General features: G+C 72.9%; 53 protein-coding genes (2 of these 53 cut by a window edge). 38 read left to right on the top strand and 15 right to left on the bottom strand.

Annotated elements, in window-relative coordinates; translation table 11 throughout:
• Nucleotides 1-233: the 5' portion of a DUF4032 domain-containing protein gene (locus tag ACJ5H2_RS17510; RefSeq protein WP_408896717.1), read on the bottom strand. The gene continues 970 nt to the left of window position 1, outside the view; the window shows 233 of its 1,203 coding nt (coding positions 1-233); it begins with the start codon at nt 231-233; its stop codon lies beyond the left edge, outside the window.
• Between the two features lie 129 nt (nt 234-362).
• Here ACJ5H2_RS17510 and ACJ5H2_RS17505 point away from each other — a divergent pair, with 129 nt between their 5' ends.
• The 4 genes from ACJ5H2_RS17505 to ACJ5H2_RS17490 are packed head-to-tail and all read left to right on the top strand — an operon-like array spanning nt 363 to nt 4,680.
• The gene (locus tag ACJ5H2_RS17505; RefSeq protein ID WP_408896716.1) at nt 363-1,700 is read left to right on the top strand and encodes an extracellular solute-binding protein; all 1,338 of its coding nucleotides are present in this window, start codon (nt 363-365) and stop codon (nt 1,698-1,700) included.
• Nucleotides 1,697-2,632 carry a carbohydrate ABC transporter permease gene (locus ACJ5H2_RS17500; RefSeq protein ID WP_408896715.1) on the top strand — a complete coding sequence of 312 codons (936 nt, stop codon included), beginning with the start codon at nt 1,697-1,699 and terminating at the stop codon, nt 2,630-2,632. Before ACJ5H2_RS17505 ends, ACJ5H2_RS17500 begins: the two co-directional genes overlap by 4 nt.
• 1 nt (nt 2,633) lies before the next feature.
• Complete coding sequence (locus tag ACJ5H2_RS17495) at nt 2,634-3,467, top strand: carbohydrate ABC transporter permease (RefSeq protein ID WP_408896714.1); 834 nt, start codon at nt 2,634-2,636, stop codon at nt 3,465-3,467.
• Between the two features lie 13 nt (nt 3,468-3,480).
• Nucleotides 3,481-4,680, top strand: a complete 1,200-nt coding sequence (locus ACJ5H2_RS17490) for an ABC transporter ATP-binding protein (protein WP_408896713.1) — start codon at nt 3,481-3,483, stop codon at nt 4,678-4,680.
• On the opposite strand, the gene ACJ5H2_RS17485 is transcribed toward ACJ5H2_RS17490, so the two are convergent.
• Complete coding sequence (locus ACJ5H2_RS17485) at nt 4,681-5,619, bottom strand: alpha/beta fold hydrolase (RefSeq protein ID WP_408896712.1); 939 nt, start codon at nt 5,617-5,619, stop codon at nt 4,681-4,683.
• Between the two features lie 58 nt (nt 5,620-5,677).
• Between ACJ5H2_RS17485 and ACJ5H2_RS17480 the strand changes: the two genes are divergently transcribed.
• Nucleotides 5,678-6,511, top strand: a complete 834-nt coding sequence (locus ACJ5H2_RS17480; RefSeq protein WP_408896711.1) for an esterase/lipase family protein — start codon at nt 5,678-5,680, stop codon at nt 6,509-6,511.
• Nucleotides 6,512-6,530: 19 nt separating this feature from the next.
• On the opposite strand, the gene glpX is transcribed toward ACJ5H2_RS17480, so the two are convergent.
• From glpX to ACJ5H2_RS17455, 5 genes are read right to left on the bottom strand one after another with little or no spacing between them, the layout of a single operon-like run.
• Nucleotides 6,531-7,544, bottom strand: a complete 1,014-nt coding sequence (gene glpX, locus ACJ5H2_RS17475; RefSeq protein WP_408896710.1) for a class II fructose-bisphosphatase — start codon at nt 7,542-7,544, stop codon at nt 6,531-6,533.
• Between the two features lie 41 nt (nt 7,545-7,585).
• Nucleotides 7,586-8,626 carry a sulfate/molybdate ABC transporter ATP-binding protein gene (locus tag ACJ5H2_RS17470; protein ID WP_408896709.1) on the bottom strand — a complete coding sequence of 347 codons (1,041 nt, stop codon included), beginning with the start codon at nt 8,624-8,626 and terminating at the stop codon, nt 7,586-7,588.
• Nucleotides 8,623-9,408 carry an ABC transporter permease gene (locus ACJ5H2_RS17465; protein ID WP_408896708.1) on the bottom strand — a complete coding sequence of 262 codons (786 nt, stop codon included), beginning with the start codon at nt 9,406-9,408 and terminating at the stop codon, nt 8,623-8,625. The genes ACJ5H2_RS17470 and ACJ5H2_RS17465 overlap by 4 nt, the downstream gene beginning before the upstream one ends.
• On the bottom strand, nt 9,405-10,178 hold the full coding sequence (gene modA, locus ACJ5H2_RS17460) for a molybdate ABC transporter substrate-binding protein (protein ID WP_408896707.1): 774 nt from the start codon (nt 10,176-10,178) through the stop codon (nt 9,405-9,407). Before modA ends, ACJ5H2_RS17465 begins: the two co-directional genes overlap by 4 nt.
• Nucleotides 10,175-10,585, bottom strand: a complete 411-nt coding sequence (locus ACJ5H2_RS17455; RefSeq protein WP_408896706.1) for a molybdopterin-binding protein — start codon at nt 10,583-10,585, stop codon at nt 10,175-10,177. The genes modA and ACJ5H2_RS17455 overlap by 4 nt, the downstream gene beginning before the upstream one ends.
• A 110-nt stretch (nt 10,586-10,695) precedes the next feature.
• On the opposite strand from ACJ5H2_RS17455, the gene ACJ5H2_RS17450 reads away from it, so the two are divergent.
• The gene (locus tag ACJ5H2_RS17450) at nt 10,696-11,277 is read left to right on the top strand and encodes a DUF4245 family protein (protein WP_408896705.1); all 582 of its coding nucleotides are present in this window, start codon (nt 10,696-10,698) and stop codon (nt 11,275-11,277) included.
• A 107-nt stretch (nt 11,278-11,384) separates the two neighbouring features.
• Here the strand turns inward: ACJ5H2_RS17450 and ACJ5H2_RS17445 are convergent, their stop codons facing one another.
• A complete protein-coding gene (locus tag ACJ5H2_RS17445) occupies nt 11,385-11,627 on the bottom strand; it encodes an exodeoxyribonuclease VII small subunit (protein ID WP_408896704.1) in 243 nt (80 codons plus the stop codon).
• Nucleotides 11,620-12,858 (bottom strand): exodeoxyribonuclease VII large subunit, encoded by a 1,239-nt coding sequence (xseA, locus tag ACJ5H2_RS17440; RefSeq protein ID WP_408896703.1) that lies wholly within the window; start codon nt 12,856-12,858, stop codon nt 11,620-11,622. The genes ACJ5H2_RS17445 and xseA overlap by 8 nt, the downstream gene beginning before the upstream one ends.
• Before the next feature lie 84 nt (nt 12,859-12,942).
• On the opposite strand from xseA, the gene truA reads away from it, so the two are divergent.
• The 9 genes from truA (at nt 12,943) to ACJ5H2_RS17395 (ending at nt 22,232) form a co-directional block, all read left to right on the top strand.
• On the top strand, nt 12,943-13,797 hold the full coding sequence (gene truA / locus ACJ5H2_RS17435) for a tRNA pseudouridine(38-40) synthase TruA (protein ID WP_408896702.1): 855 nt from the start codon (nt 12,943-12,945) through the stop codon (nt 13,795-13,797).
• Nucleotides 13,794-14,408, top strand: coding sequence for a class I SAM-dependent methyltransferase (locus ACJ5H2_RS17430; RefSeq protein WP_408896701.1), 615 nt, complete (start codon nt 13,794-13,796; stop codon nt 14,406-14,408). The genes truA and ACJ5H2_RS17430 overlap by 4 nt, the downstream gene beginning before the upstream one ends.
• A gap of 9 nt (nt 14,409-14,417) precedes the next feature.
• Nucleotides 14,418-15,089, top strand: coding sequence for an SIMPL domain-containing protein (locus ACJ5H2_RS17425; protein ID WP_408896700.1), 672 nt, complete (start codon nt 14,418-14,420; stop codon nt 15,087-15,089).
• Between the two features lie 68 nt (nt 15,090-15,157).
• Entirely contained in the window at nt 15,158-15,706 is a 549-nt protein-coding gene (locus tag ACJ5H2_RS17420; protein WP_408896699.1) for a PadR family transcriptional regulator, read from the top strand.
• Nucleotides 15,703-16,428: an ABC transporter ATP-binding protein gene (locus tag ACJ5H2_RS17415; protein ID WP_408896698.1), complete on the top strand. Its 726-nt coding sequence runs from the start codon at nt 15,703-15,705 to the stop codon at nt 16,426-16,428. The genes ACJ5H2_RS17420 and ACJ5H2_RS17415 overlap by 4 nt, the downstream gene beginning before the upstream one ends.
• Nucleotides 16,425-19,187 (top strand): FtsX-like permease family protein, encoded by a 2,763-nt coding sequence (locus tag ACJ5H2_RS17410; RefSeq protein WP_408896697.1) that lies wholly within the window; start codon nt 16,425-16,427, stop codon nt 19,185-19,187. The genes ACJ5H2_RS17415 and ACJ5H2_RS17410 overlap by 4 nt, the downstream gene beginning before the upstream one ends.
• A gap of 42 nt (nt 19,188-19,229) precedes the next feature.
• Nucleotides 19,230-20,939: an ABC-F family ATP-binding cassette domain-containing protein gene (locus ACJ5H2_RS17405; RefSeq protein WP_408896696.1), complete on the top strand. Its 1,710-nt coding sequence runs from the start codon at nt 19,230-19,232 to the stop codon at nt 20,937-20,939.
• The gene (locus ACJ5H2_RS17400) at nt 20,936-21,982 is read left to right on the top strand and encodes a GNAT family N-acetyltransferase (protein ID WP_408896695.1); all 1,047 of its coding nucleotides are present in this window, start codon (nt 20,936-20,938) and stop codon (nt 21,980-21,982) included. Before ACJ5H2_RS17405 ends, ACJ5H2_RS17400 begins: the two co-directional genes overlap by 4 nt.
• Before the next feature lie 67 nt (nt 21,983-22,049).
• Nucleotides 22,050-22,232 carry a DUF5302 domain-containing protein gene (locus ACJ5H2_RS17395; RefSeq protein WP_408896694.1) on the top strand — a complete coding sequence of 61 codons (183 nt, stop codon included), beginning with the start codon at nt 22,050-22,052 and terminating at the stop codon, nt 22,230-22,232.
• A gap of 117 nt (nt 22,233-22,349) precedes the next feature.
• Here the strand turns inward: ACJ5H2_RS17395 and ACJ5H2_RS17390 are convergent, their stop codons facing one another.
• A complete protein-coding gene (locus ACJ5H2_RS17390) occupies nt 22,350-23,570 on the bottom strand; it encodes a S1C family serine protease (protein ID WP_408896693.1) in 1,221 nt (406 codons plus the stop codon).
• 267 nt (nt 23,571-23,837) lie between these two features.
• Nucleotides 23,838-25,478 (bottom strand): long-chain-fatty-acid--CoA ligase, encoded by a 1,641-nt coding sequence (locus tag ACJ5H2_RS17385; RefSeq protein WP_408896692.1) that lies wholly within the window; start codon nt 25,476-25,478, stop codon nt 23,838-23,840.
• A 92-nt stretch (nt 25,479-25,570) separates the two neighbouring features.
• Here ACJ5H2_RS17385 and ACJ5H2_RS17380 point away from each other — a divergent pair, with 92 nt between their 5' ends.
• Together ACJ5H2_RS17380 and ACJ5H2_RS17375 are read left to right on the top strand one after the other, a co-directional pair.
• Nucleotides 25,571-29,428: a Pls/PosA family non-ribosomal peptide synthetase gene (locus ACJ5H2_RS17380; protein WP_408896691.1), complete on the top strand. Its 3,858-nt coding sequence runs from the start codon at nt 25,571-25,573 to the stop codon at nt 29,426-29,428.
• 11 nt (nt 29,429-29,439) lie between these two features.
• A complete protein-coding gene (locus ACJ5H2_RS17375) occupies nt 29,440-30,741 on the top strand; it encodes a M1 family metallopeptidase (RefSeq protein ID WP_408896690.1) in 1,302 nt (433 codons plus the stop codon).
• Between the two features lie 180 nt (nt 30,742-30,921).
• Here ACJ5H2_RS17375 and ACJ5H2_RS17370 read toward each other — a convergent pair whose 3' ends face one another.
• Nucleotides 30,922-32,211 carry a citrate synthase gene (locus tag ACJ5H2_RS17370; protein WP_408896689.1) on the bottom strand — a complete coding sequence of 430 codons (1,290 nt, stop codon included), beginning with the start codon at nt 32,209-32,211 and terminating at the stop codon, nt 30,922-30,924.
• 52 nt (nt 32,212-32,263) lie between these two features.
• A complete protein-coding gene (locus tag ACJ5H2_RS17365) occupies nt 32,264-33,145 on the bottom strand; it encodes a bile acid:sodium symporter family protein (protein WP_408896688.1) in 882 nt (293 codons plus the stop codon).
• A 494-nt stretch (nt 33,146-33,639) separates the two neighbouring features.
• On the opposite strand from ACJ5H2_RS17365, the gene rplM reads away from it, so the two are divergent.
• The 6 genes from rplM to ACJ5H2_RS17335 all read left to right on the top strand — a co-directional run bounded on the left by rplM (nt 33,640) and on the right by ACJ5H2_RS17335 (nt 39,520).
• Nucleotides 33,640-34,083, top strand: a complete 444-nt coding sequence (rplM, locus tag ACJ5H2_RS17360) for a 50S ribosomal protein L13 (RefSeq protein WP_408896687.1) — start codon at nt 33,640-33,642, stop codon at nt 34,081-34,083.
• Nucleotides 34,084-34,122: 39 nt separating this feature from the next.
• Complete coding sequence (rpsI, locus tag ACJ5H2_RS17355) at nt 34,123-34,632, top strand: 30S ribosomal protein S9 (protein ID WP_408896686.1); 510 nt, start codon at nt 34,123-34,125, stop codon at nt 34,630-34,632.
• Nucleotides 34,633-34,736: 104 nt separating this feature from the next.
• The gene (gene glmM / locus ACJ5H2_RS17350) at nt 34,737-36,092 is read left to right on the top strand and encodes a phosphoglucosamine mutase (RefSeq protein WP_408896685.1); all 1,356 of its coding nucleotides are present in this window, start codon (nt 34,737-34,739) and stop codon (nt 36,090-36,092) included.
• 42 nt (nt 36,093-36,134) lie between these two features.
• The gene (locus tag ACJ5H2_RS17345; protein ID WP_408896684.1) at nt 36,135-37,049 is read left to right on the top strand and encodes an ABC transporter ATP-binding protein; all 915 of its coding nucleotides are present in this window, start codon (nt 36,135-36,137) and stop codon (nt 37,047-37,049) included.
• On the top strand, nt 37,046-37,837 hold the full coding sequence (locus ACJ5H2_RS17340) for an ABC transporter permease (RefSeq protein ID WP_408896683.1): 792 nt from the start codon (nt 37,046-37,048) through the stop codon (nt 37,835-37,837). Before ACJ5H2_RS17345 ends, ACJ5H2_RS17340 begins: the two co-directional genes overlap by 4 nt.
• Before the next feature lie 387 nt (nt 37,838-38,224).
• The gene (locus tag ACJ5H2_RS17335; RefSeq protein ID WP_408896682.1) at nt 38,225-39,520 is read left to right on the top strand and encodes a hypothetical protein; all 1,296 of its coding nucleotides are present in this window, start codon (nt 38,225-38,227) and stop codon (nt 39,518-39,520) included.
• Nucleotides 39,521-39,589: 69 nt separating this feature from the next.
• Here ACJ5H2_RS17335 and coaA read toward each other — a convergent pair whose 3' ends face one another.
• On the bottom strand, nt 39,590-40,585 hold the full coding sequence (gene coaA, locus ACJ5H2_RS17330; RefSeq protein WP_408896681.1) for a type I pantothenate kinase: 996 nt from the start codon (nt 40,583-40,585) through the stop codon (nt 39,590-39,592).
• A 95-nt stretch (nt 40,586-40,680) separates the two neighbouring features.
• On the opposite strand from coaA, the gene glmS reads away from it, so the two are divergent.
• Genes glmS through tsaE form a run of 6 tightly spaced genes read left to right on the top strand, consistent with a single transcriptional unit; the run spans nt 40,681 to nt 47,584 of the window.
• Entirely contained in the window at nt 40,681-42,525 is a 1,845-nt protein-coding gene (gene glmS / locus ACJ5H2_RS17325) for a glutamine--fructose-6-phosphate transaminase (isomerizing) (RefSeq protein ID WP_408896680.1), read from the top strand.
• 3 nt (nt 42,526-42,528) lie between these two features.
• Nucleotides 42,529-42,882, top strand: coding sequence for a holo-ACP synthase (locus tag ACJ5H2_RS17320; protein WP_408896679.1), 354 nt, complete (start codon nt 42,529-42,531; stop codon nt 42,880-42,882).
• Nucleotides 42,882-44,342: an NAD(P)H-hydrate dehydratase gene (locus ACJ5H2_RS17315; RefSeq protein ID WP_408896678.1), complete on the top strand. Its 1,461-nt coding sequence runs from the start codon at nt 42,882-42,884 to the stop codon at nt 44,340-44,342. Before ACJ5H2_RS17320 ends, ACJ5H2_RS17315 begins: the two co-directional genes overlap by 1 nt.
• 16 nt (nt 44,343-44,358) lie before the next feature.
• Nucleotides 44,359-45,519: an alanine racemase gene (gene alr / locus ACJ5H2_RS17310; RefSeq protein WP_408896677.1), complete on the top strand. Its 1,161-nt coding sequence runs from the start codon at nt 44,359-44,361 to the stop codon at nt 45,517-45,519.
• Complete coding sequence (locus ACJ5H2_RS17305) at nt 45,516-46,616, top strand: alpha/beta fold hydrolase (RefSeq protein ID WP_408896676.1); 1,101 nt, start codon at nt 45,516-45,518, stop codon at nt 46,614-46,616. Before alr ends, ACJ5H2_RS17305 begins: the two co-directional genes overlap by 4 nt.
• Nucleotides 46,613-47,584, top strand: a complete 972-nt coding sequence (tsaE, locus tag ACJ5H2_RS17300; protein WP_408896675.1) for a tRNA (adenosine(37)-N6)-threonylcarbamoyltransferase complex ATPase subunit type 1 TsaE — start codon at nt 46,613-46,615, stop codon at nt 47,582-47,584. The genes ACJ5H2_RS17305 and tsaE overlap by 4 nt, the downstream gene beginning before the upstream one ends.
• Here the strand turns inward: tsaE and ACJ5H2_RS17295 are convergent.
• A complete protein-coding gene (locus ACJ5H2_RS17295) occupies nt 47,550-48,170 on the bottom strand; it encodes a TetR/AcrR family transcriptional regulator (RefSeq protein ID WP_408896674.1) in 621 nt (206 codons plus the stop codon). The two genes, tsaE and ACJ5H2_RS17295, sit on opposite strands and share 35 nt — an antisense overlap.
• Before the next feature lie 42 nt (nt 48,171-48,212).
• Between ACJ5H2_RS17295 and ACJ5H2_RS17290 the strand changes: the two genes are divergently transcribed.
• From ACJ5H2_RS17290 to hrpA, 9 genes are all read left to right on the top strand, one after another.
• Complete coding sequence (locus tag ACJ5H2_RS17290; protein WP_408896673.1) at nt 48,213-49,760, top strand: flavin-containing monooxygenase; 1,548 nt, start codon at nt 48,213-48,215, stop codon at nt 49,758-49,760.
• The gene (locus ACJ5H2_RS17285; RefSeq protein ID WP_408896672.1) at nt 49,757-50,593 is read left to right on the top strand and encodes an SDR family NAD(P)-dependent oxidoreductase; all 837 of its coding nucleotides are present in this window, start codon (nt 49,757-49,759) and stop codon (nt 50,591-50,593) included. Before ACJ5H2_RS17290 ends, ACJ5H2_RS17285 begins: the two co-directional genes overlap by 4 nt.
• A gap of 37 nt (nt 50,594-50,630) precedes the next feature.
• Nucleotides 50,631-51,725, top strand: a complete 1,095-nt coding sequence (locus tag ACJ5H2_RS17280) for an FUSC family protein (RefSeq protein ID WP_408896671.1) — start codon at nt 50,631-50,633, stop codon at nt 51,723-51,725.
• Between the two features lie 53 nt (nt 51,726-51,778).
• Complete coding sequence (locus ACJ5H2_RS17275; RefSeq protein WP_408896670.1) at nt 51,779-52,222, top strand: SRPBCC family protein; 444 nt, start codon at nt 51,779-51,781, stop codon at nt 52,220-52,222.
• Nucleotides 52,223-52,300: 78 nt separating this feature from the next.
• Nucleotides 52,301-52,813, top strand: coding sequence for a SigE family RNA polymerase sigma factor (locus tag ACJ5H2_RS17270; RefSeq protein ID WP_408896669.1), 513 nt, complete (start codon nt 52,301-52,303; stop codon nt 52,811-52,813).
• The gene (locus ACJ5H2_RS17265) at nt 52,810-53,607 is read left to right on the top strand and encodes a hypothetical protein (RefSeq protein WP_408896668.1); all 798 of its coding nucleotides are present in this window, start codon (nt 52,810-52,812) and stop codon (nt 53,605-53,607) included. Before ACJ5H2_RS17270 ends, ACJ5H2_RS17265 begins: the two co-directional genes overlap by 4 nt.
• Before the next feature lie 83 nt (nt 53,608-53,690).
• On the top strand, nt 53,691-54,218 hold the full coding sequence (locus ACJ5H2_RS17260) for a SigE family RNA polymerase sigma factor (protein ID WP_408896667.1): 528 nt from the start codon (nt 53,691-53,693) through the stop codon (nt 54,216-54,218).
• The gene (locus tag ACJ5H2_RS17255) at nt 54,215-54,814 is read left to right on the top strand and encodes a hypothetical protein (RefSeq protein WP_408896666.1); all 600 of its coding nucleotides are present in this window, start codon (nt 54,215-54,217) and stop codon (nt 54,812-54,814) included. Before ACJ5H2_RS17260 ends, ACJ5H2_RS17255 begins: the two co-directional genes overlap by 4 nt.
• 71 nt (nt 54,815-54,885) lie before the next feature.
• Nucleotides 54,886-56,788, top strand: the beginning of a protein-coding gene (gene hrpA, locus ACJ5H2_RS17250; protein ID WP_408896665.1) for an ATP-dependent RNA helicase HrpA. Its footprint extends 1,919 nt past the window's final position; 1,903 of the gene's 3,822 nt are visible here — the first part of the coding sequence; the start codon lies at nt 54,886-54,888; the stop codon falls past the right edge of the window.

Below are 56,788 nucleotides of genomic sequence, written 5' to 3'. Positions count from 1 at the left end.
TGGTCGAGCCGCTGCAGCTCGCGCAGCAGGTCGTACTCCCGTAGCGCGATCGCCTCCTCGGTCTCCTTGACCGCCAGGAACTGCCGGTTGACCTGTACGACGCGCACGGTGTGGCGGGAGAGACCGAGGGGAAGCGGGACGACGTACCAGTCCTCCCACTCCGCCAGCGGTCGCGACCAGGGCAGCCGGAAGAGCGCCGGGTCGGTGCGAGCGGCGACCACATGCAGCGCCATGCCCGCAACCTACGACGTCTGAACCGGCCCGTCACGGGCACCTGGGCAGTGCCAGTCGTGGACAAAGGTCCGACGTCGGGGTAGGACTTGGGTGACACACGCCACACTCTCGGAGGGGTGATCGGGGCGATGAGATCGACGATCCGCCAGCCAGGACGGAGGTCAGGCCGTCCGCGCCGCACCGCGCTCGCCGCGGTCGCCGTCCTCGCGGCCGGGACCCTGGCGGCATGCGGCGGGTCCGACAAGCCGGTGCTCAACTGGTACGTCAACCCCGACGGGGTCGACACCTTCGAGAAGTACGCCGAGGAGTGCAGCACCGGCGACTACGACATCGAGGTGCAGCTGCTTCCCAGCGGCGCGACGGACCAGCGCACCCAGCTGGCGCGCCGGCTGGCGGCGGAGGACTCCTCCACCGACCTGATGAACCTCGACCCGGTCTTCGTCGCCGAGTTCGCCAACGCCGGCTGGCTGCAGGAGGTCGACGGCGAGCTTGCCGACGCGATCATGGCCAGCGCCGAGGGGGAGGGCGACTATCTCTCGGGCGCCGCGGAGACGGTCACCTGGGACGACAAGGTGTACGCGATCCCGCTGTGGGCCAACACCCAGGTGCTCTGGTACCGCAAGTCCCTCGCCCAGGCAGCGGGTCTCGACATGACCGGGCCGGTGACCTGGGAGCAGGTCATCAAGGCGGCCGCCGACAACGGCGGCACGGTCGGCGTCCAGGCGAACAAGTACGAGGGCTACGTCGTGTGGCTCAACGCCCTCGTCCAGGGCGCGGGTGGCGCCATCGTCTCCGACACCGAGGCAGGGCGCGATGCGAAGGTCGACATCGACTCCGATGCGGGCCGCAAGGCCGCGGAGGTCGTGCAGGCACTGGCCGACTCACCGGCCGCCCAGCCCGACCTCAGCGTGTCCAACGAGGGCACCAGCCTGGGGCAGATGTTCCCCGCCGACGGGGCCGGCGAGTTCATGGTCAACTGGACCTTCGTCTACAAGAACTACGAGGGCCTCGTCGGGAGCGACGTGACCGAGGAGCAGTTCGCCGACCTCGGCTGGGCTCGCTACCCCGCGACGGTCGAGGGCGAGCCGTCGAAGCCGCCGGTCGGCGGCATCGACATCGGCGTGGGCGCCTACAGCAAGCACCCGGACTTCGCGATGGAGGCGGCGCGCTGCATCACCTCCGAACAGGCCCAGGTCGACCTCGCGCTCGACAACGGGCTGATGCCGTCGACCAATGCGGCGTACGACAAGGTCGTCGCCAGCGGCGACTACCCCGCGGACCTGATCGAGCTCTTCCGCACCAGCGTCGACGAGGGCGGACCCCGGCCGAAGAGCGCGTTCTACGCGATGATCTCGGGCGCGATCCAGGCACAGTGGCACTCGCCGAAGTCGGTCGACCCGGCGAGGACGCCGAAGGAGTCCGCGACCTATCTCGAGGACGTGCTGGAAGGGAAGTCGCTGCTGTGAGCACCGTGACCGCCCCCGTGCAGGGCAAGCCCGCGAAGGCAGCGGCCAGCGACCGGGCTCGCGCGGAGACCCGGCTCGGCCAGAAGCTGGTCGCGCCGGCGATCGTGCTGATGCTCCTGGTGACCGCCTTCCCGATGCTGCGGGCCATCTACCTGTCGACCTTCGACTACGCGCTGACCGCGCCCGACGAGCGCGACTTCGTCGGGCTGAGCAACTACGTCACTGCGCTGACCGACCCGCTGTTCTGGCAGACGACCGGCATCACGGTCCTCTACATGGTCGTGACCGTGGCGATCGAGCTGGTCATCGGCTTCGCCTTCGCGATGGTGATGCACCGGGTGATCTTCGCCCGCGGCGTCATTCGGACGTCGATCCTCATCCCCTACGGCATCATCACCGTGGTCTCGGGCTTCGCCTGGCAGTTCGCCTTCTCCTTCCAGAACGGCTTCGTCAACGGCTGGCTGCCGTTCGTCGGCGACGACTTCAACTGGTTCGGCGACACGACGTCCGCGGTGATCGCGATCATGGTCTCCGAGATCTGGAAGACCACGCCGTTCATGTCGCTGCTCCTGCTGGCCGGCCTGGCCCAGGTCAGCGAGGACATGATCGAGGCGGCCAAGGTCGACGGAGCCACCTGGTGGCAGCGGCTCTTCAAGGTGATCCTCCCGAACATGCGGGCCGCGATCATGGTCGCCGTCCTGTTCCGGGCGCTGGACGCCTACCGCATCTTCGACAACATCTTCGTGATGACCGCGGGCGCCGAGAAGACCGAGTCGATCAGCTTCCTGACCTACCGCCAGACCATCGAGCAGTTCCAACTCGGCATGGGCTCGGCCCTGTCCGTGCTGCTCTTCCTCTCGGTGCTGGTGGTGGCGTTCGCGATCGTCAAGCTCTTCCGCGTCGACCTGGCGCAGGCTCGGCAGGAGGCATGAGATGAAGAACCGCATCGGCATCGTCGTCGGCTGTCTGCTCATCATGGTCTGGTGCCTGCTGCCGGTCGCCTGGATCATCTCGCTGTCCTTCAAGTCCGAGACCGCGATCACCAACGGCAGCCCCGGCTTCTTCCCCTCCGACGGGGGCGGCGCCGGCTGGGCCAACTACCAGGCGGTCTGGGACAACGACCAGTTCCGCCGCGCGATCCTCAACTCCATCGGGATCAGCCTGATCGCGACCCTGCTGTCGGTCATCGTGGCCACGCTGGCGGCGTACGCGATCGCCCGGCTGGAGTTCCGCGGCAAGAAGGCGGTGCTCACCATCGCCCTGGCGATCGCGATGTTCCCGGTCGTCTCGCTGGTCGGCCCGCTGTTCGACATGTGGCGCGCGGTCGGGCTCTACGACACCTGGCCGGGCCTGATCATCCCGTACATGTCGTTCACCCTCCCGCTGGCGATCTGGACCCTGTCGGCGTTCTTCCGCGAGATCCCGTGGGAGATGGAGCAGGCGGCCCAGGTCGACGGGGCCACCTCGTGGCAGGCGTTCCGCAAGGTGATCGTCCCGCTCGCGGCCCCCGGCGTCTTCACCGCCGCGATCCTGACCTTCTTCTTCGCGTGGAACGACTTCGTGTTCGGCATCTCGCTGACCTCGACCGAGAACGCCCGGCCGATCCCGGCGTCGCTGTCGTTCTTCGTCGGCTCCGACCCGTTCAACCGGCCGGCCTCGCTGCTGGCCGCGGGAGCGGTCATCGCGACCATCCCGATCATCGTCATCGTCCTGATCTTCCAGCGCAAGATCGTCGCCGGCCTCACCTCCGGCGCCGTGAAGGGTTAAGGGGTAACGCGTCATGGCCGCCATCACGATGAAGAACATCGTCAAGAAGTACGGCGACGGCTTCCCGGCCGTCAACGACGTCTCGATCGACGTCGCCGACGGGGAGTTCATGATCCTCGTCGGGCCCTCGGGCTGCGGGAAGTCCACGCTGCTGCGGATGATCGTCGGTCTGGAGGACATCACCTCCGGCGACATGCTCATCGGCGACAAGCGGGTCAACGACCTCGCCCCGCGCGAGCGGAACCTGGCGATGGTGTTCCAGAACTACGCGCTCTACCCGCACCTGACCGTCTACGAGAACATCGCCTTCCCGCTGCGGCTGGCGAAGATGCCCGACGCCGAGGTGGACCGCCTCGTCCGTGAGGCGTCCGCGACCCTGGAGCTGGACGAGCACCTCGAGCGCAAGCCGGGCAACCTGTCCGGTGGTCAGCGCCAGCGGGTCGCGATGGGACGGGCGATCGTCCGGCAGGCCGACGCCTTCCTCTTCGACGAGCCGCTGTCCAACCTCGACGCCAAGCTGCGCGGTCAGATGCGCACGGAGATCTCCCGGCTGCAGAAGCGGCTGGGGATCACCACGGTCTACGTCACCCACGACCAGACCGAGGCGATGACCCTGGGCGACCGCGTCGCCGTCCTCAAGCGCGGCATCCTGCAGCAGCTCGCCACCCCGCGCGAGCTCTACGAGAACCCGGGAAACCTCTTCGTGGCGGGCTTCATCGGCTCCCCGCCCATGAACTTCCTCCCGGCGACGGTCGAGGGCAACCGGGTGCAGCTGCCGTTCGGCAGTGTCGAGATCCCGGCCGACCGCGCGGAGCGTGCCGCCGGACGCGGGCTGCTCATCGCCGGCATCCGGCCCGAGCACTTCGAGGACGCGTCGCTGGCGGCCGAGGACAGGCGCGCCGGGTCGACGTTCGCCGCCAAGGTCGACGCCGTGGAGTGGCTGGGCAACGAGACCTACGCCTACATCCCGTTCGAGGCCCCCGAGGAGGTCCGCCAGCAGCTGCAGCAGCTCGAGAAGGACCTCGACGGCGAGGGGATGCGCACCCAGCTGATCGTCTCGCTCGACGGCGCCAGCCGGATCGCCGAGGGCCAGGAGGCCGAGATCTGGGTCGACGGCCGGCGGATCCATCTCTTCGACCCGGCCTCGGGCGAGAACCTCACCGTCGACCACGAGCGCGCCGGGCGCATCCCCGGCGCGCAGGTGCCTGCCTGATCAGGCCTCCCGGCGCGCCCGGTCCGCCGTACGCCGGATCGCGCGGGTGAAGGTGGGGAACAGCGGCGCGGGCAGGTCGTGCCCCCAGCCGGGGATGACGATGAGCTCCGCACCGCGGATCGCGGCCGCCGTCGCCCGCCCGCCGGACACGTGCACCATCTTGTCCGCGAGGCCGTGCATGACCAGCGTCGGCATCGGCAGCTCGCCGAGCCGGCGCGTGCGGTCGGGCTGGGTGAGCACGGCGATCATCTGTCGGAGCACGCCGGCCTCGTCGATGCCGCGGTCGAAGGTCTCCCCGGCCCGGCGGCGCAGCTCCTCCTCGTCCTGGGGGAAGCCGGGCGAGCCGATGATGCCCCAGACCAGCAGCGCGCGGCGGATGTAGGCCTCCCGGCCGGGACCGCGTGGTGCGACGAGGGTCGGGAGGAGCGCGGGGCTCTGCCAGCCCACGGCGCGCCGCCCCGTCGTCGACATGATGCTCGTCAGCGTCCGCACCCGGTCGGGAGCCGCGAGGGCCATCGTCTGGGCGATCATGCCGCCCATCGAGATGCCCGCGACGTGGGCGGAGGCCCAGCCGAGATGGTCCATCAGCCCGAGGGCGTCCTGCGCCAGGTCGCCCATCGAGTACGGCGCGGCGACGGGCGCCCCGACGAAGGCTCGGGCCAGGCGGGCGGTCGTCACCCGGCCGCGCATGCGCGACGAGCGGCCGGTGTCGCGGTTGTCGTAGCGCACCACGTGGAAGCCGGCCTCCGCGAGCCGGACGCACAGCTCCTCGGGCCACCAGGTCATCGGGCCGCCGAGGCCCATCACCAGCAGGAGCGGCTCGCCGTCGGGATCGCCGAAGGCCTGGTAGCACAGCTCGACCTCGGGCGACAACGGGGCGAGCAGCTCGTCGGCGATGGTCACCGCGGAGGGTGCTGCGTCCTGCGAGGGTCGGGACATAGGCGACAGTTTGCCCAATTGCGGGTAGTCCGCCTTTCAACTGGGTACCGTCTGTGACGTGAGCAACACGTTGGCGCCCTGGCTGCTGCCCGACGGCTACGGCCGCCCGGCGCTGGCCGCGCTCCTGCGCGAGGGCACGGTGGTGACCGAGGCGGGCCGGTTCGCGGTCCGCCGGAGCGCGAGCCGACGGGCGCGCCGTCGTACGCCGGTGGCCGCGCGCGCCGCCGCACGGCGCGCCGAGCCGGTGCTGCTCATCCCCGGCTTCCTCGCCGGCGACTGGACGCTGACCGCGATGGCCGGGGAGCTGCGCGCACGCGGCTTCCGCACCTACCGCTCCCGCATCCACGCCAACATCGGCTGCACGCTCGGCTCCGCGCTCGCCCTCGAGGCTCGGCTGGAGCAGATCGCCGAGCGCCGCGACGCACGGGTGCAGATCGTGGGGCACAGCCTCGGGGGCATGATCGCCCGGGGCCTCGCCGTGCGCCGTCCCGACCTCGTCGCCGGCATCGTCACCATGGGCAGCCCGATGCGGGCGCCCGCGGCGCACCACGCACTGCTGACCCGCGGCGTCCGGGTCCTCAACCGGCTCTCCGACGCCGGCGTCCCCGGGCTGATGAGCGCGGACTGCGTCGCCGGGGAGTGCGCGCACCTGAGCTTCACCGAGTCCCAGGAGCGGCTGCGCGCCGACGTGGCGATGACGAACCTCTACTCCAAGCGCGACGGCATCGTCGACTGGCGGGCGTGCATCGACCCCGACGGCACCGCGGTCGAGGTGCGCGCCTCGCATGTCGGGATGGCGCTCGACCCGCGCGTGATCGACGCCGTCACCACCGCGCTGCTGGGCCGGAGTGCGGCGTACGACGCGCCGCTGGCCGTCGTCGACACGGCCTGACGCGCTCCCGGATCTGGGATCAGTCGAAGTCGATGGCGGAGAAGCCGCGCAGCTTCGAGAGCTGATGCTCGGAGGTGATGGTGCGGATCGTGCCGCTGCGCGAGCGCATGACCAGGGACTGGGTGACGGCGCCTCCGCCCCGGTAGCGCACGCCGCGGACCAGCTCGCCGTCGGTGATGCCGGTCGCGACGAAGAAGCAGTCGTCGCCGGTGACCAGGGTGTCGGTGGTCAGGACGTGGTCCGGGTCGAGGTTGTGGCCCGCGTCGACCGCACGCTGGCGCTCCTCGTCGTCGGTCGGCCAGAGGCGTCCCTGGATCGTGCCGCCCATGGCCTTCATCGCGCAGGCGGCGATGATGCCCTCGGGCGTGCCGCCGATGCCCAGCAGCAGGTCGATGCCGGTGTCCGGGCGGGCGGCCATGATCGCGCCGGCGACGTCGCCGTCGGTGATGAACTTGATCCGCGCGCCGGTCGCGCGGATCTCCTCGACCAGCTGGGCGTGGCGCGGCCGGTCGAGCAGGACCACGGTGACGTCGGAGGGGTTGGACCCCTTGGCCTTGGCGACCTGGTGGATGTTCTCGGCGACGGGATAGCGGATGTCGACGACCTCGGCCGCCTCGGGCCCGGTGACGAGCTTCTCCATGTAGAAGACCGCCGACGGGTCGTACATCGTGCCGCGCGGAGCCACGGCCAGCACGGCGACGGCGTTGGCCATGCCCTTGGCGGTCAGCGTGGTGCCGTCGATCGGGTCGACCGCGACGTCGCACTCCGGGCCGGTGCCGTCGCCGACCTGCTCGCCGTTGTAGAGCATCGGGGCGTTGTCCTTCTCGCCCTCGCCGATCACCACCGTGCCGTTCATGCTGACGCTGGAGATCATCACGCGCATCGCCTGGACGGCCACGCCGTCGGCGCCGTTCTTGTCGCCGCGGCCCACCCAGCGGCCGGCCGCCATCGCGGCCGCCTCGGTGACGCGCACCAGCTCGAGGGCGAGGTTGCGGTCGGGGGCGGGCGGCTCCACGATGAGGGCGTCGTTCATAGGTCGAACCCTATCGTTCCCCGAGCCCCGCGCCGGACTGTCTACCTGGCGTAGACATCGACCTCGCTCGCCTTGACCACGAAGGTCACCTCGGCGCCCGGTGCCAGGCCGAGCTCCGCCACCGCGGTCACCGTGACGTCGGCGGCGAGCCGGTCGGCCCGCACCCGGACGAGGTCGCCGAGCGGCTCGAGCTCGGAGACGGTCACGGCGAGCGCGTTGCGCGGGCTGCCGCCGGGCGGCTCGCGGTGCACGGCCACCGCGGAGGGACGGAAGACCGCCACCGCGGCCGTGCCCTCGGCGGGCCGCGGATCCGCGGAGGTCCCGTGCAGGACCAGCCCGTCCGGGCGTCGTACGCCGTCGGCGGTGGCGCGCCCCTCGACCAGGTTGAGGCCGGCGAACCGTGCGGCGAAGGCGCTGCGCGGGCGCGACAGCACCTCGCCGGTGGGCCCGTCCTCCACCACCGTCCCGTCCTCGAGGACGACGACGCGGTCGGCCAGCAGCAGGGCGTCGAGGACGTGGTGGGTGACGACGACCGTGGTGCGCTCGGCGAGGACCCGGCGCAGCAGGGTGCGCAGCGTCGGAGCCACGGCCACGTCGAGGGCGGCCATCGGCTCGTCGAGGAGAAGCAGGCGGGGCTCGGCGGCCAGGGCGCGGGCCACCGCGACCCGCTGGGCCTGACCACCGGAGAGCTCGGCAGGGCGCCGTCCGGCGAGCTCCGCGGCCCCCACCTCCGCCAGCCAGCGACGCGCGGCCGCGTGGGCCGGGCGGCGCCCGATGCCCGCGCTGCGAGGCCCGAAGGCGACGTTCTCCAGGACCGACAGGTGCGGGAAGAGCAGGGCGTCCTGCGCCAGGAGGGCGGTCCGACGCGCGTGCGGCGCGACCCAGCGGCCGGGGCCGGTCAGCTCCTCGCCGTCGAGGACGATGCGGCCGGCGTCCGGGCGGAGCAGGCCACCCAGGGCCGCGAGCGTCGTGGACTTGCCGGCGCCGTTGGGCCCCAGCAGCGCGACGGTCTCGCCGTCGGCGACCTCGAAGGCGACATCCACGCCGCGGTCGCGGAACACGACCTCGACCCGCACGCTCACGCGGCACTCCTCGGCCGGACGAGACCGATGACGAGGACCGCCACGACGACGAGCACCAGGGACAGTGCGACCGCGGCCTCGGCGTCGGTGACGCGCAGGTTGTAGATCAGCAGGGGGAGGGTCCGCGTCGTGCCCTCCAGGCTTCCGGCGAAGGTGATGGTCGCGCCGAACTCCCCGAGCGAGCGCGCGAAGGCCAGCACCGCGCCCGAGGCGAGCCCGGGCAGCACCAGCGGAAGGGTGACCCGGCGCAGCACCGTGGTCGGGCGGGCGCCGAGCGAGGCCGCGACCACGTCGTACCGCTCTCCGGCGGTGCGCAGCGCCCCCTCGACGCTGACGACGAGGAACGGCAGGGAGACGAAGGTCTGCGCCAGCACGACCGCGACCGAGGTGAACGCGATCCGCAGACCGAGGGCGTCGAGGTGCTCGCCCAGCAGGCCCTGGCGGCCGAAGGCCGCGAGCAGCGCGATCCCGCCGACGACCGGCGGCAGGACGAGCGGGAGCAGCACGAGGGAGCGCAGCACGCCGACCCAGCGGGCCTCGCTGCGGGCCAGCACCGTCGCCAGCGGGACGCCGAGGACCAGGCAGAGCGCGGTGCTGGCGGCGGACGTCCTCAGGCTGAGGGCGAGGGCGGAGCGGGCCGCCTCCGACGTGACGAGGGCGGGGAAGTCGGCCCACGCGATGCGGGTCGTCATCGCGGCGACCGGGAGGACCACGAGGGCGCCGGCCAGCAGCGCGGGGACGAGCAGCCACCGCGGCAGTCCGACAGGGCGGATCCGGCTCACGGGGCGGGCGCCCCGAAGCCGGCCTCCCGCAGGGTCGCCTGGCCCTCGCCGAGGACGAGGTCGATCCACGCCTGCGCCAGGTCGCCTGCGCCGGAGCCGTCCACCGCGACGATCGGGTAGTGGTTGACCGCGTCGGTGGCCTCGGGGAAGGCGATGCCCTCGACCGCGTCCCGGGCGGCCTCGACATCGGTGACGTACACCAGGCCGGCGTCGGCCTCGCCCGAGGTGACCTTCGTCAGCACCCCGGAGACGGACTCCTCCTCGCTGACCGGGCTGAGCGCGACGCCGGCGGCGGCGCCGACCGTCCGCGCGGCCCGGCCGCAGGGCACCTCGGGCTGGCACAGGACCAGGTCGACGTCGTCCCGGGCCAGGTCGGCGAGCCCGTCGATCCCGGCCGGGTTGCCCGGGGGGACGGCGATCATCAGGGTGTTGGTGGCGAACTCGACCGGGTCGCCGGCGGCCAGGCCCGCAGCGACGAGGGTGTCCATGGTCGCGGTGTCGGCCGAGGCGAGGACGTCGGCCTCGGCTCCCTCGGCGATCTGCGCGACCAGGTCCGAGGAGCCGCCGAAGGAGAGCTGCACGTCGACCTCGGGATGGGCGTCCTCGAAGTCCCGCTCGAGCCGCTCGAAGGTCGGGGTGAGCGAGGCCGCGGCGAACACGGTGAGGGTTCGTGGCCCGCCGGAGCCGCCGGCGCCCGCGTCGCCGCCGCACGCGGAGAGGGGCAGGGCCGCCAGCAGGACGGCCCCCGTCAGGGCGAGCCGCCTCGTCACGACCTCCTCGCGACCGGGCGCTCGACGACGACGCTGGTGGACTTGACCGAGGCGATCGCCCGTACGCCGGGCTCCATGCCGAGCTCCGCGGCGGCCTCCGCGCTCATCAGCGACACCACGCGGTAGGGGCCGCAGACCATCTCGACCTGGGCCATCACGGTGTCGGCCAGGACCCGCGTGACGATCCCGGTCATCCGGTTGCGCGCGCTGACCTCCCCGGCCCGGGTCCGGGCCCGGTCGGCGTCGTCGACGAGCGAGGAGGCGAGGGCGGCGAGGTCGGCACCGGGCACGACGGTGCGCCCGTCCGCGGTGCTGCTCGGCAGCCGGCCCGCCTCGATCCATCGGCGGACGGTGTCCGTCGAGACGCCGAGCAGCTCGGCCGCTTCGGCCACGCGATAGTCCGCCATGCGAGGATGTTGTCGCATCTGCGTGCGATTCACAACAATGACGGCGCAGATGCGGCTCGATCGGGCCCGCGTGCCACTCAGCCTCGGTCGGCTGGGACACTGGGAGCGACATGAGCACGCAGCCAGAACAGCCGTCCGGCCGCCCCGGCCGCTACCAGCGCTCGGCGGTGGGCCTGGTGACCTCGCTGCTCGTCACCGTGGTCGCGATCGGTGGGCTCCTCTACTTCATGGGCGCCTTCCGGCCGGACTTCGAGGTCAAGCCCGAGGCGGTCGACTACCTGGAGACCGTCGAGTCCGCGCAGCTGGCCGGGCTCACGCCGACCTATCCCGCGGCGCTCCCGAAGGGCTGGATCGCGACCGGCGTCGACGTCACGCCCGGCGACGACCCCGTGTTCATGGTGCGGATGCTGACGGACGACGGCCGGTTCGTCGCCGTCCGCCAGGAGGATGCCTCCGTCGGCACGATGCTGGCGCAGTGGGTCGACGAGGAGACCGAGCCCGCGCGCGGCCACACCGTCCCCGCCGACGTACCGGCCGCGGTGGCGCGCGAGTGGAAGGGCTACGTGGACGGGGGCGGCGACACCGCCTACGCGGCGGAGGTCGGCGACGAGACCGTCCTCGTCTTCGGCTCCGCCCCGGCCGAGGACCTGCAGACCGTCGTCGACGCCCTGGTCACCACGCCGCTGCGCTGAGGCGCGAGGTGTGAGTTCTGGGGCCCCGAGGTGTGAGTTCTGGGAGTTTCGCGCCCCCACTTCTCACACCGCGCGCCCCCACTTCTCACACCTCGCGCCCCCACTTCTCACACCTCGGCGTCGTCCTCCTCGGGGCCCTCGCCCTCCAGCACGCTCTCGAGGCGTGCACGGGCGCCGTCGAGCCAGCCCTGGCAGGTCGTGGCCAGCGCCTCGCCCCGCTCCCACAGGGCGAGGGACTCCTCGAGCGTGGTGCCGCCGGCCTCGAGCTGACGGACCACCTCGACCAGCTCGGCGCGCGCGTCCTCGTAGGACAGCTCCTCGCTCGGGCCCGGGGTCGTGTCGTCAGTCATGGGTCTCCTCGGCGATCGGTTCGGTGGTGGTGGCGGTGAGGTGCACGCGGCCGTCGGCGACGCGCACGGACAGCGCGTCCCCGGTCGCGACCTCGTGGACCGACGTGACGACGTGCCCGTCCGCATCCTGCAGTACGGCGTAGCCGCGGCGCAGGGTCGCCAGCGGGGACAGGGCGCGGACGCGGGCGCGGCGGTGGTCGAGGTCGTCGGCGGCACGGTCGAGCTGCCACTCGAGCTGGCGGCGGATCCGAGCCCGCCAGTCGTCGAGCTCCTCCGCCCGGGCGTCGAGCAGGCTGCCGGGATGGGCCAGGGCCGGCCGCGAGCGCAGGGCGTCGAGCTGGGCCTGCTCGCGGTCGACGCGATGGCGGACTGCGCGGCGCAGCGCGTGGCGGGCGCGGTCCACCATCAGCCGCTCCTGCGCCATGTCGGGCACGATCAGCTTGGCGGCGTCGGTGGGCGTGGACGCGCGGACGTCGGCGACGAGGTCGAGCAGGGGGGAGTCCGGCTCGTGCCCGATCGCGGAGACCACGGGGGTGCGCGCCGCGGACACGACGCGGATCAGGCCCTCGTCGGAGAAGGGCAGCAGGTCCTCGACCGAGCCACCGCCGCGCGCGACCACGATCACGTCCACGTCGGGGTCGGCGTCGAGCCGCCGGACTGCCTCGATGACCTCGGCCGCGGAGCGCTGGCCCTGCATGGAGGCGTAGGCCGTCGTGAACGCGACGGCGGGCCAGCGGCGCGTCGTGTTCTCGACGACATCGCGCTCGGCGGCGGACTTCGGCGCGGTGACCAGCCCGACCCGGCGCGGTACTACGGGCAGGCGCCGCTTGCGCTCCTGGCTGAAGAGCCCCTCGGCCGCGAGCAGCTGGCGGCGTCGCTCGAGGCGGGCGAGCAGCTCGCCGAGACCGACCATCCGGATCTCGCGGGCGTTGAGCGAGAGGCTGCCGCGGTTGGCGTAGTACGACGGCCGGGCGTGGATCACGATGCTCGCGCCCTCGGTCACCGGCGTCGGCAGGCCGTCGAAGAGCACCCGCGAGCAGGTGACCGGCACCGAGATGTCGGCGACCGAGTCGCGCAGGGTCAGGAACACGGTGGCCAGCCCGGGGCGGCGGCTGACCTGGGTCACCTGGCCCTCGACCCACACCGCGCCGAGCCGGTCGATCCAGCCCGCGAGCGCGTTGGCGATCGCGCGGACCGGAGCCGGCTTGTCCAGCGACGTCTCGAGGGCCACGCCGGCGAGCCTAGGGCAGGATGACGACCTGACGGCGGGGCCACCCGGGCGGACCTGGCCGCAGGGACGCAATAGGCTGAGCGGGTGCGGCTGCGGATCGACCTCGCCTACGACGGCGGCGACTTCCGCGGCTGGGCATCTCAGCCGGGACTGCGCACCGTCCAGGGCGAGCTGACCGCCGCACTGACCACCGTCCTGCGGCTCCCGGAGGGCTCGCTGCGGGTCACCTGTGCCGGGCGCACCGACTCCGGCGTGCACGCCCGCGGCCAGGTCGCCCACGTCGACGTCCCCGACGACCCCGAGACCGGGTCGGAGACCGCCGCCCGCCAGCTGGCGCGGCTCGACGTCCTGGCGCGCCGCCTCAACGGCGTCCTGGACCTCGACGCGCGGGTCCTGCGCGTGACGCCCGCGCCCGAGGGCTTCGACGCGCGCTTCGCCGCCCTGTGGCGCCGCTACGCCTACCGGATCGTCGACGACCCGGAGCGGGTCGACCCGCTCGCCCGCAACCACGTGCTCTTCTGGCCGCGCGCGCTCGACGTCGTCGCGATGGACCGCGCCGCGCAGACGCTCGTCGGCCTCCACGACTTCGCCGCCTTCTGCAAGCACCGCGAGGGCGCCACGACGATCCGCACCCTGTTGGAGTTCGGCTGGACCCGGACCCCGGACGGACTCGTCGTCGGGCGGGTCCGGGCCGATGCGTTCTGCCACTCGATGGTGCGGGCCCTGGTGGGCTGCATGCTCCCCATCGGCGAGGGACGCAAGGACCCCGACTGGGCGGTGGAGATCCTCACCGGCCGGCGGCGCGACCAGGGCGTGGTCGTCGTACCTGCACACGGGCTGACGCTGGAGGAGGTCCGCTACCCCGACGACGCCGCGCTCGCCGCGCGCGTCGCGCAGACCGCGGCCCGCCGTACCCTCGGGGAGGAGGGCCAGGGATGACCGACGAGCACTACTTCTCGGCCGATCCCTCCGTCGCCTTCCAGCGGGCGAGCGTCCACGCGGAGGTGTGGGGCCTCGACCTCACGCTGGTCAGCGGGTCCGGCGTCTTCGCCCAGGGCCGGCTCGACATCGGCACGTCCGTGCTCTTCCGCGAGACCGAGCCGCCGACCGGCGGTCGCATCCTCGACCTCGGCTGCGGGTACGGCGTCATCGGGCTGGCGTGCGCTCTCGCCGCCCCGACCGCCACGGTCACGGCGGTCGACGTCAACCAGCGCGCCGTGCTCCTCGCCAACGAGAACGCCGCGAGCCTCGGTGTCGACGACCGCTTCGTCGCGATCACGCCCGAGCAGGCGGACCCGGCCGCGACGTACGACGAGATCTGGTCCAACCCGCCGATCCGGATCGGCAAGGCGGCGCTGCACGAGCTGCTGCTCACCTGGCTGCCGCGGCTGGCGCCGGATGGCCGCGCGGTCATGGTGGTCGGCAAGAACCTCGGAGCCGACTCCCTCCAGCGCTGGCTGGGCGATCAGGGCTTCCCGACCGAGCGGGTCGCCAGCGCGAAGGGCTTCCGGGTCCTCGAGACCCGTCGCGCCCGACACGCGGATGCCTAGAGTGGGCGCATGCCGACCGAGTTCACCGTGCGCGGGTCGCACGCCGCCTTCCAGCGACCGGAGCGCGGCACGGTCCAGGTGACGCTGGCCTTCGAGGGCCCGGCGATGCAGCCCGTCTACGACCGCGTGGTGAACGACCTGGACGCCGTGACGTCGTCGATCCACCCCCTGCACGACCCCGAGCGCGGGCCGGTCACCTGGTGGGCGACGCAGCACGTGCGCACCTGGGCGCAGCGGCCGTGGAACCAGGACGGCAAGCAGCTGCCGCTCGTCCACCACGCCAGCGTGGGCGTGCAGGTGAAGTTCCGCGACTTCGCCGCCCTCGCCACCTGGGTGAGCGGCCACGTGGCGGGCACCGCGGGCTTCCGCCTCGACGGGGTGACGTGGGCCCTCACCGAGACCCATCGCCGGGAGCTCGAGCAGGCCGTGCGCACCCGCGCAGTGCAGGCCGCCGCCCGCCGCGCGCAGGAGTACGCCGACGCGCTCGGGCTCGGCCCGGTCCGCCCGGTCGCGGTCGCGGACGCCGGCATGCTGAGCCAGGGGATCGCCCCGGTGAGCACCGGCGGCGCCGCGTACCTCCGGATGGCCGCCAAGGAGACCGGCGGCGGCGCCGAGCTGGAGCTGTCCCCGGAGGACATCGAGATCGCGGTCGACGTCGACGCCCGCTTCGTCGCGGACTGAGGCTCGCTGCGGCCGCCACGCCGCGTCGTACTGGACATAGGGATACGCAGTATGCATACTCCGTATCTATGTCGATCAAACACGGACTCCTGGCGCTCCTCGCGCCGGGGCCGAAGTACGGCTACCAGCTCAAGGCCGAGTTCGAGGCCGCCACGGGCGCGGCCTGGCCCCTCAACATCGGCCAGGTCTACTCCACCCTCCAGCGGCTCGAGAAGGGTGGCCAGGTCGAGGCCGACGGCGAGCCGGACGACGACGGACGGGTCGTCTATGCGATCACCCCCACCGGGCGCCAGGAGCTGGCCGACTGGTTCGGGACGCCGATCGCCCAGGAGTCCCGGCCGCGCGACGAGCTGGCGATCAAGCTCGCGATGGCCGTCGGCACGCCCGGCGTCGACGTGCGCCAGGTCGTGCAGACCCAGCGCCGGCAGGCGATGAGCTCCCTGCAGTCGCTGACCCGGCTCAAGGCCGGCATCCCCGACGACGACCTGGCCCGCGCCATGGTCGTCGACTCGATGGTCTTCCTGGCCGAGGCCGAGGTGAGCTGGCTCGACCGGTGCGAGGCCCGGCTCCGCACGACGCCCCATCCCGCGACCTCCCCGAAGGAGACCGTCCAGTGAGCACGAACCCCGTTCTGGAGCTGCGCAACGCCGGCAAGGTGTACGGCGGCGGCGAGACCCTCGTGACCGCCCTGCACGGGGCGAGCCTGGAGGTCGCCCCCGGTGAGCTGGTCGCGGTCCGCGGCGCCTCGGGATCCGGGAAGAGCACCCTGCTGCATCTGGCGGGCGGACTCGACGTCCCGACCAGCGGTGACGTCCTCGTCGAGGGCCAGTCCCTGGCCGGCATGGCGCGCAAGGACGTCGCGCGCCTGCGCCGCCGCTCGATCGGCTACGTGTTCCAGGACCTCAACCTGGTGCCCTCGCTGACGGCCGCCGAGAACATCGCGCTGCCCCGCGAGCTGGACCGGGTCCCGGCGTCGGAGGCGCGCACGGAGGCGCTGGCCGCGCTCGAGGAGGTCGGCCTGCTCGAGGTCGCCGACCGCTTCCCGGACGAGATGTCCGGAGGCCAGCAGCAGCGGGTGGCGATCGCCCGCGCCCTGATCGGGCCGCGCCGGCTCGTCCTTGCCGACGAGCCGACCGGTGCTCTCGACAGCGAGACGGGGGAGGGCGTGATGCGCCTGCTCCGCGCCCGCTGCGACGCGGGCGCGGCCTGCCTGCTCGTCACCCACGAGCCGCGGCACTCGGCCTGGGCCGACCGCGTCGTCTTCATCAGCGATGGCGCCATCGTGGACGAGACCTCCGCCGACAGCACCGCCGTGCTCGACCTGGGTGCGCTCACGTGAGCGTCTGGCGGCCCGCCCAGCGGATGGCTCGGCGCTCCCTGCGCCGCAACCTTGCCCGGTCGGTCCTGATCGCGCTCCTCATCGGCCTCCCGGTCGCCGTCGCGACCTTCGCGGACGTGCTCCACCGCTCCAGCGAGTCGCCCGCCCGGGACGCCTATCTCACCCTCGGCTCGGCCGACGCGAAGCTGGTCGTCACGGCCAGCCAGCAGCTCGTCGAGTTCGAGGTGAACTCCGAGTGGTACGGCGAGTACACGCCCGGCAAGCAGCGCCGCGACCCCGCGACGGTCGACGTCGCCGGTCTCCTGCCGCCGGGCACGCTCCTCGAGGAGAGCAGCCACGAAGGCAACGGGGGCAGCCTGCTGCTGCGCCACGGCAAGGAGTACGACGAGACCTGGCTCGACGTGGCCCCGATGCCCTCGCGCTTCCAGCCCGACCGCCTCGACCTGCGCGCCGGCCGCTATCCCCGCTCCGGTGAGGTCGCGCTCAGCGAGCACACCGCCGACCGGCTCGACGCCGGGGCCGGGGACACCGTCACCGACGAGCTGACCGGGACCACGCTGCGCGTCAGCGGGGTCGTGCGGGACGAGCAGTGCCTGCGGTGCGGTGGCGTCTTCGCCCAGCCGGGCCAGACGATCGTGCCGCTCCGGCACCCGCCCGGCGAGCTCGAGTGGGAGGCGGCCCAGCGCGAGCTCCTCGTCGACCTGCCGGCCGGGACGGACGCGAACGCGCTCGCCCACCGGCTCGCCGACCAGGGTGTGCTGCTCTACCCACGTGCCACCTATCTGCACCCCGGCGACTACCGCGACGCGGAGGACGCGCTCACCCTCGACGAGGTCCGCGGGGCCGCGCTGACGGCGCTGATCGTCGGGCTCGGGCTGCTCGAGGTCGTGCTCCTGGCGGGCGCGGCGTTCGCCGTCGGGGCACGCAAGCAGGTCCGCGACATGGGCCTGATCAGCGCCGGGGGCGCCTCTCCGCGCCAGCTGCGCGCCGTCCTGCTCGTCCAGGGCGCCGCCCTCGGCGTGGTCGGCACGGCCGGCGGCGTGGTGGCGGGGTTGCTGGTGGCCCGGCTGGGCTGGCCGCTGTGGGAGTGGCTCAACGGCTCGGTGCTGCCGGTCTACCGCTTCGGCCCCGAGATCCTGATCGCCGTCGTCGTGGGTGTGCTGTCCGGTGTCCTGGCCGCCGTCGTCCCTGCCATCGGGGCCGCACGGATGCAGCCGCTCGACGCCCTCGCCGCCCGGTTCCGGGTGAGCAGGCAGCGCTCGCGCCGCGCCGGTGCGGTCGGGGGCGTCGGCGTCCTCGTCGGCGCCACCCTCGGGCTGGTCGGCAGCGGGCAGATGGCCGCGGACTTCGAGGAGTACGCCGCGACGTTGGCGACGGCGCGCGAGACGGGCATCTCGATGATGGCGCCGAGCCCGACCACGCCGATCGCGCTGATCCTGGCCGGCGCGGTCATCGCGATCGCCGGGCTGGTGCTGGCGATGCCCTTCGTCATCGGGGGCCTGGGTCGGCTCGCCGCGCGCCTTCCGCTCACCGGCCGGCTCGCGGTCCGCGATGCCGACCGTCACCGCCACCGCACCGGTCCGGCGGCCAGCGCGATCATGCTCGCGGTGGCGGGCTCGGTGGTCGCCGCCTTCGCCATCGCCGGCAACGCCCGCGCCGAGGAGGCGCGGTGGATCCCCCAGCTCCCGCCGCACACGATGCACGTCTACCCCAGCTACGGCGGTGAGCTGGCGGGCGGAGCCGCCGGCCAGACGAAGGCCGTCGACGAGGCGGCCCGCCGCGCCGCCGACCTGCTGCCCGAGGGGACGGTCCTGGGGCCGGCGGAGCTCGGCTACCCGACCTCCGCCTCACCGCAGGAGGAGCCGGCGGACGCCGGCTCCGTCGAGTCGCTCTGGTTCGAGTCCCACGCCGTGTGCTCCGCCAGCTGCGTCACCTACAGCGGCGGAGGAAGCGCCGCGGTCGCCGATCCCGCACTGGTGCGGCTCACCCTCGGCCGGGAGCTGACCGCCGACGAGTCGGCTGCCCTCGAGCGCGGTGAGGCGCTGGCGTTGTCGCCGTCCCTGGTCGACGCCGCCGGCACCGTCTCGGCCTCCCTGGACGCCCGCGCCGAGATCCGGCCGGACGGCAGCTACGTCGAGACCGACGTGCCGAGGATCTCGCTGCCCGCGCGCGTGGTGGAGCGGACGTCGTTCTACAGCTCCCTGCCGGTCGTCTTCATGAGCGCGGAGACGGCGCAGCGCCACGGGCTCGTCCCACTGCCCTCGGGGACGCGGCTGGTCAGCTACGGCGCCGATGCGACACCCACCCAGGTCCGGGCGGCCCGCGAGGCGGTGCGGGCGGACCGTCTGGCCACCGCGTTCGTCCAGCAGCCGTACGAGGACGACGACGAGCTGGGTCTCCTGGCGGTCGGCGGCCTGGCCGCGCTGGTCACCCTGATCGGTGTCGGCATCGCCGTCGCGCTCTCGGCGGCCGAGGGCCGTCGCGAGCTGACGACCCTGTCCGCGGTCGGTGCCCCGCCGCGGGTACGCCGCCGGCTGGCCGGCGCGCAGGCCCTGGTCATCTCGGGGGTCGGCGCGCTGCTCGGCGTGGTGCTGGGGTGCTTCGTGTCCTACGCCCTGCGGGCGACCTTCGGCGCACCGTCGTTCACGGTGCCCTGGGCGAACCTCGCAGGCGTAGGGCTCGGGGTGCCGCTCCTCGCCGCGCTGCTGGCGGTGGCCTGCACCCGGTCGCGGACGCCGATGCTGGAGCGGAGGGAGTAATTCCGTCGCCTCGGGGTGCGCGAACCCGGACAATCGACCCTCGTGGGTCATGTGGAGGTCGCCGGCGTCCGGTTCGAGCTGCCCGATGGGCGGGTGCTGCTCGACGACGTGTCGTTCCGCGTGGGCGACGGGGCCAAGGTGGCGCTGGTCGGTGCCAACGGCGCGGGCAAGACCACCCTGTTCCGGATCATCACCGGCGAGCTCGCCCCGCACGCCGGGGCGGTCACCCGCTCCGGCGGGCTCGGCGTCATGCGGCAGATGGTGGACCGCGGCATCGCGACCGGCGCGGCCGCCCCGACGGTCGCCGACCTGCTGCTCGGCCTCGCCCCGGAGCGGGTGCGCGCGGCCGCCGCCGAGGTCGACCGCTGCGAGCTGGCCCTGATGGACACCGACGACGAGACGACGCAGCTCCGCTACGCCCACGCCCTGGCCGAGTACGCCGACGCCGGCGGCTACGACGTCGAGGTGGTGTGGGACGTGTGCACCGTCAAGGCGCTCGGCGTCGCCTACGACCGGGCCAAGTACCGCGAGCTGCGCACCCTCTCGGGCGGCGAGCAGAAGAGGCTCGTGCTCGAGTACCTCCTCGCCGGACCGGAGGAGGTGCTCCTCCTCGACGAGCCGGACAACTTCCTCGACGTGCCCGGCAAGGTCTGGCTCGAGCGGCGCATCGCGGAGTCGGACAAGACGATCCTCTTCATCAGCCACGATCGCGAGCTGCTCGCCAACGCCGCCACCCACGTCGTCACCGTCGAGCTGGGAGCGGGCGGCGGCGGCAACACCGTCTGGACGCACCCGGGCGGGTTCGCGTCGTACCACGAGGCGCGCAAGGACCGCTTCGCGCGCTTCGCCGAGCTGCGCCGCCGCTGGGACGAGGAGCACGCCAAGCTCAAGGCGCTGGTGCTCATGTACAAGCAGAAGGCGGCGTACAACGACGGCCTCGCCTCGCAGTACAAGGCCGCCCAGACCCGGCTCCGCAAGTTCGAGGAGGCGGGGCCGCCCATCGAGCAGCCGCGGGAGCAGCAGGTGACGATGCGCCTGTCCGGAGCACGCACCGGCAAGCGCGCCGTGGTGTGCGAGGGCCTCGAGCTCACCGGACTGATGAGGCCGTTCGACCTCGAGGTCTGGTACGGCGACCGGCTGGCCGTGCTCGGCTCGAACGGCTCCGGGAAGTCCCACTTCCTGCGCCTGCTCGCTGCTGGCGGCAGCGATCCCGACGTCGAGCACCGCCCCGTCGGCGAGGTGGAGATCGCGCCCGTGGCGCACACCGGCCGCGCGCGCCTCGGCGCGCGGGTGCGTCCCGGCTGGTTCGTGCAGACCCACGAGCACCCCGAGCTCGCGGGCCGCACCCTGCTCGAGATCCTGCACCGCGGCGACGGCACGCCGACCGGGCGGCAGGGGATGGGGCGTGAGCAGGCCGCGCGGGTGCTCGACCGGTACGAGCTCGCAGCCAGCTCCGAGCAGGCCTTCGACTCCCTGTCGGGCGGCCAGCAGGCGCGCTTCCAGATCCTGCTGCTCGAGCTGTCGGGAGCGACCCTGCTGCTGCTCGACGAGCCGACCGACAACCTCGACGTGCAGTCCGCCGAGGCCCTCGAAGAGGGACTCGCCGCCTTCGACGGCACCGTCGTCGCGGTCACGCACGACCGCTGGTTCGCGCGCGGCTTCGACCGCTTCTGCGTGTTCGGCGCCGACGGGACGGTCTACGAGTCCGACGGACCGGTCTGGGACGAGGGACGGGTCGTGCGGGCCCGATGAGCACCCTCGCGCTGGTCCCGGTCGGGCCGGACGACGACGCCGGGATCAGGTCGTGGGCCGACGTCGTCGCCGCGTCGCTGCGCCACGAGGTCGGAGACCACGCGACGCCGTGGGCCGCCGAGGAGCTCGCGGTCGTCGTTCGCGAGCCGGACGGCCTGCGACGCGACACCTTCCTGCTCGGGCTGCTCGACGGACGGCCGGTGTCCGCGGGCTGGCTGGCCCTGCGGCTGCTGGACAACCTCGACGGTGCCCAGCTCGACGTGCACGTGCTGCCGCAGGAGCGCAGGCAAGGGCTCGGCGGTCAGGTCCTCGACCGGCTCGAGGAGCTCGCCGGGGCCGCCGGGCGGAACCGGCTGGACGCCCGCGCGCAGTGGCCCGGCGACGGCCCGACCGACGGTGCCGGAACGGCGGGCATCGCGTTCGCCGCCCGCCGTGGCTACCGGTTCGGGATCGGCGAGGTGCAGCGCGAGCTCGCCCTGCCCGTTCCCGACGACCGGCTCGCCGCGCTGGCCGCGGACGCGGCGCGGCACCACCCGTCGTACCGGATCGTGGCGTGGTCGGGCCCGGTGCCCGACGACCTCGTCGCGGGCTGGCTCGCGGTCTCCAGCACCCTGCAGACCGAGGCGCCCGCCGGCGAGGTCCAGCGCGAGGACGAGTCCGCCGACGTCACCGCCTTCCGCACCGCCGAGGCCCTGCAGGCGCGCCAGGGGCGCACCCCGTGGCACGCGGTCGCCCTCGCCGCCTCGGGCGAGGTCGTCGGCTACACGCAGCTGATGGTTCCCGACCACGATCCCCTCTTCGTCCACCAGTGGGGCACCCTGGTCCGCCGCGACCACCGCGGACACCGGCTCGGCCTGGCGCTCAAGGTCGCCAACCTGCGTGCCCTGCAGCGCGACCTCGACACCACGGGTCGGCGCGTCGTGACCTGGAACGCCGAGGTCAACCGGCCGATGATCGCCGTGAACGAGGCGATGGGCTTCGTGGCCACCGCGCGCTCGGCCGACCTGCAGCGGATCGTCGCGACGTCCACCGCGCCGGCTTAATCGCTTGGCTCGCGGCGCCCCGGATGCGACGGTGGGAGGACACGCCCGCCGCGAGGAAGGACACCCCATGACCGCCAACGGTGCCAACGAGGATCTCAAGGCCAAGATGCGCGAGGCCCTGGAGCGCAAGAACCGCAAGGAGCAGGGCGTCCACGAGGACGGGCCGGTCAAGGAGAAGGCGCACGGCTCCGAGGTCATCGGCGGCGCCCCGAAGATGCACCGGCGCAAGGCCGGCGGCGGCGGCTCCTGAGTCGTCGGCCTTGCGTGGGCCCGGTCGTGAGCCGGGTCGTCGCCGGGTCGTCGACGTCGGCTGGTGCGAGGGGGCAGGGCCATTCGGGAGCCCTGCCGCCCTCGCGTCCGGGGGAGCTCAGCCGTCGGATCCCAGCTCGAGCTCGGTCGTGCTCTCCTTGCCGTTGCGGGTGTAGGTGACCTTCACCGTGTCGCCGGGCCGGTAGGAGCGCACCGTCGCGATGAGCGCCTCGGTGTCCTCGATCGTGTGGTCGTCGATCGCCGTGATGACATCGCCCGGCTTCAGCCCGGCGTCCGCGGCGGCCGACCCACCCTCGATCTCCGCGATCCGAGCCCCGGACAGGGTGGTGTCGCTGGAGCCCGCCGTACCGGCCACGTCGGAGACCTGGATGCCGAGCCGGGCGTGCGTCGGAGTCTCGCCGGCGCGGAGCTGGTCGATGATCGGGAGCACCTCGTCGATCGGGATCGCGAAGCCGAGGCCGATCGAGCCCGACTCGGCCCCCTGGCCCGACGAGGTGGAGCGGATCGAGGCGTTGATGCCGACGAGGTGACCGTCCATGTTGACCAGCGGGCCGCCGCTGTTGCCCGGGTTGATCGCCGCGTCGGTCTGGATCGCCGGGTACGCCGTGGCGTTGCCCTGTGCGTCGCGGGCGACCTCGACGGGGCGGTCCAGCGCGCTCACGATGCCGCTGGTGACGGTCGCGTCGAGCCCGAACGGGGAGCCGATCGCGACGACCTGCTCGCCGACGTCGAGGTTGCTCGACTTGCCGATGGTGACCGGCGTGAGGTCGTCGACGCCGTCGACCTTCACCAGCGCGGTGTCGGTGAGCGGGTCGGTGCCGACCACGCTCGCCCGTACCTTGCGGCCGTCGTTGAAGGAGACGGTCACCTCCGCCTGGTCGGCCTGGATCTCGCCGCCGAGGGTCACCACGTGGTCGTTGGTGAGGATCAGACCGTCGCTGTCGAGGATCACACCGGACCCGCTGCCCGCCCCGCCTGCGGCGCGCACGTCGAGGGCGACCACGGACGGCAGCACGGCGGACGCGACGGACTCCACGCTCCCCGAGGCGGCGGGGCGGTTGCCGTTGTCGACGACGGGGAGGGTCGAGCTGCCGGCGCTGGCGCGGTCGCCGCCCGACGCGGCGTCGTACAGGGCTGCGCCGCCGACCCCGGCCCCGCCCCCGACCACCAGCGCCCCCGTCAGCACCGCCACCGCGAACCCGGCTCGCCTCGGTCGCCGGTGGGGCGACGGCGTCCACTCACTCGTGGGCGGCGGGAACTGCGGGGGGACGGACGGTGCGGACGGGGCCGGGAAGCTCGAGGGCGGAACCTGGGTCATGTCACCACTGTGCGAGCCCTCCCTGTGACATCGCTGAGGACCACGTGAGGACTTTCTCTGAGACCGGCTGAGTCGTTGAGTCGTCACTTCCGACCCGTCGAGTCGTCACTTCCCACCCGTCGAGTCGTCACTTCCCACCCGTCGAGATCCGACCTCCGCGAGCGCGCGTGACCCGATCGACGCCGCGGACCGGGCGAGGTGACGACTCAACGGGTCACAGGCGACGACTCAACGGGTGAGAAGCGACGACTCAACGGAGCCGGGGAGTCAGACCTGGCGGTCCCGCTCGTCCCAGTACGGCTTGCGCAGCTCGCGCTTGAGGATCTTGCCCGTCGGGTTGCGCGGGAGGGCGGGGACGATGTCGATGCTCTTGGGGGCCTTGAAGTGGGCGATCCGCTCCCGGGTCCACTCGACCAGCTCCACCTCGCTGGCGTCCGAGCCCTCCTTGAGCGCGACGACCGCCTTCACCGACTCGCCCCAGGTCGGGTCCGGTACGCCGATCACGGCGACCTCCAGCACGTCGGGATGCTCGGAGAGCACCCGCTCGACCTCGGGCGAGTACACGTTCTCGCCGCCCGTGATGATCATGTCCTTGAGCCGGTCGGAGACGAAGACGAAGCCGTCCTCGTCGACGTGGCCCATGTCGCCGGTGCGGAACCAGCCGTCCTCCGTGACCACCTCGGCGGTGGCCTCCGGCTTGTTCAGGAACCCCTTCATCAGCTGCGGCGTCTTGAGCCAGATCTCGCCGTGCTCGCCCACCCCGACGTCGCTCAGCGTCGCCGGGTCCACGATCCGCACCTCGCACTCGGGGATCGGCCTGCCCGCCGACAGGAGCCGTTCCGGGTGGCCCTCGGCCTCGGCGGTGCGGTGGTCCTCGGGCATCAGGTGGGTCGCGACGCCGGCGACCTCGGTGAGCCCGTACACCTGGATGAAGTCGGTGTCCGGCCAGGCCTCCATCGCCGCGCGCAGCAGCGGCGGCGGCATCGGCGCCGCGCCGTACGTGTAGGTCTTGAGCAGGCCGAACAGCTTGACCGCATCGGGGCCCGCCTGGAGCACCTGCGCGAGCACCGCGGGCACGAGGAAGGTCCGGTTGGCGCCGGCCATGATCGCGCCGGCGAGGGACGCCGCGTCCGGCTCGCGGGTCATCACGCTGGGGATGCCGTCGTGGATCCCGAACAGGACGTACGACGACCCGCCGACGTGGAACAGCGGCATCGCGACCATCGACTTGTCCCCGGGCTCGAAGCCCCAGCCGTCGTGGGCGTTGATCGTGTGCCGGACCATGTTGCGGTGCGTGAGCATCACGCCCTTGGGCCGCCCGGTCGTGCCGGAGGAGTACATGACCAGGCACACGTCGTCCTCGAGCACGTCGGGGCCGTCGTCGCAGGGCGTGGCCGCGGCGAGGAACTGCTCGTACTCGTCGTCCTCCCCGCCGTCCGGGGTGACCTCGATGATCCGCTGGACGTTCGGCAGCCGGTCGCGGATCGCGTCGATGGTGGGCATCAGCTCGCGGCCGACGAAGAGCACCTTCGCACCGGAGTCGTTGACCGCGTAGTCGATCTCGTCGCCCGCCGAGCGCCAGTTGATGATCGCGTTCGCGGCGCCGATCGAGCCGGCGGCGAGGCTGATCTCCACGCAGGCGGGATGGTTCTTGTCGAGGAAGGACACCACGTCCCCACGGGCGATCCCGAGGTCGCGCAGCCCGCCCGCCGCCCGGTGCACGCGGTCGTGCCACTCCTTCCACGTCCACGTGCGACCGAGATAGGTCATCGCCTCGGCGTCCGGCGTGGCCTCCGCCCAGTAGTTCAGCCGGTCCTCGACGTACGTCGGCTCCGGCGGCGTCGCCGGGGGCCACGCCCGGGTCGCGGAAGCAGGGACAGGGGACTCGGACTCCGTCGTCGCGCTCACGCGTGAGATTGTGGCCCACATCACAACGACGCACAACGGAGCGCGCATCGGGCGGACATCTCGCGTTCACCTCCACCGACCAGGATCGAGAGGTGAACCCCCTGCTCCGCGGCGCGGAGGCACCCGCCCCGCGCACGCTCGTCGACGTCCTGCGTCGTACGGCGGCCGACCATCCCGACGCGATGGCGCTCGACAGCGGCAGCGACATGGTCACCTACGCCGAGCTCGTCGAGGCGGCCGAGACGGTCGCCGCCGACCTCGCCGAGCTGGGGATCGGTCCGGGTGACCGGGTGGGAGTGCGGCTGCCGTCCGGGACGACCGACCTGTACGTCGCGATCACCGGCGTCCTCTTCGCCGGAGCCGCCTATGTCCCCGTCGACGCCGACGACCCGGAGGAGCGCGCCCGGCTGGTGTTCGGGGAGGCCCAGGTCGCCGCGGTGGTCGGCGCGGGCCTGGTCATCGAGTCCCGCCGCGAGGCGGGCCCCCGCGAGCGCCGCGATCCCGCGCCGCAGGACGACGCCTGGGTCATCTTCACCTCCGGCTCGACGGGCACGCCCAAGGGAGTCGCGGTCACCCACCGCAGCGCCGCGGCGTTCGTCGACGCCGAGGCCGGGATGTTCCTGCAGGACGCCCCCGTCGGCCCGGCCGACCGGGTGATGGCCGGCCTCAGCGTCGCCTTCGACGCCAGCTGCGAGGAGATGTGGCTGGCCTGGCGGTACGGCGCCTGCCTGGTGCCCGCGCCGCGGGCGCTCGTCCGCAGCGGCGTGGACGTCGGCCCCTGGCTCACCGCGAACGCCATCACGGTCGTCTCGACCGTCCCGACCCTGGTCAGCCTGTGGCCCGACGAGGCCCTGGAGCGCGTGCGCCTGCTGATCCTCGGGGGCGAGGCGCTGCCGCCCGAGCTCGCCACCCGGCTGGTCCGCGAGGGCCGGGAGGTCTGGAACACCTACGGTCCGACCGAGGCGACGGTCGTCGCCTGCGGTGCCCGGGTCGACGCGAGCGGGCCGGTGCGGATCGGCCTGCCCCTGGCGGGCTGGGACCTCGCGGTCGTCGACCCGGCGACGGGAGAGCCGGTCGCCGAGGGTGAGCGCGGGGAGCTGATCATCGGCGGCGTCGGGCTGGCTCGCTATCTCGACCCCGCCAAGGACGCGGAGAAGTACGCACCCATGCCGAGCCTGGGCTGGGAGCGCGCCTACCGCAGCGGCGACATCGTCGTGAACGACCCCGCCGGGCTGCTGTTCGCCGGCCGTGCCGACGACCAGGTGAAGGTCGGCGGGCGACGGATCGAGCTGGGCGAGATCGACTCGGCGCTGCTGGCCCTGCCCGGGGTGAGCGCCGCCGCGGCCGCCGTCCGCCGCACCAGCACGGGCAACCAGCTCCTCGTCGGCTATGTCGCCGTCGCCGGCGGGTACGACGGCGCCGCAGCCACCGCCCGCCTGCGCGCGACGATGCCGGCCGCTCTCGTGCCGCGGCTGGCGGTCGTGGACGCCATCCCGACCCGCACCTCCGGGAAGGTCGACCGCGACGCGCTGCCGTGGCCGCTGACGGTGGCCGATCCCGCCGAGGCCGGCCTGCACGGCACCGCGGCCCGGATCGCGGAGGTCTGGCAGAGGGTCGTCGGTGCGGCTCCGGACGGGCCGGGCGCGGACTTCTTCGACCTCGGCGGTGGCAGCCTGACCGCGGCCCAGGTCGTCACCCTCCTCCGTGCCGACCACCCCGAGCTCACCGTCGCGGACCTCTACGAGAACCCCACGGTCGCGGGGCTCGCGGGCTTCCTCGACGCGCTCGAGCCGGCGGCGCTGGCCGAGCAGAGCCGCAGGGTGAAGCCGATCCCGCGCAAGACCCAGGTGGGACAGGTGCTCGCCGTCCCGCTGCTCCGGGCGCTCGCCGCGCCGCGCTGGCTCACCGTGACGCTGGCCGGCGCGCGGCTCGCGCACGACCTTCTGGACGTCGGCTGGTTGCCCGCCGTGCCGTGGTGGCTGCTGGTCCTGCTGCTCGTCCTCTTCGTGAGCCCGCCGGGGCGCATGCTCGTCGCGGCGAAGCTGGCCCAGGCGGTGCTGAGGGGCGTGACGCCGGGGGAGTACCCCCGCGGCGGCAAGGTCCACCTGCGGATCTGGACGGCCGAGCGGATCGCGGACGAGCTGGGCGCGACCCGGCTGGCGGGTGCGCCGTACATCACCTGGTACGCCCGCCTGCTCGGCGCGAAGGTCGCCCGCGGCGCGGACCTGCACGCGCTGCCACCGGTCACCGGTCATCTCACGGTCGGCAAGGGCGCCTCGGTCGAGCCCGAGGTCGATCTCACCGGCTACTGGATCGACGGCGACACCCTCCACGTCGGCGCGGTCCGGATCGGGCGCCGCTCCCGGGTCGGCACGCGCTCCATGCTCTGTCCCGGCGCGGTCGTCGGCGACGACGCGGAGGTCGCTCCGGGGTCGGCCGTGTTCGGCGAGGTCCCGGCCGGGGAGTTCTGGTCGGGTGCGCCCGCAGTCCGGGTGAGCTCGCTCGCGCGCGGTCCATGGGCCGAGCGACCCGCGGCCTCACGGGGCGCCCTTCGCCGCTGGACGGTCCTGTACGCCGCCGCGGCGGGCCTGCTCTCCGGCCTGCCGGCCGTCGCGGTGCTGGCCGTCGCGATCCCCGTGCTGCTGGCCGCCGACCTGGATGCGACCACGGATGCCGGCGACGCCGTGGCGGCCCTCGCGCCGTGGCTCCTGCCCGGCGCGCTCGCGGGCTTCGCGCTGCTCGCCGTCCTCGTCGTCGGCGCGGTCCGCCTGCTGGCCCTGGGAGTGAGCGCGGGAGCACACCCGTTGCAGAGCCGGCCGGCCCTGTGCGTGTGGTCGACGGTCCGGGTGCTCGACGAGGCCCGGACGTGGCTGTTCCCGCTCTACAGCTCACAGCTCACCCCGCTGTGGCTGCGCCTCCTCGGCGCGCGCATCGGCAAGGACGTCGAGGCGTCCACCGCGCTGATGATCCCGTCGCTCGTCACGGTCAGCGACCAGGCCTTCCTCGCCGACGACACGCTCATCGGCGGGTACGAGCTCGGCGGCGGATGGCTGCGCGCGGAGCGCGTGAAGGTCGGCAAGCGCGCCTTCGTCGGCAACTCCGCGATGGCGGCGCCCGGGCGCAAGGTGCCGAAGCGCTCCCTCGTCGCCGTCCTCTCCGCGGCTCCGGCGCGCAGCAGGGTCAGGGCCGGCGAGTCGTGGCTCGGCAGCCCGCCCGCGGCCCTGCGCCGTGCGACCCAGGGCTCCGCGGACGAGCGGACCTACGCGCCGCCGCTCCGGCTCAAGGTGGCTCGCGCCTGCTGGGAGCTGGCCCGGCTGCTGCCCGTCACCCTCGCCGTGTGCCTGCCGCTGGGCGTCGCGCTCGGCACCCTGGCGGTGTGGGCCGCGTACGGCGCGCTCGCCGGCGTGCTCGTCGTACCGCTCCTGCTGTGGGTCGGCGGGCTGCTCGCCGCCGCCGTCGCGATCGCGGCGAAGTGGCTGCTGGTCGGCCGGGTCCGGGCCGGGGCGCACCCGCTGTGGAGCTCCTTCGTGTGGCGCAACGAGCTCGCCGACACCTTCGTCGAGGTCGTCGCGACACCGTGGTTCGCCGGCCTGGCCACCGGCTCCCCGCTGATCACCGCGTGGTTCCGGGCGCTCGGCGCGCGGGTCGGCCGCGGCGTGTGGTGCGAGTCGTACTGGCTGCCCGAGCCGGACCTCGTCGAGCTGGGCGACGGCGCCACCGTCAACCAGGGCAGCGTCGTGCAGACCCATCTCTTCCACGACCGGCTGCTGTCGATCGACGCGGTGCGCCTGCGTCGCGGAGCCACCGTCGGGCCGAACTCGGTCGTGCTGCCGGCCGCGTCGTTGGGTCGGCACGCTACGGTCGGGCCGGTGTCCTTGGTGATGAGGGGGGAGTCCGTGCCGGACAAGACGAGGTGGATCGGGAACCCCATCGGCCCGTGGGCGGACTGAGGCGCGCCGCCGTGCCCCATCTTCCGACCGCGGACCCCTATGTCGCCGGCCACGGCGACCCGTCGTACGCCGTACGTCACTACGACCTCGACCTCGCCTACGTGCCCGACGGCAACCGCCTCGACGGCACGGCCGTGCTCGACCTCGTGGTGCGGGAGGAGACGGCGCGGCTAGTCCTCGACCTCGCCCACCTGCGCGCCACGAAGGTGCGCCTCGACGGAGCTCGGCTGAGGAAGTGGTCGGCCCGCGACCACCGGCTGGTCCTGCAGCTCGACGGCGCGGTCGCCGCGGAGACCTCGCTGCGGCTGACCGTGGTCTACGGCGGCTCGCCGCGACCCGTCGTGGACCGGGTGCACGGCGACGCGGGCTGGGAGGAGCTCGAGGACGGCGTCATCGTGGCGGCGCAGCCGCACGGCGCGCCCACGTGGTTCCCGTGCAACGACCGCCCCGACGACAAGGCGACCTACCGGATCGACATCGCCGCCCCGGCGGGCTACACCGTCGTCTCCAACGGCTCGCTGGCCGACCGTCAGCGCCGTGCGAGCGCGGAGCGCTGGTCCTGGGTGATGGACCGGCCCATGGCGAGCTATCTCGCCACCGTCCAGATCGGCCGCTACGCGACGACCCAGCACGACCCGCGCACCCGCACCGTTGCGCCGTCCGACGCGGACCTGGCCGGCTCCTTCGACCAGCAGCCGGCCATGCTGGCGTTCTTCGAGCGGGTCTTCGGGCCGTACCCCTTCGACGCCTACGCAGCGGTCATCACCGACGACGACCTGGAGATCCCGCTCGAGAGCCAGAGCCTGTCGACCTTCGGCCGCAACTTCTGCTCCTCCGACTGGGAGCAGGTCCGGTTGGTCGCCCACGAGCTGGCCCACCAGTGGTACGGCAACGCCGTCACCCTGCGCCGCTGGCAGGACATCTGGCTGCACGAGGGCTTCGCGTGCTACGCCGAGTGGCTGTGGTCGGAGGAGAGCGGCGGACCGCGCACCTGCGACGAGTGGGCCCGTGACCACCACGACCGGCTCGCGGGCCTCGACCAGGACCTGGTCCTCGCCGACCCGGGCCCGGAGCTGATGTTCGACGACCGGGTCTACAAGCGCGGCGCCCTCACCCTCCACGCCCTGCGGACCGCGCTCGGCGACGACGCGTTCTTCGACCTGCTGTCCGGCTGGGCGGCCGACCGCGCGGGCGCGTCGGTCACGACCGAGGACTTCCTCGCCTTCGCCTCCGAGCGCACCGGCACCGACGTCGCGACGGTGCTCGGTCCGTGGCTGTACGCCGCCGAGCTGCCGGCCTTTCCCCGGGCCTGACGCTCGCGGTTGCGGCGGGGCTGCTGGGTGCGGACCGTGGGATGCTCGGCGACGGTCTCGGGCTCACCCTGCGCTCCGGGGACGTCGAGGTCCCGGTCGACATCGAGGCCCTGCTCGCCCGAACGGCGAACGACCCCGGTCACCAGGTGACCAGGGTCGCTCGCAAGGGGCAGGGCGGTCCTACGCCCAGCGCTCCTCGGCCGGAACGTAGGTCAGGCCGCGGCCGCCGGTGTAGATCTGCTTCGGGCGCGCGATCTTCTGCTCCTTGTCCTGGGTCAGCTCCAGCCACTGCGCGAGCCAGCCGGGGGTGCGGCCGATCGCGAAGAGGACGGTGAACATCTCCGGCGGGAACTCCAGCGCCTCGTAGATGAGGCCGGAGTAGAAGTCGACGTTCGGGTAGAGGCGCCGCTTGACGAAGTACTCGTCCTCGAGCGCGATCTTCTCCAGCTCCTGGGCGACCTCCAGGAGCGGGTTGACGCCGGTGACCTCGAAGACGTCGTCACAGGCCTTCTTGATGATCTTGGCCCTGGGGTCGTAGTTCTTGTAGACCCGGTGACCGAAGCCCATCAGGCGCTCGTCGCCGTTCTTCACGCCCTCGATGAAGGCGGGGATGTTCTCCTTCGTGCCGATCCGGCGCAGCATCCGCAGCACCGCCTCGTTCGCGCCGCCGTGCAGCGGGCCGAAGAGCGCGCCGATGCCGGCAGCGACGGCGGAGTACGGGTCGACCTGCGAGGAGCCCACCGAGCGCACGGCGTTGGTCGAGCAGTTCTGCTCGTGGTCGGCGTGCAGGATGAACAGCACGTCGAGCGCCTTCGCGATGCGCGGGTCGGCGGCGTACGTCGACTCGCTCATCTTGAACAGCATGGACAGGAAGTTCTCGGCGTAGGAGAGCTCGTTGTCCGGGTAGACGTACGGCTTGCCCTGCGCGTGGCGGAACGCCCAGGCGCCGAGGGTCGGCATCTTGGCGATCATCCGGACGATCTGGATGTGACGGTTCTCCGGGTCGTCGATGCGCGCCGACTCGGGGTAGAACGTCGAGAGGGCCCCCACCGACGCCATCAGCATCCCCATCGGGTGCGCGTCGTAGCGGAAGCCCTCCATGAAGCCCTTCACGTTCTCGTGCACGAACGTGTGGTACGTGATCTCGTGGGCCCAGGCGTCGTACTGCTCCTTGGTGGGCAGGTCGCCGTGGATGAGCAGATAGGCCACCTCGAGGAAGTTCGACTTCTCGGCGAGCTGCTCGATCGGGTACCCGCGGTACTCGAGGATGCCCTTGTCGCCGTCGATGTAGGTGATGGAGCTCCTGCAGGAGGCCGTGTTCACGAAGCCCGGGTCGTAGGTCGCGAGGCCCGGCTCGTCGTCGTTGAGCTTGATCTGCCCGAGGTCGGCTGCCTTGATGGTGCCGTCGACGATCGGGATCTCGTACTCCGCGCCGGTGCGGTTGTCGCGTACGGTGAGAGAGTCAGTCACCCTTGCAACCTAGTCGCCTACGTCACGGTCCCAAAAGGCGGTGTCCGATTTCTCACGGGTGGGCGTCGTCGGGGTGGTCCTCCCGGTGGCGGGTGAGCAGCCAGCCGGCGAGCAGCGCGAGCGGGAACATCAAGACGCCGTACACCGCCGCCGGAACCGCCAGGGTGTCGTTGTCGAGGACGCTGAGGGCGACCGCGATCGCCAGCGTGCTGTTGTGGATGCCCACCTCGAAGGCCGACGCCAGCGCCTGCCGCTCCGTCGTACGGGCGAGCCGGGGGAGCAGGTACCCGAGCCCGAGGCTCAGCGCGCAGAACAGGGTCGTCGCGACCCCGATGTCGGCGAGATAGTCGGCGAGGTTCTCCCGCTCCCCGACCAGGGCCCCGGCGATCACCAGCGCGAGGACGACCGCCGACGCGATGCGCACCGGCTTGTCCGCGCGCGCCGCGAACGCCGGCGAGGCGCGGCGCACCGCCATGCCGAGCGCGACCGGCACCAGGACGATCGCGAAGACCTGCGCGGTCTTGCCCAGCTGCAGACCGATGTCGTCGGCCCCCGGCGGGTCGAACCAGCCCACGGCGAAGTTCACCACCAGCGGCAGGCTGACGACCGCGACCAGCGAGTTCACGGCCGTGAGGGTGATGTTGAGGGCGACATCGCCGCGGAACAGGTGGCTGAAGAGGTTCGCCGTGGTCCCACCGGGCGAGGCTGCCAGCAGCATCATCCCGACCGCGAGGAGAGGGTCGAGGTCGAGCGCCAGGACGAGCCCGAAGCAGACCGCCGGGAGTACGAGCAGCTGCGCCGCCAGCGCGACGCCGACCGCACGCGGCGTCCGCGCGACCCGCCCGAAGTCCCCGAGCGTGAGCGCCAGGCCCAGGCCGAACATGATGATCGCCAGCGCGGCCGGCAGCCCGACCGACACGAGTCCTGAGTCCATGAGCGCCTCTCTCCCGGGGACCGAGTGTGACACGGGTCACTTCCGGGTGTGGGGGAGGGTGTCGTGGTGGCGTGGCGGATTCACCACGGGATGTAGGCGAACCGGCGCGGATTCACCACGGGATGTAGGCGGAGCCGCGCTTCCCGTGCGGAGTTCCGCTACAGATGCTCGGATTCGGCTACATCCCGTGGTGAATCCGCAGCAGCCCATCAGCCGGCACAAGGCCCACCGAGGGCGGCACCGGCGTTTTGACCGGCGCCGCGGCGCCGCCGTAATCTTGCAGGTCGCGTCTTCTGCCGCTTCGCACGTCACGACTCCGGTCGGTGCGGGGCAGACCCGGATCGCCCATGGATCGTCGAGAGACGAGCGTGCGTGGGCCGGGCTGAGTTCGTCAGGAGACGCCGCCCCAGCGGTCTGGACCACCAGAGGCGCAGGGCACCACCCGAGCGGCGCCCGCCGCACGGTCAACGAACTAGCAAGGAAGGGTACGCATCATGCGCACCTACGCTCCGAAGCCCGGCGACGTCGAGCGCGCCTGGCTCGTGATCGACGCGACCGACGTCGTCCTCGGTCGCCTGGCTGTCACCGCCGCCAACCTGCTGCGCGGCAAGCACAAGCCGATCTTCGCGCCGAACGCCGACACCGGTGACTTCGTCATCGTCATCAACGCCGACAAGGTCGCCCTGTCCGGCAACAAGCGCGCCGACAAGATGGTCTACCGCCACTCCGGCTTCCCGGGCGGTCTCACCGCGACGCCCATCGGCGAGGTCCTCGACAAGGACGCCCGCAAGGCCGTCGAGAAGGCTGTGTGGGGCATGCTGCCGAAGAACCGTCTCGGCCGGCAGATGATCAAGAAGCTGAAGGTCTACAGCGGCCCGGCTCACCCCCACCAGGCCCAGAAGGCCGTGCCCTACGAGATCTCCCAGATCTCCCAGTGACTTCTCGACTGATCTGAACGGACTGAGGACTAACCCATCGTGACTGAGAACAACACCACCCCTGGTGAGGTCGAGGAGACCTTCGAGACCGACGAGCAGGGTGTCGCCTACACCAGCGAGACCTCCCCGTCGGCCCTCGCCGACGACCGCCCCGTCACCGTCGCCCCCGGCGCCGCCACCGGCCGCCGCAAGGAGGCCGTGGCCCGCGTGCGCATCGTCCCGGGCACCGGCAACTGGACCATCAACGGCCGGACCATCGACGACTACTTCCCGAACAAGCTGCACCAGCAGGTCGTCAACGAGCCCTTCGCGGCGCTGGGCCTCGAGGGCCGTTTCGACGTCATCGCCCGCATCCACGGCGGCGGCATCACCGGCCAGGCCGGTGCCCTGCGCCTCGGCGTGGCGCGCTCCCTGAACGGGATCGACCTCGACGCCTACCGCCCGACGCTGAAGAAGGCCGGTCTGCTGACCCGCGACGCCCGGGCGACCGAGCGCAAGAAGGCCGGTCTCAAGAAGGCCCGCAAGGCCCCGCAGTACAGCAAGCGCTGATCCGCCACTCGGCAGATCATCACGACAGGGCCACGCACCGCTGCCGCGGTCCGTGGCCCTGTCGCCGTTTTCGACACCCGTATCGCTGAGCTCAGGGGGAGCACGTGCCGCGCATCTTCGGGACCGACGGGGTCCGAGGCCTCGCCAACGACAAGCTGACCGCCGAGCTGGCGGTGGACCTCGGCAGCGCCGCCGCCCGGGTGCTGGTCGAGCACGGTGGCTACAGCCGCCCACGGCCGCTCGCGGTCGTCGGCCGGGACACCCGGATCTCCGGGCAGTTCCTCGAGCACGCCGTGGTCGCGGGGCTGGCCTCCGCCGGGGTCGACGTACTGCGCCTGCGGGTGCTGCCCACGCCCGGCGTCGCGTACTTCACCGACGCCCTGGGCGCCGACGTCGGTGTCGTCATCAGCGCCTCGCACAACCCGATGCCCGACAACGGGATCAAGTTCCTCGCCCGCGGGGGAGTCAAGCTCGACGACGCGCTCGAGCGCGAGATCGAGGCGCTCCTCGGCCAGGACTGGGACCGCCCGACCGGCGCAGCGGTGGGCCGCGTGACGCCGTACGGTCCCACCGTCAAGGAGTACGTCGACCACCTGGTCCGCACCCTCGACGCGCCCGCCGGCAGGCCTCTCGCCGGCCTCAAGCTCGTGCTCGACTGCGCGCACGGCGCGGCCAGCGAGGTCGGTCCCCGCGCGCTCACCGCCGCCGGCGCGGAGGTCGTCACCATCGGCGCCTCGCCCGACGGGCTCAACATCAATGACGGATGCGGCTCGACCCATCTCGGCCCGCTGCAGAAGGCGGTGCTGGACCACGGGGCCGACGCGGGCTTCGCCGTCGACGGCGACGCCGACCGGTGCCTGGCCGTGGACCACACCGGGGAGATCGTCGACGGCGACCAGATCATGGCGGTCCTCGCGCTCGCCCTGCGCGAGTCCGGCAGCCTGGTCGGGGACACACTGGTGGCCACCGTGATGAGCAACCTCGGCCTGCTGCAGGCCATGGACGGCGCCGGCATCGAGGTCGTCCAGACCGCCGTCGGCGACCGGTACGTCCTCGACGAGATGCGGCGCGGCGGCTTCAGCCTCGGCGGCGAGCAGTCCGGCCACGTGATCATGCGCGAGCACGCCACGACCGGTGACGGCATCCTCACCGCCCTCCACGTCGCCCGCCGGATGGCCACCACCGGCCGTCCGCTGCGGGAGCTCGCCGGCGTGATGACGCGGCTCCCACAGGTGCTCGTGAACGTCCCCGGGGTCGACCGCGCCCGCACCGACGACCCTGCCCTCGTCGAGGCCGTCGCCGGCGCCGAGGCGGAGCTCGGTACGACGGGTCGCGTCCTGCTCCGCCCCTCCGGCACCGAGCCGCTCGTGCGGGTGATGGTCGAGGCGCCGACCGCCGAGCAGGCCGACGGCGTCGCGCAGCGGCTCGCGGACGTCGTACGGGAGCGACTGGCGCTCTGACCCGGGCGGCGGCCCGCCGGGGCACAATGGCAAGGTGTCACCATGAGCGCCCCCACCCTGGCGATCGACGGGCTCACCAAGCAGTTCGGTGCGGTCCGCGCGGTCGACGACCTGACGTTCACCGTGCGACCGGGAGCGGTCACCGGCTTCCTCGGCCCCAACGGAGCCGGCAAGACCACGACCCTGCGGATGCTGCTCGGGCTCACGCGGCCCAGCGCGGGACGCGCGCTGGTGGGGGACAGGGAGTACGCCGCGCACGCGCGGCCCGGACGGATCGTCGGCGCCGCGCTCGAGGCGTCCAGCTTCCACCCGGGCCGGACCGGCCTCGCCCACCTCGAGGTGTTCGCGCCGCAGGTGGGCGTCTCCCGGACGCGCTGCCGCCAGGTCCTGGAGGCGGTCGGCCTCGACCACGCCGCGAAGCAGCGGGTCGGGCGCTACTCCCTGGGCATGCGCCAGCGGCTCGGCCTCGCCACCGCCCTGCTCGCGGACCCTCCGGTGATCGTGCTCGACGAGCCGACGAACGGTCTCGACCCCGAGGGGATCGTGTGGATCCGGCGCCTGTTGCGCCAGTTCGCCGACGAGGGCCGGACGGTCCTGGTGTCGAGCCACCTGCTGCGCGAGGTCGAGGCCAGCGTCGACGAGGTGGTGGTCATCGCCGACGGACGGCTGCGGCACGCCTCGTCGCTCGCCGAGCTGCGCACCCGGGCGACCCCGGCGGCGTACGTCGTCGCGCCACGCCCCGAGGCGCTGGCCGCGCTCGCCGCCGACCGCGGTTGGACGACCTCGCGCGACGGTGAAGGCCTCGCGGTCGAGGGCGCCACCGCCGCCGAGGTCGGCGCCGCCGCCCACGCGGCCGGGGTCGAGCTCCACGAGCTGGTCCGCCGCGACGTCGACCTGGAGGCCCTGTTCTTCGAGCTCACCCGACCCGAGAGCGGCAACGAGGAGGCGCGGCGATGAGGGCCGCGTTCCTCGCGGAGTACCGCAAGCTGGTCAGCACCCGGCTGTGGTGGCTGCTCCTGCTCGTCATGGTCGGCTACCTGGTCTTCGTCTCCGCGGCGGTGTCCGCGTCCTTCGTCTTCGTCCCGGAGGGGGCCGAGCCGCCGCTCGTCGGGGAGGACGCCGCCCGGGCCACGTACTCCCTGGTCAACGGCATCGGCTACGTCTTCCCGCTGGTGATCGGCAGCCTCGCCATGACCACGGAGTTCCGCCACAAGACCATCACGCAGAGCCTGCTGGTCGAGCCCGACCGCACCCGCTTCCTGCTGGCCAAGCTCCTGTCGGTCGTGCCGATCGGGCTGGTCGCCGGGCTCGTCGGCGTGGCCGCCACCGTCGCGGGCGGCGCGCCGCTGCTGGCCGTCGAGGGCGACGGTTCCTATCTCGGCGACGGCGACGTGCTCGTCGGGCTGCTGCTCGGCGTCGTCGTGGTCGCACTCTGGGCGGTCATCGGCGTCGCCTTCGGGAGCATCGTGTCCAACCAGGTCGCGGCGATCGTGGTGATCTTGGCGTTCACCCAGTTCGTCGAGCCGATCGTCCGGCTCGTGCTCGGCCAGGTCGACGCGCTCGCCGGAGTGGCGTCGTACCTCCCCGGTGGTGCCGCCGACTCCCTGATCGGCGCCTCCTTCCTCGGCTCCACGGGCGCCGTCGACCTGCTGCCGCGGTGGGCTGCGGCGCTGGTGCTGCTGGCGTACGTCGCGGTCTTCGCCCTGGTCGGGCGGCTGACGACCTTGCGGCGCGACATCGGCTGATCTCTGGGGTGGTCTGCCGTGGCTTCCGGGTGTGCGCGCCGCGGGGGTTGAGTCGTCGGTTCTGACCCGTCGAGTCGTCGGTTCTGACCTGTCGAGTGGTCGGTTCTGACCCGCGGGGGTGGTGTCGTGTGCCTTCCGGGTTTGCTCGGTGCCAGGTCTGATTTTCGATTGGCGTGGTTGCGCGCCGCTGTGGTTGAGCTGGTTGGCTGGACGTCCCGTTCGGGTTTGAGATTGTGCCCGTCTGACCCCTGGGGTTGCGGTGGTCTCGGTCGACTTTCGTCACTCGATGACGCACTGGTTGTTCACACCCTGCCGGACGGGTTTCGCCTGTCCACAGGCGGGTTTTCTCCCGTTCGTTGTGTCGTACGTCGGTGGGAGAATCCAGTCATGGATCTCGGGACCACGCCTCGTTCGACAGCAGAGCTGCTGTCGCGTGTGGCCGATGGTGTCCGGGCTCGTCAGCGGCTCCTGGTCGAGGAGTGGGAGGCGATCGTCGCCTGGGCCAGCAACCACGTCGTCACGGGTCCCGAAGGTGCCGCCACGATCACGGAGGGCTATCTCGACACCGGGGTCCCGATCGCCGGTGACGGTGCTCCGTTGGTGTGGGAGTTCGGGCTGATGGAGCTGGTCGCGGTGCTCGGCCGCAGCCCGGATGGTGGGCGGGCGTACGTCGGTCGGGTGATCGAGTGCGCCTGGCGACTCCCGCACGTGTACGACGCCGTCGCGGCCGGTCGTCTGGCGCCATGGCGGGCCGAACGGATCGCCGAACGCACCCACGGCCTCAACTCCGAAGCCGCTGCGTTCGTGGACCGTCAGCTGTACGACGCCACCGGCGTCGGGTGGGCCCAACTCGACCGGCTCATCACCGAAGCCGTCCTCCGCTACGACCCCGCCACCGCAGAAGCCGAACGAGCCAAGGCAGCGGACCGGCGACGGTTCGACATCGACCCCCACGTCGACGACCACGGCCTCGTGGAGGTGTCCGGGCTCATGGACGCCGCCGACGGACACGACCTCAACCAAGCCGTCACCCGGCGTGCTGAGGTCCTCGGCCGGCTCGGCGACCACTCCTCTCTCGACGTGCGGCGCTCCAAGGCCGCCGCCGAGCTCGCCCGCGCCGACCTCGCCCTCGACCTGCTCATCCCTGACCGGGAGACCGGCGAGGTCGTCGCGACCGTTCCGGGCCGGAAGGTGGAGCTCAACGTCCACATCACCGACACCACGTTGACCGGAGCCAACCCGGTCGGTCGGTGGGAGCAGGGCAACTGCCCGATCAGCAGCGAGCAGATTCGGGAATGGCTGCAGGCCCACGACACCACCATCACCGTCCGCCCGGTCATCGACCTGGCCGACCACATCCCCGTCACGAGCTACGAGGTCCCCGACCGCCACAAACGAGTCGTCGCGCTGCGCGACCACACCTGCCGCTTCCCGCACTGCACCCGCCCCGCGACCCGGTGCGACATCGACCACTCCCAGCCGCACGGCGACGGCGGACCGACCTGCCCGTGCAACGAGGTCCCCCTCTGCCGACGCCATCACCGCGCGAAGACCCACTCGGCCTGGCATTACGACACCCCGACCCCGGGCACCTACCTGTGGGCCAGTCCGAACGGCCACGCCTTCCGCGTCGACCACCGCGGCACCCACCCGATCCACACCGCGCACCCGCCCGACGAGTAGCCACCCCGCCCCACACCCCGCAGGACTCCAACCTGTGGGGTCACCGGCATGTCTCTCCGGCGGCTGTGGTCAGATCTTGCGCAGCCGCACGTACTGCACCGCGTGGTCGGCGGCCTTGCGCAGCACCAGGGTCGCGCGGGAGCGGGTGGGCAGCACGTTCTGGGTCAGGTTGGGGCCGTTGATCGTGTCCCAGATCCGGCGCGCCTCGTCCACCGCGGAGTCGTGGCTCAGGGCGGCGTAGCGGGCGAAGTAGGAGTTCGGGTCGCGGAAGGCGGTCTCGCGCAGGCGCAGGAAGCGGTCGACGTACCACTCGCGGATGTGGTTGGTGTTGGCGTCGACGAAGATGGAGAAGTCGAAGAAGTCCGAGAGACCCAGGCCGGTCCGGCCGTCCTCGCGGACCCGCGCGGGCTGGAGGACGTTGAGCCCCTCGACGATGACGATGTCCGGCCGCTTCACGACGACCTTCTCGTCAGGGACGACGTCGTAGACCAGGTGGGAGTACACCGGCGCCTCGACCTCGTCGATGCCGGACTTGATGTCGATGACGAACTTCAGCAGCGCCCGCCGGTCGTAGGACTCGGGGAAGCCCTTGCGCTGGAGCAGGCCGCGCTCCTCCAGGACGGCGTTGGGGTAGAGGAAGCCGTCGGTGGTCACCAGCGCCACGTTGGGGTGCTCGGGCCAGCGCGCCAGCATCTGCTGCAGCACGCGCGCGGCGGTCGACTTCCCGACGGCCACCGAGCCGGCGAGGCCGATCACGAACGGCGTGCGCGGGGGCACGCTGCGGTGCAGGAACTGCTCCTGCTCGTGGTGGAGGCGGGTCGCTGCGTTGACCCGCAGGGACAGCAGGCGCGACAGCGGCAGGTAGACGTCGCGGATCTCGTCGAGGTCGAGAGAGTCCCCGATGCCGCGGAGCCGGACCACCTCGTCGCTGGTCAGCGGGCTGCCCTGCTGTTGCCACTCGGCGGCCAGCGCGGCCCAGGTCGCCCGGTCCAGCTCGACGTACGGCGACGCCTCGCGAGGCGACTCCTCGCCGGGGTGGGTGTCCGCCGGACTGCCGGTCGTCATGACGTCGATTGTTCCAGCCGGTCCCGCCGGCGCCTCCGGCGCGTCCCCGATCCGGACGCGGGAGGCCGGTGGCCGGCGGCCTACACTGGCCGATCATGTGCGGGATCGTCGGGTACGTCGGGCCACGGTCGGCCGAGGCGGCCGTCGTGGACGGGCTGCGCCGCCTGGAGTACCGCGGCTACGACTCCGCGGGCATCGCGGTCGTGAGCGACGGCGCGCTGACGGTCGAGAAGCGCGCGGGCAAGCTCGCGAACCTCGAGAAGGTGCTGGCCGACGCGCCGATCCCCGCCGCGGAGATCGGCATCGGGCACACCCGCTGGGCCACCCACGGTCCGCCCAACGACGTCAACGCGCACCCGCACACGGGCGCCTCCCGCCGCATCGCGCTGGTGCACAACGGGATCATCGAGAACTTCCTCGAGCTGCGGGCCCGCGTCGAGGCCGACGACCACGAGCTGCTCTCGGACACCGACACCGAGATCGTGGCGCACCTGGTCGAGCTGCAGGTGCAGTCCGGGGTCGACCTGGCGACCGCCATGCAGCGCGTGTGCCAGCAGCTCGACGGCGCCTTCACCCTGGTCGCCATCGATGCCGAGGACCCGGACACGGTGGTCGCCGCCCGTCGCAACTCGCCCCTGGTCGTCGGGCTGGGCGAGGGGGAGAACTTCCTCGGCTCGGACGTCGCCGCCTTCATCGAGCACACCCGGGAGGCGCTCGAGCTCGGCCAGGACCAGATCGTGGTGATGACGCGCGACGCGGTGACCGTGACCGACTTCTGGGGGCGCCCGGTCGAGGCGCGTCGCTTCCACGTCGACTGGGACCTGTCGTCGGCGGAGAAGGACGGCCACGACTGGTTCATGCGCAAGGAGATCTTCGAGCAGCCGCGCGCGGTGGCGGACTCGCTCATCGGGCGGCGTACCCCCGCGGGGCTGCTGCAGCTCGACGAGATGAGGCTCGCCGACGAGGAGCTGCGCGACGTCGACAAGATCATCATCATCGCCTGCGGGACCTCCTTCTACGCCGGCATGGTCGCCAAGTACGCCATCGAGCACTGGACCCGCACCCCGGTCGAGGTCGAGCTGGCGTCGGAGTTCCGCTATCGCGACCCGATCATCGACGGCACCACGCTGGTCGTCGCGATCAGCCAGTCCGGCGAGACGGCGGACACCCTCCAGGCGATCCGGCACGCGCGCTCGCAGCGGGCGAAGGTTCTCGCCATCTGCAACACCAACGGCTCGTCGATCCCGCGCGAGTCGGACGCGGTGATCTACACCCACGCCGGTCCCGAGATCGGCGTCGCCTCGACCAAGGGCTTCCTCACGCAGCTGGTCGCCTGTTACCTCCTGGCGCTCTACATCGCACAGGTCAAGGGCACCCGCTTCGGTGACGAGATCGACGAGATCATGGGCCACCTCGAGGCGATGCCGGACCACATCGACACGGTGCTCGACGGCGCCGAGCAGGTCTACGCCCTGGCCGCCGACCACGCCGCGGCCAGGTCGGTCCTCTTCCTCGGCCGTCACGCCGGCTACCCCGTCGCCCTCGAGGGCGCCCTGAAGCTGAAGGAGCTGGCCTACCTGCACGCGGAGGGCTTCGCCGCGGGCGAGCTCAAGCACGGGCCGATCGCGCTGGTCGAGGACGGCCTCCCGGTGCTGTGCGTCGTACCTCCCCAGGGCCGCGACCACCTGCACGGCAAGATGCTCAGCGGCATCCAGGAGGTCCGCGCCCGCGGCGCCCGGACGATCTGTCTCGCCGAGGAGGGCGACACCGCGATCGAGCCGTACGCCGACGTGCTGCTGCGCCTGCCGAAGGTGCCGGTGCTGCTCCAGCCGCTCGTCGCCATCGTGCCGCTCCAGCTGTTCGCCTGCGAGCTGGCCACCGTGCTGGGCCACGACGTCGACCAGCCGCGCAACCTGGCCAAGTCCGTCACGGTGGAGTAGCGGGTGCCTGTCGTCGGCGTCGGCATCGACGTGTGCGAGATCGCGCGGTTCGAGGAGTCGTGCCGACGTACGCCGGCGCTCGTCACGAAGCTGTTCACCCCCGCCGAGCGCACCCTGCACATTCGCTCCCTCGCCGCGCGGTTCGCCGCCAAGGAGGCCTTGGCGAAGGCGCTGGGAGCACCCCGCGGGATGGCGTGGCACGACGCCGAGGTGGTCTCGGAGGACTCCGGCCGGCCCCGCTTCGTGCTGCGTGGGACCGTGCTCGCCGAGGCCGACGCGCTCGGCGTCACCTCCGTGCACCTGTCCCTCACCCACGACGGCGGGATCGCCTCGGCCGTGGTCGTGCTGGAGGCCTGATGCTCCGGGCACACACCGTCGCGCAGGTCCGCGCCGCCGAGGCCGACCTGCTGGCCCGGCTGCCGGAGGGCGCGCTGATGCAGCGTGCCGCCACGGGCCTCGCCTACGCCGTCCTCGACTTCCTCGGCTCCGCCTACGGGCGCCGGGTCCTGCTCCTCGTCGGCTCCGGCGACAACGGCGGCGACGCCCTGTACGCCGGGGCGCTGCTCGCTCGCCGCGGCGTCCAGGTGGAGGCTTGGCTGCTCTCCGACGCAGCTCACTCCGGTGGCGTCGGCGCGCTCCGCCGCGCCGGCGGCCGGGTCCGTCGTACCCCCACGTTTGGTCACAGACCGCATGCCGCGCACCCCGATGGGCGCGGTTTGGTCCCAAACCGCAGGGATTTCGACCTGGTACTCGACGGCATCGTCGGCATCGGCGGCCGGCCCGGCCTGCGCCCGGCGGCAACAGCGGCGCTGGAGGCGGTGGCGGGGATCCCGGTGGTGGCGGTGGACGTCCCGTCGGGCGTGGACGTCGACACCGGGGAGGTCGACGGTCCGCACGTGCGGGCCGATCTGACCGTCACGTTCGGTACCCACAAGGCCTGCCATCTCCTCGACCCTGCGGCCCAGGCATGCGGCGCGATCCAGCTCGTCGACATCGGGCTCGACCTCCCCGAGGCGGACGCGACGGAGGCGACGGGGGCGCCGGTGGAGGCGCTCCAGGCGGCCGACGTCGCGGCGCTCCTCCCGGTCCCTGCGCCGGACGCCCACAAGTACACCCGCGGCGTCGTCGGCGTCCGCGCCGGCTCGGCCGCCTACCCGGGCGCCGCGCTGCTCAGCGTGGCCGGCGCGGCCTGCGGGCTGGCCGGGATGGTGCGGTACGACGGCCCCCCGAGCGCGCTCGACCTGGTCCGCTCCGCCCATCCCGAGGTGGTCGGGCCCGGTCGTGTCCAGGCGTGGGTGGTCGGCTCGGGCAGCGACGACACCGCCGAGGAGGCCGTGCGCCGCTCGGTGGCCGACGAGGTCGCGCTGGTCCTCGACGCCGACGCCCTGGCGTTCGCCGACCTCGCCCGCGGCCGGCCGGCGGTCCTGACGCCCCACGCGGGCGAGCTGGCGCGGATGCTGGAGGTGGACCGCTCCGACGTCGAGGCGCGGTCGCTCGAGCACGCCCGCCTGGCCGCCCGGAGGTTCGACGCGGTCGTGCTGCTCAAGGGCCGCCGCACCGTGGTGGCGCGGCCCGACGGCCGCGTCCGGGTGACCACGACCGGCACCCCGTGGCTGGCGACCGCGGGTGCGGGCGACGTCCTCGGCGGCCTGGTCGGGGCGCTCCTGGCGACGGGGCTCGGTCCCTTCGACGCCGCGGCGGTGGGCTCCTGGCTGCACGGAGCGGCCGCCACGCTCGCCTCGCGCGGCGGCCCGGTCGTCGCCGCGGACGTCGCCGCCGCGCTTGCGGACCTGCTCGCCGACCTCGTCGCGCGGTGATGGGACGATAGGGAGCATGGAGCCCCCGCCCCTCGGCCCTGCCGAGATCGTCGTCGACCTGGCGGCGATCCGGGCGAACGCGCGGCTGCTGCGTGCCACGGCCGGGGTCGCGCTGATCGCGGTGGTCAAGGCCGACGGCTACGGCCACGGGATGGTGGAGAGCGCGCGAGCCGCGCAGGCGGGCGGAGCCGAGTGGCTCGCCACCGCCACGATCGAGGAGGCCCTCGTCCTCCGCGCCGCCGGGGTGGACGGCCGCCTCCTGTGCTGGATCACCGGCCCCGACGCCGACTACCGGCGTGCCGCCGACGAGGACATCGACGTGTCGGCGTACTCCGTCGAGGAGCTGGACCGCATGGCCGCGGCCTACGCCGGCCGGGCCGCGCCGGCGCGGGTCCAGCTCAAGCTCGACACCGGCCTGTCCCGGGGCGGTGCGCCCCGCGCGGCCTGGCCCGCCCTGTTCGCCCGCGCCCGGGCAGGCGAACAGGAGGGCCGGTGGCGCATCACCGGCATCTGGTCGCACTTCGCCTGCGCCGACGAGCCGCAGCATCCCGCGAACGACCGCCAGGAGGCCGCCTTCCGGGAGGGGCTGGCGCTCGCCGAGGAGCACGGCCTGCGTCCCGAGCTGCGCCACCTGGCCAACTCCGCGGCGGCGATCCTGCGACCGTCGGCCCGCTTCGACGCGGTCCGCTGCGGCATCGCCGTCTACGGTCTGGACCCCGCGCCCGGCGAGCGCACGGACATCGGGCTGGTGCCGGCGATGACCGTGCGGGCGCCGCTGCTCCTGGTCAAGGACCTCGCGCCCGGCGACGCCGTCTCCTACGGCCAGCGCTGGGTCGCCGAGCAGCCCACCACCGTCGGGCTGGTCCCGGTCGGGTACGGCGACGGCATCCCGCGGCACGCGTCGCAGCCCGGCGCGGCCGACCGGGCGGCCACCGTCGGCATCGACGGCAAGCCTCGCCCGCTGCGGGGCACCGTCTGCATGGACCAGGTCGTCGTCGACCTCGGCGGCGACCGCCCCGCCCTCGGCAGCGAGGTGGTCGTCTTCGGCCCGCCGGGCGCCGGTGGTCCGAGCGCGCAGGACTGGGCCGTCGCGTGCGGCACCATCAACTACGAGATCGTCACCAGGATCGGGGGCCGGATGTCTCGCAGGTACGTCGACTCCGAGGCGGGCGCATGAGCCGGCGGGGCCGGGTCGTCGGTTCCCTTGCCGGGGCGCTCGGCGTCGCCGCCGTCGGCACGGCGGCGGTCGGGATCCTGCGCCAGCAGCGGGCGATCAGCCGACGCGCGGGGGAGGACATCCCGTTCGGGTCCCTGCGCTCGGCGCCGGTGACCGTGGTGACCGACGACGGGCTGCCCCTGCACGTCGAGGTGGACGAGGTGACCCCCCAGGCCGCCGGCGGGCCGGTCGAGCGGCTGCTGCGCCGCGGCAAGGACGGCACCCCACCCGTCACCGTCGTCTTCGTGCACGGCTTCTGCCTCAACCTCGACTGCTGGCACTTCCAGCGCGCGGCGTACCGGGGCCTGGTTCGCTCCGTCTACTACGACCAGCGCTCGCACGGCCGCTCCGGCGACTCCGACCGGGCGCACTCCACCATCGACCAGCTCGGCCGCGACCTGCGCAGGGTGCTCGACGAGGTGGTCCCGGACGGGCCGGTGGTCCTCGTCGGCCACTCCATGGGCGGGATGTCCATCGTCGCCTTCGCCGAGCAGTACCCGGACCAGATCGGCGACCGGGTCGTGGGCGTCGGACTGATCTCCACGACCGCCGGCGGGCTGGACCCGAGCCGGATCCTGCTGCCGATGCTGCCGGCCCGGCTCGCCGGCCCGCTCGCGTCCGGCGCCGTGCGGACCCTGCACCTGGGGCACCGCGCGATCGACTCGCTGCGGCGCGTGGGGGGTGCGGTCGCCACCGTCGCCACGGACCGCTTCGCGTTCGGCAGCGACGTCCCGCGTGGGTACGTCGAGTTCGTCGACGAGATGCTCGCCGCCACGCCCTTCGAGGTGGTCGCCGACTTCTTCCCGCACTTCGCCTCCCTCGACAAGTTCGACCACGTCGAGGCGCTCGGCCGCGTGCCGACGTCCGTGATCTGCGGCACCGCCGACCGGCTCACCTCGATCGGCCACTCACGCAAGCTGCAGTCGCGGATCCCCGGGTCGCGGCTGCTCGAGTGCGAGGACGCGGGGCACATGGTGATCATGGAGCGGCACGAGCTGGTCAACGCCGAGCTCGACCAGCTGGTCACCGCGGCGACGGCGAGGGCAGCGGCGCGATGACGGTCGAGACGAGGCGCGTCGGTCCGGAGGCCGCCGCGGAGGTGCTGGCCGTGGTCCGGGCGGCGTTCGCGGACCGGCCGGTGCTGGACCCGCCGGCGGACGCCCTGGCGGAGACGGAGGAGACCATCGCCGGGCTGCTCGCGCCGGGCGGCGGTCTGCTGATGGTCGACGACGGCCACCCGGTGGGCGCGGTCGTCCTCGACCCGGGCGGCGACGGGGGCGACACCGTCTACCTGCGCCGGTTCGGGATCGACCCGTCGGCACGCGGCCGGGGCCTGGCGCGCGATCTGGTCCGGGCGGGCCTGCTCGCGGCGGGCCGGGCGGGAGCCGCGCGGGTGGTGATCCTGGCCCGCGAGGAGCTGCCCCGGACGGTGGCCTTCTGGCGCGACATGGGCTTCGTCGAGACGGCGCGGCACGCGCCGTACGTCGAGATGGCGCGTCCGGCGCCGGTCGTCATCGAGGTGCCGACGGCCGACGCGATGCGGGAGCTCGGCCGAGGACTGGCGGGCCGGCTCACCGCCGGCGACGTGCTCGTCCTCAGCGGCGAGCTCGGTGCCGGGAAGACCACCTTCACACAGGGCCTCGGCGAGGGGCTCGGCGTGCGCGGCGCCATCACCTCGCCCACCTTCGTCATCGCCCGGGTCCACCCCTCCCTGGGCGAGGGACCCGAGCTCGTGCACGTCGACGCCTACCGGCTCGGCGGTCGCGCCGAGCTCGACGACCTCGACCTCGACGCGGACCTCGACGAGGCCGTCACCGTGGTCGAGTGGGGGAGCGGGCTCGCCGAGGGTCTCGCCGAGTCGCGGCTCGAGGTGCGCATCACGCGCGCCGCCGGACAGGACGCGGCCGACGCCCCGGGCGCCGACCGCGAGGGCGACCCCCGCGTCGTCGAGCTCGCCGCGCTCGGGCCGCGTTGGCTCGCGGCCCCGGGCCTCACCCCTCGTCCCTCCCCGGGAGGGTCTCGATGAGTGCGGGCAGGGAGCCGGTGATCACCTGCAGCAGGTCGTCCTTCGACAGGCCGGCCGGGTGGTCGCACCAGGTGAGCACGAGATCCTCGACCATCGCCTGCCAGGCATGGATGAGCAGCCGAACGGCTGGCGTGTCGGGGATGACCAGGCCGCCGGGGTCGGCGGTGAAGAACCGGTCCGCGAGCGCGGCGAAGGTCGTCTCGTAGATCGCGCGGAGGCTGTCGTTGCCGGCCGTCGCGCCCTTCACCAGCGAGCGGTAGCCGGTGTGGTTGGCGACCACGTAGTCGACGTACCCGGTCAGTGAGGCGAGCAGGCGCTCGAGCGGCTCGCCCGCCGCCGGGGGAGCCGTGCGAGCGTAGAGGTCGTCGGCGGCGTGCTGGACGACCGCCTCGTAGAACCCCTGCTTGCCCCCGAAGTAGTGGTACATCAGCCCGCGGGAGATCCCGGCCTCCTCGGCGAGGACGTCGATGGACAGCTCGTCGAGCGAGCGCGTGGCCAGCAGGCGCACCCCGAGGTCGAGCAGCTGGGTCCGCCGCTCCTCGGGAGAGAGCCGGGTGCGGGGCGTGGTCGTCGTCACGCCGGGCATTCTATTGACAGATGTTCAATAACGCCAATAGCGTTCCTGCCCATGAGCTCCAGCAGCGCGGGTCGCACGCAGGTCGACCACCTCATCGTCGGCGCCGGCTTCGCCGGTCTGGCCGCCGCCATCAAGCTCGACGAGGCCGCCGAGCGCGACTTCGTCGTGATCGAGAAGGACAGCGACGTCGGCGGCACCTGGCACATCAACACCTACCCGGGCGCCGAGTGCGACGTCCCGAGCCAGCTCTACTCCTACTCGTTCGCGCTGAACCCGGAGTGGTCGAAGGTCTACTCCCCGCAGCAGGAGATCTGGGAGTACACCCGCAAGGTGGCCGAGGACTCCGGCACGCTCGACCGCTTCGTGTTCGACACCGCGGTCCTGGACGCGCGCTGGGACGACGACGCGCAGCGGTGGATCGTCCGGACCGAGGGGCCCCACGGTGCTCAGGAGTACGCCGCGCGGACGCTGATCTCCGGCTCCGGCGGGCTCTCCGAGCCGCGCCTGCCCGAGATCGAGGGCATCGACTCCTTCCAGGGCGAGATCTTCCACTCGGCCCGGTGGAACCACGACGTCGACCTCGCCGGCAAGCGGGTCGCCGTCATCGGCACCGGTGCCTCCGCCATCCAGCTGGTCCCCGAGCTGCAGCGGGTCCTGACCGGTTCCGGCGGCCACCTCGACGTCTACCAGCGGACCCCGAACTGGGTGATCCCGCGCAACGAGCGGTCCTTCACGGCCATCGAGAAGGCCGTGTTCCGCCACGTCCCCGGCGCACAGCGCGCGCTGCGCTCTCTCGTCTACGCCACGCTCGAGGCCCGTGTGCCCGCCTTCGCGCGCTTCCCGCAGGCCATGCGCGCGGTCGAGCTCCAGGGCAAGAAGAACATCGCCAAGGGCATCCAGGACCCCGAGCTGCGCAGGAAGGTCACACCCGACTACCGGGCCGGCTGCAAGCGCATCCTGATCTCCAACAAGTGGTATCCCGCGCTCGCCGCCGACAACGTGGACCTGGTGACGGACCCCATCGTCAAGGTCACCGGCGACGCGATCGTGACCGCCGACGGCGTCGAGCGGCCGATCGACGTGCTCGTCGTCGCCACCGGCTTCTACGTGACCGAGCCGCCCATCGCCCAGCACATCACCGGGCGCGAGGGCCGCACCCTGGCCGAGGTCTGGGACGACGGCGGCATGGCGGCGTACAAGGGGACCACGATCCACGGCTTCCCGAACCTCTTCCAGATCGTCGGCCCCAACACCGCGCTCGGCCACTCCAGCATGATCTTCATCATCGAGTCGCAGGTGCGCTACGTGGTCGAGGCCGCCAAGGCGATGCGCCGGGAGGGCCTCGCGGCCGTCGAGCCGACCCAGGCCGCGCAGGACGCGTGGACCGCGCGGATCCGCCGCAAGATGAAGCCGACCGTGTGGCAGACCGGCGGCTGCGCGAGCTGGTATCTCGACAAGTTCGGCAACAACACCACCCTCTGGCCCGGCCAGACCTTCACCTTCCGGCAGCACCTGTCGGCCTTCGACCTCGACAAGTACGACGTCGAGCCCCTGCGCCCCGGAAGCCAGAGCACCCAGCGAGAGGCAGCAAACGCGTGAAGAACCTCAACAACAAGGTCGTCGTCATCACCGGTGCCGGGTCCGGCATCGGCCGGGCCCTGGCGGTGAACCTCGCAGGTAAGGGCGCGCGGCTGGCGCTCTCCGACGTCAACGAGGCCGGCCTGGCCGAGACCGCCGAGCTGGCGTCCAAGGCCGGTGCGCCCGACGTGCACACGGCGCGCCTCGACGTGGCGGACCGCGCCGCGTTCACGGCGTACGCCGCCGAGGTGGCCGACCACTTCGGGCAGGTCAACGTCGTCGTCAACAACGCCGGCGTCGCGCTGGCGGGGGACGCGATCGACCTCAGCTACGAGGACATGGAGTGGATCGTCGGGATCAACTTCTGGGGTGTCGTCTACGGCACCAAGGAGTTCCTGCCCCACCTCATCGCGTCCGGCGACGGCCACATCGTCAACCTCTCCTCGCTCTTCGGCCTGCTCGCCATGCCCGGCCAGAGCGCGTACAACGCCACGAAGTTCGCCGTGCGCGGCTTCACCGAGGCGGTGCGCGAGGAGATGCTGATCGCTGGGCACAAGGTCGGCGTGACCTCGGTGCACCCCGGGGGCATCAAGACCGCGATCGCGCGCAGCGCCCGGGTCTCCGACAAGGAGGACCAGGCCGCGACGGCCAAGCTCTTCGACGAGAAGCTCGCGAAGATGACTCCCGAGCGGGCGGCCGAGATCATCGTCAAGGGCATCCAGAGGAACCAGGCCCGCGTGCTCGTGGGCCTCGACGCCCACGCCCTGCACAACTTCCAGAAGTTCACCGGGTCGCGCTACGAGGACATCGTCGCGCTCGTCTCGAAGAGGGTGCTCCCGGCCAAGGCCGTCTAGGACGGCCCGCGCACGCGGAGGCAATAGGGTCTCCTGCATGGAGGCCTCGCTCGACCGGATGTGGTCGCGCAGCCGGCTGTCGCTGCGCGGCCGCATCGACCGGTGGCGCGACAAGGTGTGGGTGGTCGCACAGTGCTCGGTGGCCGCCGGCGTCGCCTGGTTCGTCGCCGCCGACCTGCTCGGCCACGAGCTGCCGTTCTTCGCACCGATCGCGGCCGTGCTGTGCCTCGGGACGTCGTACGGCCAGCGGCTGCGTCGCGTCGTCGAGGTCATGCTCGGCGTCGCCATCGGCGTCTTCATGGCCGACGTGCTCGTGGCCGGGATCGGCTCGGGTGCCTGGCAGCTCGGACTGATCGTCTTCCTCTCGATGTCCCTCGCGCTGCTGCTCGACGCCGGGATCATGTTCGTCTCCCAGGCGGCGGTGCAGTCGATCGTCGTCACGGTGCTGCTGCCCGGCGCGGAGGGCTCCTTCCTGCGCTGGACCGACGCCGTCGTGGGTGGGACCGTCGCCCTGGTCGCCGCCATGGTCGTCCCCGCGGCCCCGCTGCGCCGTCCTCGGGAGCAGGCGGCAGCCGTCGCCCGCAAGATCGCCGAGCTGCTGCGCGCCGCCTCCGACGTCATGGTGGACGGCGAGGTGACCCCCGCGCTGGAGCTCCTCGCCGACGCGCGGACGACCGACCGCATGGTCCGTGAGCTGCAGGCGGCGGCGGAGGAGGGCATGTCCGTGGTCAGCTCCTCGCCCTTCCGGATCCGCCACCGCGAGCCGCTGCGCCGGATGGTCGAGCTGGTCGACCCGCTCGACCGCGCCCTGCGCAGCACCCGCGTGCTGGTCCGCCAGACCTCCATCGCGGCGTACCGGCGCCGACCCGTCCCTCCGTCGTACGCCGCGGTCGCGGCCGACCTCGCCACCGCGGCGGAGGCGGTCGCCGCGGAGCTCGCCGCGGACCGGATCGCCGTCGCCGCCCGGGACGCCGTCCTCGCCGTCGGCGCGGCCACCGGGCAGGTCGAGCGCAGCGAGGTGCTCACCGCCGAGGCGATCCTGGCCCAGCTGCGCGCCATCGTCGCCGATCTGCTCATGGTCACCGGCATGGGACAGCTCGAGGCGACCGACGCGCTCCCGCCGCCGCGCTGAGCACGCCGGGCGGCTCCGCCCGGATCCTGTGACGGCATGTCACACTTCGGCTCGTGACCCAGGTGGTGGAGCAGAGCGTCGAGATCGCGGCGCCGGTGAGCACAGTGTTCGCGTACGTCGACGACTTCAGCACCACGAAGGACTGGATGTACGGCCTCACGAGGATCGACCCGGTGACCGATCAGCGCCGCGGCGTCGGCGCCCAGTACGACGGCGTGATGAAGGTCGGCGTCCCGCTCAAGGCGCGCATCGAGTGCACCGCCTGGGAGCAGGACCGCCTGATCGAGCTGACCTCGGTGAAGGGGGTCGAGACCACCCAGCGCTGGACCTTCACCGACCTGGGCCAGGGCCGGACCCGGGTCGACGCGTGGATCTCCTTCACGCTCCCCGGCGGACCCGCGGGCAAGGCGATCGCCGGCGCGGTGAAGCCGGTGGTCGGCGTGGCGGTCAAGCACTCCAGCGAGGCGCTGGTGCGCAACGTGGAGGCGCTCGCCTGAGTCCCTCGCGGACCGGACCCAACCGATCCGCGGCTCGTCCCGTCAACAAGGCACCAGCGCCGAACGGACGGGAGCATCGTGAGCAGCAGGCGTGACGACGAGTTCGCGACCTACGTCGCCGAGCGTCGACCCCAGCTCTACCGGGCGGCGTGGCTGCTGTGCGGCGACCCACACCGGGCCGAGGACATCGTCCAGGCGGCCCTGGCCCGTCTCTACGTCGCCTGGCCGCGGGTGCGCCGCGCGGACTCCGTCGACGCCTACGTGCGCCGGGCGGTCGTGAACGCCCACCACGACGAGGGACGGCGACCGTGGCGCCGCGAGGCCGCGGCGGGTGACGGCCTTCCCGAGGCCGCGGCCGTCGCCCCGTCGGTGGAGGAGCGCGACGCCCTCTGGACGGCGCTGCGCTCGCTCCCGCCCGGCCAGCGCCGGGTCGTCGTGCTGCGGCACTGGTGGGGGCTCAGCGTCGAGGAGACCGCGGTCGACCTCGGGGTGAGCACCGGAACCGTGAAGAGCCAGACCTCGGCCGCGCTCGCGGCGCTGCGCACGGCGCTGGCCCACCATCCCGAGACCGTGGAGGAGAACCGATCATGATGTCCATCGAGGAGCGTCTCGGCGTCGAGCTGCACCGCCTGACCGACGGCGTCGCCGCCACCAGCGACCCGCACGGCGACCTGCGGCGCGGTCGCCGTCGCCGTACCCGGAACCGGGTGGCGGCGGGCTGCGCGTCGCTCGTCGTCGTCGCCTCCGCCACCGCCGTCGCCGCCCTCGCCGGCGGTGAGGAGCGGGTCCCGGTCGCGCAGGACCCACTGCCCGCGCCGACCACGTCCCCGGCGGCACCGCCGGTCCGGTGTGTGGACCCCGAGGGCGGTCGGCCGGGTGCCGGCGGCGCGTGGGCCCCCGTCGCCCCCGACCTGCTGGACGGGTACCGCACCGTGCTCGGCGCCCACCTCGACCCCGCGGGGCGGCACCTGGCGCCGGCCGCCACCAACGAGCAGGTCGGCACCAGGAGCGAGCCGACGTGCGGTGCCGGGCTGGCCCGCCTCACGTCGTACGGGACCAAGCTCGCCTGGCGCCTGCCGGGCGAGTCCGGCGTCGGGATGGTCCAGCTCGAGGTGACCGACCAGCCGTGGGCGGAGGCCCAGCTCAGGCTGAGCCACGACTCCTGGCGACCGCACCCCGTCGACCTCCCGGGCGTGCGCTCGGCCGAGGTCGCCGCGTACGACGGCGGGGTCGCGGTGGTGGTCCACCGGGCTGACGGCCTGTCGGTCGGGATCGACGCGAACACCCTCTTCGGCAACGACTCCCTCACCCCGGTGAGCGGCGTTGACCTGGACGTCGACCAGCTCCTGTCCGCCGCGGCGGACCCCCGCCTCACCCTGTCCTGAGGCGTCGCCAGGAAGTTCTTCGCCGCACCCAACCGTTCGCGCCGCGCTCCGGTCATGCAGGGTGAGAGAGGCGGAGGTGAGGCGTGAGGCAGTGGACGGCGACCCAGGGTCGCGGCCGCGACGAGGAGTTCACCGCGTTCGTGGACGCTCGTCGGGTGCGGCTGTACCGGACCGCGTACCTGCTGTGCGGGGATGCGCACCGCGCCGAGGACATCGTGCAGCAGGCACTCGCGAAGCTGTACGCCTCCTGGCGCAGGGTGCGGCGGGCCGACTCCGTCGACGCCTACGCCCGGCGCAGCGTCGTCAACGCGTTCATCGACGACGGCTCCCGTCCGTGGCGCCGCGAGGTCGTGGGCGACGTGGCCGACGACCGTGCGGCACCGGCCGGGCTCAGCCACGAGGACGCCGACGAGCTCTGGGCAGCGCTCGGCGCGCTCCCGCCGGGGCAGCGGCGTGTCGTCGTCCTCCGCCACTACTGGGGCCTGTCGGTCGAGGAGACCGCGGCCGACCTGGGCATCAGCCCGGGCACCGTCAAGAGCCAGACCTCGGCCGCCCTCGCCCGGCTGCGTGAGGCGCTGGTCCCCGCCGAGACCGGAGGAGAGCACCGATGAGCGAGACCCTGCTGAGCGAGCGGATCACCGCGCTCGCCGACGACATCGCGGCGCCCGCCACGGCGCCGTACGACGACCTGGTGCGCGGCCGGCGCAGGGTGCGCCGGCGCCGGGCCCGCGTCGCCGCCGGCACCCTGGTGGTCGTGACCGGCGCGGTCGCCGTGGGTGCCCTGGTCCCCGGGCCCGGCGCGCCCGACCGGGTGGCGACGGACCCGGCCGGCCGGCGCCCCCACCAGCCGACGGCCGTCGAGCCGGAACGGCTCGTGGACCGGATCACCTCGCTTCGCCGCGACCGCGGGCACGCGATCACCGTCCGCGACCTGCAAGCGGTGAGCGACGCCATGGCGGAGGGCCTCGCGGGCCCTCTCGGCTGGCTCTCCGTCGGTGCGGCACCGAGCTGGCAGGCCGCCGGCGCGGACACGTGTCCGGCCGGATGGACCTGCGCCGACGCCACTGTCCGCGGGGCCGACCGGGCCCGCTGGGCGCACGCCGGGACCGTCCACCAGCTCGCCGTGGACTTCGACGGGCGGGTCGACGTCTTCACCGTCAACCAGGTCGACGCCCGCCCCGCGGAGGTCGCCTGGGCCACTCCCTGAGCCCCCCGGCGTCGTGCCGTGGGCAATCCGGTTGCGGCCTCCGGGACGCGACGCGGGACAATGGTCGGGCTGTGGACATCACCTACCCGCCCGACCTGCCGGTCAGCGCCCGACGCGACGACATCGCCGCCGCGATCCGCGACCACCAGGTCGTGATCGTCGCCGGCGAGACCGGCTCGGGCAAGACCACCCAGCTGCCGAAGATCTGCCTCGAGCTCGGGCGCGGCACCCCCGGCGCGGACGGCCGGCCGCAGATGATCGGCCACACCCAGCCGCGCAGGATCGCGGCCCGATCGGTCGCGGAGCGGATCGCCGAGGAGCTCGGCACCGAGCTCGGCGACCTGGTCGGCTACCAGGTGCGCTTCACCGACCGGACCTCCAAGCAGAGCCGGGTCAAGCTGATGACCGACGGCATCCTGCTCGCCGAGCTCCAGCGGGACCGGATGCTGCGCCGCTACGACACGATCATCATCGACGAGGCGCACGAGCGCAGCCTCAACATCGACTTCCTGCTGGGCTACCTGCGCCAGCTGCTCCCGAGGCGGCCCGACCTCAAGCTGGTCATCACCTCGGCGACCATCGACCCGGAGCGCTTCGCGGAGCACTTCGCGGCGCCCGACGGGACCCCCGCCCCGATCGTGGAGGTCTCGGGCCGCACCTACCCGGTCGAGGTGCGCTACCGCCCGCTGATGGAGCAGCCCGACGAGGACGCCGACGCCGAGCTGGTCACCCGCGACCCGACCGAGGCGATCGTGGACGCCGTCAAGGAGCTCTCCGCCGAAGGCCCCGGCGACATCCTGGTGTTCCTGCCCGGCGAGCGGGAGATCCGCGACACCGCCGAGGCGCTGGCGCCCCTGACGGAGGGCGTTCGCGGCGTCGACGTACTGCCCCTCTTCTCCCGGCTGTCCGCGGCCGAGCAGCACCGGGTCTTCGCGCCGGCGAGCAGCGCGCGGCGGCGGGTGGTGCTGGCCACCAACGTCGCGGAGACCTCGCTGACCGTCCCCGGCATCCGGTACGTCGTCGACACGGGCGTCGCGCGGATCTCGCGGTACTCCGCCCGCACCAAGGTCCAGCGTCTGCCGATCGAGCCGATCAGCCAGGCCTCCGCCAACCAGCGCTCCGGCCGATGCGGCCGCGTCGCCGCGGGCATCGCGATCCGGCTGTACTCCGAGGAGGACTTCGACGCGCGCCCGGAGTTCACCGACCCGGAGATCCTGCGCACCAACCTGGCGTCGGTCATCTTGCAGATGACCTCGCTCGGTCTGGGCGACATCGAGCGCTTCCCGTTCGTGGAGCCGCCCGACCGACGCAACATCCAGGCCGGCACGCAGCTCCTCGAGGAGCTGGGGGCCGTCTCGGCGCGCGGGGAGCTGACCAAGGTCGGCCGGCGCCTCGCCCGGCTCCCGATCGACCCCCGCCTCGGCCGGATGCTGCTGGAGGCCGAGCGACTGGGCTGCGTTCGCGACGTCCTCGTCATCGTGGCGGCGCTCTCGCTGCAGGACCCGCGGGAGCGGCCGGGCGCGGACCGCCCCGCCGAGCGGGCCCAGGCCGACCAGCTCCACGCCCGGTTCAAGGTGGAGGGCTCGGACTTCCTCTCCTGGCTGCGGCTGATGAGCCACCTGCGCCAGCAGCAGCGGGAGCTGTCCAGCAGCGCCTTCCGCCGGATGTGCAAGCGGGAGCACCTCAACTACCTGCGGGTGCGCGAGTGGCAGGAGTTCGTCTCCCAGCTGCGCCAGGTCACCAAGGAGATGGGCGTGCGCATCGAGGCGCCCACGGAGACCCCGGACGCAGACGGCATCCACCAGGCCCTGCTCTCGGGGCTCCTGTCCCATATCGGGGTGCTCGAGGAGCGGGAGAAGGCCAAGCCCGGCTCCCGGCAGGCGGGGCGGCGCCCGGGGCCACGCGAGTACCTCGGCGCCCGCGGCACCCGGTTCGCGATCTTCCCCGGCTCGGGGCTGGCCCGGCGCAACCCGC

The organism is Nocardioides pymetrozini (assembly GCF_046058985.1).
Taxonomy (GTDB): Bacteria; Actinomycetota; Actinomycetes; order Propionibacteriales; family Nocardioidaceae; genus Nocardioides.
This window is presented reverse-complemented; position numbering and strand designations above follow the sequence as displayed.

Bases quoted from the DNA above. Each gene is read 5' to 3' on its own strand.
- ACJ5H2_RS17505 (WP_408896716.1), top strand. From the start codon at position 363: ATGAGATCGACGATCCGCCAGCCAGGACGGAGGTCAGGCCGTCCGCGC.
- ACJ5H2_RS17495 (WP_408896714.1), top strand. From the start codon at position 2,634: ATGAAGAACCGCATCGGCATCGTCGTCGGCTGTCTGCTCATCATGGTC.
- ACJ5H2_RS17490 (WP_408896713.1), top strand. From the start codon at position 3,481: ATGGCCGCCATCACGATGAAGAACATCGTCAAGAAGTACGGCGACGGC.
- ACJ5H2_RS17485 (WP_408896712.1), bottom strand. From the start codon at position 5,619: ATGTCCCGACCCTCGCAGGACGCAGCACCCTCCGCGGTGACCATCGCC.
- glpX (WP_408896710.1), bottom strand. From the start codon at position 7,544: ATGAACGACGCCCTCATCGTGGAGCCGCCCGCCCCCGACCGCAACCTC.
- ACJ5H2_RS17455 (WP_408896706.1), bottom strand. From the start codon at position 10,585: ATGGCGGACTATCGCGTGGCCGAAGCGGCCGAGCTGCTCGGCGTCTCG.
- ACJ5H2_RS17450 (WP_408896705.1), top strand. From the start codon at position 10,696: ATGAGCACGCAGCCAGAACAGCCGTCCGGCCGCCCCGGCCGCTACCAG.
- ACJ5H2_RS17445 (WP_408896704.1), bottom strand. From the start codon at position 11,627: ATGACTGACGACACGACCCCGGGCCCGAGCGAGGAGCTGTCCTACGAG.
- ACJ5H2_RS17430 (WP_408896701.1), top strand. From the start codon at position 13,794: ATGACCGACGAGCACTACTTCTCGGCCGATCCCTCCGTCGCCTTCCAG.
- ACJ5H2_RS17425 (WP_408896700.1), top strand. From the start codon at position 14,418: ATGCCGACCGAGTTCACCGTGCGCGGGTCGCACGCCGCCTTCCAGCGA.
- ACJ5H2_RS17420 (WP_408896699.1), top strand. From the start codon at position 15,158: ATGTCGATCAAACACGGACTCCTGGCGCTCCTCGCGCCGGGGCCGAAG.
- ACJ5H2_RS17400 (WP_408896695.1), top strand. From the start codon at position 20,936: ATGAGCACCCTCGCGCTGGTCCCGGTCGGGCCGGACGACGACGCCGGG.
- ACJ5H2_RS17395 (WP_408896694.1), top strand. From the start codon at position 22,050: ATGACCGCCAACGGTGCCAACGAGGATCTCAAGGCCAAGATGCGCGAG.
- ACJ5H2_RS17390 (WP_408896693.1), bottom strand. From the start codon at position 23,570: ATGACCCAGGTTCCGCCCTCGAGCTTCCCGGCCCCGTCCGCACCGTCC.
- ACJ5H2_RS17365 (WP_408896688.1), bottom strand. From the start codon at position 33,145: ATGGACTCAGGACTCGTGTCGGTCGGGCTGCCGGCCGCGCTGGCGATC.
- rplM (WP_408896687.1), top strand. From the start codon at position 33,640: ATGCGCACCTACGCTCCGAAGCCCGGCGACGTCGAGCGCGCCTGGCTC.
- ACJ5H2_RS17345 (WP_408896684.1), top strand. From the start codon at position 36,135: ATGAGCGCCCCCACCCTGGCGATCGACGGGCTCACCAAGCAGTTCGGT.
- ACJ5H2_RS17340 (WP_408896683.1), top strand. From the start codon at position 37,046: ATGAGGGCCGCGTTCCTCGCGGAGTACCGCAAGCTGGTCAGCACCCGG.
- ACJ5H2_RS17335 (WP_408896682.1), top strand. From the start codon at position 38,225: ATGGATCTCGGGACCACGCCTCGTTCGACAGCAGAGCTGCTGTCGCGT.
- coaA (WP_408896681.1), bottom strand. From the start codon at position 40,585: ATGACGACCGGCAGTCCGGCGGACACCCACCCCGGCGAGGAGTCGCCT.
- glmS (WP_408896680.1), top strand. From the start codon at position 40,681: ATGTGCGGGATCGTCGGGTACGTCGGGCCACGGTCGGCCGAGGCGGCC.
- ACJ5H2_RS17315 (WP_408896678.1), top strand. From the start codon at position 42,882: ATGCTCCGGGCACACACCGTCGCGCAGGTCCGCGCCGCCGAGGCCGAC.
- alr (WP_408896677.1), top strand. From the start codon at position 44,359: ATGGAGCCCCCGCCCCTCGGCCCTGCCGAGATCGTCGTCGACCTGGCG.
- ACJ5H2_RS17305 (WP_408896676.1), top strand. From the start codon at position 45,516: ATGAGCCGGCGGGGCCGGGTCGTCGGTTCCCTTGCCGGGGCGCTCGGC.
- tsaE (WP_408896675.1), top strand. From the start codon at position 46,613: ATGACGGTCGAGACGAGGCGCGTCGGTCCGGAGGCCGCCGCGGAGGTG.
- ACJ5H2_RS17295 (WP_408896674.1), bottom strand. From the start codon at position 48,170: ATGCCCGGCGTGACGACGACCACGCCCCGCACCCGGCTCTCTCCCGAG.
- ACJ5H2_RS17290 (WP_408896673.1), top strand. From the start codon at position 48,213: ATGAGCTCCAGCAGCGCGGGTCGCACGCAGGTCGACCACCTCATCGTC.
- ACJ5H2_RS17280 (WP_408896671.1), top strand. From the start codon at position 50,631: ATGGAGGCCTCGCTCGACCGGATGTGGTCGCGCAGCCGGCTGTCGCTG.
- ACJ5H2_RS17265 (WP_408896668.1), top strand. From the start codon at position 52,810: ATGATGTCCATCGAGGAGCGTCTCGGCGTCGAGCTGCACCGCCTGACC.
- ACJ5H2_RS17255 (WP_408896666.1), top strand. From the start codon at position 54,215: ATGAGCGAGACCCTGCTGAGCGAGCGGATCACCGCGCTCGCCGACGAC.